Source organism: Undibacterium sp. WLHG33 (assembly GCF_049544815.1).
Lineage (GTDB): Bacteria > Pseudomonadota > Gammaproteobacteria > Burkholderiales > Burkholderiaceae_D > Undibacterium.
On sequence record NZ_CP186697.1, the window covers coordinates 115,344 to 173,014 of the forward strand.

At 49.1% G+C, this 57,671-nt stretch carries 47 protein-coding genes and 1 pseudogene (2 of these 48 cut by a window edge); 30 read left to right on the forward strand and 18 right to left on the reverse strand.

Going from position 1 to position 57,671, the window contains the following annotated elements:
- Nucleotides 1–404, reverse strand: the beginning of a protein-coding gene (gene yedA / locus ACOTSW_RS00535) for a drug/metabolite exporter YedA (protein WP_423680419.1). 469 nt of this gene lie to the left of the window's left edge; the window shows 404 of its 873 coding nt (coding positions 1–404); it begins with the start codon at nt 402–404; its stop codon lies beyond the left edge, outside the window.
- A gap of 131 nt (nt 405–535) precedes the next feature.
- Between yedA and ACOTSW_RS00540 the strand changes: the two genes are divergently transcribed.
- From ACOTSW_RS00540 to icmF, 5 genes are all read left to right on the forward strand, one after another.
- Nucleotides 536–982, forward strand: coding sequence for an Lrp/AsnC family transcriptional regulator (locus ACOTSW_RS00540; RefSeq protein WP_423680420.1), 447 nt, complete (start codon nt 536–538; stop codon nt 980–982).
- Between the two features lie 2 nt (nt 983–984).
- On the forward strand, nt 985–1,923 hold the full coding sequence (locus ACOTSW_RS00545) for a LysR substrate-binding domain-containing protein (RefSeq protein ID WP_423680421.1): 939 nt from the start codon (nt 985–987) through the stop codon (nt 1,921–1,923).
- Nucleotides 1,924–2,057: 134 nt separating this feature from the next.
- Complete coding sequence (locus ACOTSW_RS00550; RefSeq protein WP_423680422.1) at nt 2,058–4,013, forward strand: prolyl oligopeptidase family serine peptidase; 1,956 nt, start codon at nt 2,058–2,060, stop codon at nt 4,011–4,013.
- Nucleotides 4,014–4,486: 473 nt separating this feature from the next.
- Nucleotides 4,487–8,068 (forward strand): indolepyruvate ferredoxin oxidoreductase family protein, encoded by a 3,582-nt coding sequence (locus tag ACOTSW_RS00555; protein ID WP_423680423.1) that lies wholly within the window; start codon nt 4,487–4,489, stop codon nt 8,066–8,068.
- A gap of 279 nt (nt 8,069–8,347) precedes the next feature.
- Nucleotides 8,348–11,716: a fused isobutyryl-CoA mutase/GTPase IcmF gene (gene icmF / locus ACOTSW_RS00560; RefSeq protein ID WP_423680425.1), complete on the forward strand. Its 3,369-nt coding sequence runs from the start codon at nt 8,348–8,350 to the stop codon at nt 11,714–11,716.
- A gap of 23 nt (nt 11,717–11,739) precedes the next feature.
- On the opposite strand, the gene ACOTSW_RS00565 is transcribed toward icmF, so the two are convergent.
- Complete coding sequence (locus ACOTSW_RS00565; RefSeq protein WP_423680427.1) at nt 11,740–11,991, reverse strand: phage integrase N-terminal SAM-like domain-containing protein; 252 nt, start codon at nt 11,989–11,991, stop codon at nt 11,740–11,742.
- A gap of 165 nt (nt 11,992–12,156) precedes the next feature.
- Between ACOTSW_RS00565 and ACOTSW_RS00570 the strand changes: the two genes are divergently transcribed.
- Both ACOTSW_RS00570 and ACOTSW_RS00575 read left to right on the forward strand, forming a co-directional pair.
- Nucleotides 12,157–12,501: a hypothetical protein gene (locus ACOTSW_RS00570; protein ID WP_423680428.1), complete on the forward strand. Its 345-nt coding sequence runs from the start codon at nt 12,157–12,159 to the stop codon at nt 12,499–12,501.
- Between the two features lie 158 nt (nt 12,502–12,659).
- A complete protein-coding gene (locus ACOTSW_RS00575; protein ID WP_423680430.1) occupies nt 12,660–12,989 on the forward strand; it encodes a hypothetical protein in 330 nt (109 codons plus the stop codon).
- Nucleotides 12,990–13,204: 215 nt separating this feature from the next.
- On the opposite strand, the gene ACOTSW_RS00580 is transcribed toward ACOTSW_RS00575, so the two are convergent.
- The gene (locus tag ACOTSW_RS00580) at nt 13,205–13,480 is read right to left on the reverse strand and encodes a hypothetical protein (protein WP_423680431.1); all 276 of its coding nucleotides are present in this window, start codon (nt 13,478–13,480) and stop codon (nt 13,205–13,207) included.
- Nucleotides 13,481–13,681: 201 nt separating this feature from the next.
- On the opposite strand from ACOTSW_RS00580, the gene ACOTSW_RS00585 reads away from it, so the two are divergent.
- The 7 genes from ACOTSW_RS00585 to ACOTSW_RS00615 all read left to right on the forward strand — a co-directional run bounded on the left by ACOTSW_RS00585 (nt 13,682) and on the right by ACOTSW_RS00615 (nt 19,606).
- Nucleotides 13,682–14,077: a VOC family protein gene (locus ACOTSW_RS00585; RefSeq protein ID WP_423680432.1), complete on the forward strand. Its 396-nt coding sequence runs from the start codon at nt 13,682–13,684 to the stop codon at nt 14,075–14,077.
- 542 nt (nt 14,078–14,619) lie between these two features.
- The gene (locus ACOTSW_RS00590; protein ID WP_423680433.1) at nt 14,620–15,192 is read left to right on the forward strand and encodes a DUF7010 family protein; all 573 of its coding nucleotides are present in this window, start codon (nt 14,620–14,622) and stop codon (nt 15,190–15,192) included.
- Between the two features lie 54 nt (nt 15,193–15,246).
- Entirely contained in the window at nt 15,247–15,480 is a 234-nt protein-coding gene (locus tag ACOTSW_RS00595; RefSeq protein ID WP_423680435.1) for a hypothetical protein, read from the forward strand.
- A 297-nt stretch (nt 15,481–15,777) separates the two neighbouring features.
- Nucleotides 15,778–16,821 (forward strand): phosphate ABC transporter substrate-binding protein PstS, encoded by a 1,044-nt coding sequence (gene pstS, locus ACOTSW_RS00600; RefSeq protein ID WP_423680436.1) that lies wholly within the window; start codon nt 15,778–15,780, stop codon nt 16,819–16,821.
- A gap of 457 nt (nt 16,822–17,278) precedes the next feature.
- Nucleotides 17,279–18,151, forward strand: a complete 873-nt coding sequence (locus ACOTSW_RS00605; RefSeq protein ID WP_423680437.1) for a DUF4062 domain-containing protein — start codon at nt 17,279–17,281, stop codon at nt 18,149–18,151.
- 80 nt (nt 18,152–18,231) lie between these two features.
- Nucleotides 18,232–19,200, forward strand: a complete 969-nt coding sequence (locus ACOTSW_RS00610) for a hypothetical protein (RefSeq protein ID WP_423680438.1) — start codon at nt 18,232–18,234, stop codon at nt 19,198–19,200.
- 64 nt (nt 19,201–19,264) lie between these two features.
- Nucleotides 19,265–19,606, forward strand: a complete 342-nt coding sequence (locus ACOTSW_RS00615) for a zinc ribbon domain-containing protein YjdM (RefSeq protein ID WP_186883899.1) — start codon at nt 19,265–19,267, stop codon at nt 19,604–19,606.
- Nucleotides 19,607–19,643: 37 nt separating this feature from the next.
- On the opposite strand, the gene ACOTSW_RS00620 is transcribed toward ACOTSW_RS00615, so the two are convergent.
- Nucleotides 19,644–21,026: a tetratricopeptide repeat protein gene (locus ACOTSW_RS00620; RefSeq protein ID WP_423680439.1), complete on the reverse strand. Its 1,383-nt coding sequence runs from the start codon at nt 21,024–21,026 to the stop codon at nt 19,644–19,646.
- Nucleotides 21,027–21,224: 198 nt separating this feature from the next.
- Here ACOTSW_RS00620 and glmU point away from each other — a divergent pair, with 198 nt between their 5' ends.
- From glmU to ACOTSW_RS00635, 3 genes are all read left to right on the forward strand, one after another.
- Nucleotides 21,225–22,583: a bifunctional UDP-N-acetylglucosamine diphosphorylase/glucosamine-1-phosphate N-acetyltransferase GlmU gene (gene glmU, locus ACOTSW_RS00625; protein WP_423680440.1), complete on the forward strand. Its 1,359-nt coding sequence runs from the start codon at nt 21,225–21,227 to the stop codon at nt 22,581–22,583.
- A gap of 227 nt (nt 22,584–22,810) precedes the next feature.
- On the forward strand, nt 22,811–23,554 hold the full coding sequence (locus tag ACOTSW_RS00630) for an AzlC family ABC transporter permease (protein WP_423682371.1): 744 nt from the start codon (nt 22,811–22,813) through the stop codon (nt 23,552–23,554).
- Complete coding sequence (locus ACOTSW_RS00635; RefSeq protein ID WP_423680441.1) at nt 23,551–23,874, forward strand: AzlD domain-containing protein; 324 nt, start codon at nt 23,551–23,553, stop codon at nt 23,872–23,874. The genes ACOTSW_RS00630 and ACOTSW_RS00635 overlap by 4 nt, the downstream gene beginning before the upstream one ends.
- A 113-nt stretch (nt 23,875–23,987) precedes the next feature.
- Here the strand turns inward: ACOTSW_RS00635 and ACOTSW_RS00640 are convergent, their stop codons facing one another.
- From ACOTSW_RS00640 to ACOTSW_RS00650, 3 genes are read right to left on the reverse strand one after another with little or no spacing between them, the layout of a single operon-like run.
- A complete protein-coding gene (locus ACOTSW_RS00640) occupies nt 23,988–24,809 on the reverse strand; it encodes an SDR family oxidoreductase (protein WP_423680443.1) in 822 nt (273 codons plus the stop codon).
- A complete protein-coding gene (locus tag ACOTSW_RS00645) occupies nt 24,806–25,561 on the reverse strand; it encodes a class II aldolase/adducin family protein (protein ID WP_423680444.1) in 756 nt (251 codons plus the stop codon). Before ACOTSW_RS00645 ends, ACOTSW_RS00640 begins: the two co-directional genes overlap by 4 nt.
- Nucleotides 25,562–25,606: 45 nt before the next feature.
- Nucleotides 25,607–26,188 (reverse strand): HD domain-containing protein, encoded by a 582-nt coding sequence (locus ACOTSW_RS00650; protein ID WP_423680445.1) that lies wholly within the window; start codon nt 26,186–26,188, stop codon nt 25,607–25,609.
- Between the two features lie 117 nt (nt 26,189–26,305).
- Between ACOTSW_RS00650 and ACOTSW_RS00655 the strand changes: the two genes are divergently transcribed.
- Both ACOTSW_RS00655 and ACOTSW_RS00660 read left to right on the forward strand, forming a co-directional pair.
- Complete coding sequence (locus ACOTSW_RS00655) at nt 26,306–26,995, forward strand: Crp/Fnr family transcriptional regulator (protein ID WP_423680447.1); 690 nt, start codon at nt 26,306–26,308, stop codon at nt 26,993–26,995.
- 264 nt (nt 26,996–27,259) lie between these two features.
- Entirely contained in the window at nt 27,260–28,000 is a 741-nt protein-coding gene (locus ACOTSW_RS00660; RefSeq protein WP_423680448.1) for a substrate-binding periplasmic protein, read from the forward strand.
- A 17-nt stretch (nt 28,001–28,017) separates the two neighbouring features.
- Here ACOTSW_RS00660 and ACOTSW_RS00665 read toward each other — a convergent pair whose 3' ends face one another.
- Nucleotides 28,018–28,479, reverse strand: coding sequence for an Lrp/AsnC family transcriptional regulator (locus tag ACOTSW_RS00665; RefSeq protein WP_423680449.1), 462 nt, complete (start codon nt 28,477–28,479; stop codon nt 28,018–28,020).
- A 159-nt stretch (nt 28,480–28,638) separates the two neighbouring features.
- Here ACOTSW_RS00665 and glmS point away from each other — a divergent pair, with 159 nt between their 5' ends.
- The 3 genes and pseudogenes from glmS (at nt 28,639) to ACOTSW_RS00680 (ending at nt 32,378) form a co-directional block, all read left to right on the forward strand.
- Complete coding sequence (gene glmS, locus ACOTSW_RS00670) at nt 28,639–30,456, forward strand: glutamine--fructose-6-phosphate transaminase (isomerizing) (RefSeq protein ID WP_423680450.1); 1,818 nt, start codon at nt 28,639–28,641, stop codon at nt 30,454–30,456.
- 302 nt (nt 30,457–30,758) lie between these two features.
- A pseudogene (locus tag ACOTSW_RS00675) lies at nt 30,759–31,826 on the forward strand (IS3 family transposase).
- Nucleotides 31,827–31,946: 120 nt separating this feature from the next.
- Nucleotides 31,947–32,378, forward strand: a complete 432-nt coding sequence (locus ACOTSW_RS00680; RefSeq protein WP_423680452.1) for a hypothetical protein — start codon at nt 31,947–31,949, stop codon at nt 32,376–32,378.
- A gap of 65 nt (nt 32,379–32,443) precedes the next feature.
- Here ACOTSW_RS00680 and ACOTSW_RS00685 read toward each other — a convergent pair whose 3' ends face one another.
- The 3 genes from ACOTSW_RS00685 to ACOTSW_RS00695 are packed head-to-tail and all read right to left on the reverse strand — an operon-like array spanning nt 32,444 to nt 38,380.
- A complete protein-coding gene (locus ACOTSW_RS00685) occupies nt 32,444–35,524 on the reverse strand; it encodes a type I restriction endonuclease subunit R (RefSeq protein ID WP_423682372.1) in 3,081 nt (1,026 codons plus the stop codon).
- A gap of 2 nt (nt 35,525–35,526) precedes the next feature.
- The gene (locus ACOTSW_RS00690) at nt 35,527–36,840 is read right to left on the reverse strand and encodes a restriction endonuclease subunit S (RefSeq protein ID WP_423680453.1); all 1,314 of its coding nucleotides are present in this window, start codon (nt 36,838–36,840) and stop codon (nt 35,527–35,529) included.
- A complete protein-coding gene (locus tag ACOTSW_RS00695; protein ID WP_423680454.1) occupies nt 36,830–38,380 on the reverse strand; it encodes a type I restriction-modification system subunit M in 1,551 nt (516 codons plus the stop codon). Before ACOTSW_RS00695 ends, ACOTSW_RS00690 begins: the two co-directional genes overlap by 11 nt.
- A 372-nt stretch (nt 38,381–38,752) precedes the next feature.
- Here ACOTSW_RS00695 and ACOTSW_RS00700 point away from each other — a divergent pair, with 372 nt between their 5' ends.
- Nucleotides 38,753–39,151, forward strand: a complete 399-nt coding sequence (locus ACOTSW_RS00700) for an MbcA/ParS/Xre antitoxin family protein (RefSeq protein ID WP_423680455.1) — start codon at nt 38,753–38,755, stop codon at nt 39,149–39,151.
- 54 nt (nt 39,152–39,205) lie between these two features.
- Here ACOTSW_RS00700 and ACOTSW_RS00705 read toward each other — a convergent pair whose 3' ends face one another.
- Nucleotides 39,206–39,445: a hypothetical protein gene (locus tag ACOTSW_RS00705; protein WP_423680456.1), complete on the reverse strand. Its 240-nt coding sequence runs from the start codon at nt 39,443–39,445 to the stop codon at nt 39,206–39,208.
- A gap of 344 nt (nt 39,446–39,789) precedes the next feature.
- Between ACOTSW_RS00705 and ACOTSW_RS00710 the strand changes: the two genes are divergently transcribed.
- Genes ACOTSW_RS00710 through ACOTSW_RS00720 form a run of 3 tightly spaced genes read left to right on the forward strand, consistent with a single transcriptional unit; the run spans nt 39,790 to nt 41,395 of the window.
- The gene (locus ACOTSW_RS00710) at nt 39,790–40,761 is read left to right on the forward strand and encodes a hypothetical protein (protein WP_423680457.1); all 972 of its coding nucleotides are present in this window, start codon (nt 39,790–39,792) and stop codon (nt 40,759–40,761) included.
- Entirely contained in the window at nt 40,761–40,952 is a 192-nt protein-coding gene (locus ACOTSW_RS00715; protein WP_423680458.1) for a hypothetical protein, read from the forward strand. Before ACOTSW_RS00710 ends, ACOTSW_RS00715 begins: the two co-directional genes overlap by 1 nt.
- Nucleotides 40,953–41,008: 56 nt before the next feature.
- The gene (locus tag ACOTSW_RS00720) at nt 41,009–41,395 is read left to right on the forward strand and encodes a hypothetical protein (RefSeq protein ID WP_423680460.1); all 387 of its coding nucleotides are present in this window, start codon (nt 41,009–41,011) and stop codon (nt 41,393–41,395) included.
- Between the two features lie 17 nt (nt 41,396–41,412).
- On the opposite strand, the gene ACOTSW_RS00725 is transcribed toward ACOTSW_RS00720, so the two are convergent.
- Entirely contained in the window at nt 41,413–42,360 is a 948-nt protein-coding gene (locus tag ACOTSW_RS00725; protein WP_423680461.1) for a retron St85 family RNA-directed DNA polymerase, read from the reverse strand.
- On the reverse strand, nt 42,357–43,313 hold the full coding sequence (locus ACOTSW_RS00730; RefSeq protein ID WP_423680462.1) for a retron St85 family effector protein: 957 nt from the start codon (nt 43,311–43,313) through the stop codon (nt 42,357–42,359). Before ACOTSW_RS00730 ends, ACOTSW_RS00725 begins: the two co-directional genes overlap by 4 nt.
- 1,199 nt (nt 43,314–44,512) lie before the next feature.
- On the opposite strand from ACOTSW_RS00730, the gene ACOTSW_RS00735 reads away from it, so the two are divergent.
- The 3 genes from ACOTSW_RS00735 to ACOTSW_RS00745 are packed head-to-tail and all read left to right on the forward strand — an operon-like array spanning nt 44,513 to nt 46,222.
- The gene (locus ACOTSW_RS00735) at nt 44,513–44,749 is read left to right on the forward strand and encodes a DUF4113 domain-containing protein (RefSeq protein WP_423680463.1); all 237 of its coding nucleotides are present in this window, start codon (nt 44,513–44,515) and stop codon (nt 44,747–44,749) included.
- Nucleotides 44,750–44,777: 28 nt separating this feature from the next.
- On the forward strand, nt 44,778–45,446 hold the full coding sequence (locus tag ACOTSW_RS00740; RefSeq protein WP_423680464.1) for an SOS response-associated peptidase: 669 nt from the start codon (nt 44,778–44,780) through the stop codon (nt 45,444–45,446).
- A gap of 56 nt (nt 45,447–45,502) precedes the next feature.
- Entirely contained in the window at nt 45,503–46,222 is a 720-nt protein-coding gene (locus ACOTSW_RS00745; protein ID WP_423680465.1) for a DNA/RNA non-specific endonuclease, read from the forward strand.
- 33 nt (nt 46,223–46,255) lie between these two features.
- On the opposite strand, the gene ACOTSW_RS00750 is transcribed toward ACOTSW_RS00745, so the two are convergent.
- Both ACOTSW_RS00750 and ACOTSW_RS00755 read right to left on the reverse strand, forming a co-directional pair.
- The gene (locus ACOTSW_RS00750; RefSeq protein ID WP_423680466.1) at nt 46,256–46,726 is read right to left on the reverse strand and encodes a cyclic-phosphate processing receiver domain-containing protein; all 471 of its coding nucleotides are present in this window, start codon (nt 46,724–46,726) and stop codon (nt 46,256–46,258) included.
- Between the two features lie 914 nt (nt 46,727–47,640).
- Nucleotides 47,641–48,531, reverse strand: a complete 891-nt coding sequence (locus ACOTSW_RS00755) for a hypothetical protein (protein ID WP_423680468.1) — start codon at nt 48,529–48,531, stop codon at nt 47,641–47,643.
- A gap of 287 nt (nt 48,532–48,818) precedes the next feature.
- Between ACOTSW_RS00755 and ACOTSW_RS00760 the strand changes: the two genes are divergently transcribed.
- On the forward strand, nt 48,819–49,733 hold the full coding sequence (locus tag ACOTSW_RS00760; protein WP_423680469.1) for a hypothetical protein: 915 nt from the start codon (nt 48,819–48,821) through the stop codon (nt 49,731–49,733).
- Between the two features lie 738 nt (nt 49,734–50,471).
- On the opposite strand, the gene ACOTSW_RS00765 is transcribed toward ACOTSW_RS00760, so the two are convergent.
- Entirely contained in the window at nt 50,472–56,594 is a 6,123-nt protein-coding gene (locus tag ACOTSW_RS00765) for a hypothetical protein (protein ID WP_423680471.1), read from the reverse strand.
- Nucleotides 56,595–56,758: 164 nt separating this feature from the next.
- Nucleotides 56,759–57,671 carry the 3' end of a TrlF family AAA-like ATPase gene (locus tag ACOTSW_RS00770; protein ID WP_423680472.1) on the reverse strand. 1,784 nt of this gene lie beyond the right edge of the window, so only the last 913 of its 2,697 coding nucleotides appear in the window; its start codon lies beyond the right edge, outside the window — the gene reads right to left on this strand; it ends in the stop codon at nt 56,759–56,761.

Sequence of the window (57,671 nt, forward strand, 5' to 3'; positions counted from 1 at the left end):
ATCGCGCCGATGAAACCAGCAAGTATGCCTATCCATTCGCGTCGCTTCGGCCAGTCGCCGAACAGTCCCGACAAGCCGGATAAAATCATGGGAGAGCAGGCAATGAAAACCGCCGTCAGTCCCGAGGAAACATACTGTTGTGCGCAAGCGGTCAGCCCCGTACCGCCACCCAACATTAAGATGCCGACGATGCCGCCGTCGCGCCATTCACGGATTGTAGGATTTGCTGCTCCCCGCCATTTTTGCCAGGCAAATAAAATTCCCCCCGCAGCCAGAAAGCGCGTGCCTATCATCATAAAAGGCGGGAATGCCTGCAAAGCGACTTGTATCGCGAAATAGGTAGAGCCCCAGACAATATAAACAGTCAGCAGGGCGGCAAGAACAGAACGGGGAAGATGGCGCATACAAGGAAAAAGCGAAGACGAAACCTCAGAATGCTGAATAGTGTATGAGACTCAGTAGCGTTTTTGAATGGATAGTTAAAGGTAAATCAGATATATTTCTTTGGAATTAATTGAAAAACGATGATTTCACCATGAAGATAGAATTAGATGTGATGGACGCCCGTATCCTGGATATTTTGCAGGCCGATGCGCGTGTGACGCTGGCTGAGATTGGTCGTCGCATCCATCTGAGCCAGCCAGCGGTCGCTGAGCGGATCAAACGCATGGAAGCAGCGAAGGTGATCACGGGTTACCACGCCCATGTCAATCCCGAAGCTCTCGGTTATGGCATCACCGCCTTTGTGCGGATAGCGAGCCGTACCAGCGACATGCCTGTCGTCAAAATTGCCGAGCAAGTACCGGAAGTGATCGAATGCCACGCCATTACCGGTGAGGATTGCGTCATCGTCAAAGTTGTCGCCTCTTCAGTCCGCGAGCTGGAGCGTGTGATTGCGAGCCTGGCACGCTGCGGCGTGACATCGACTTCGCTGATTTTGTCTTCGTCAATAGAGCGGCGTGCGATCAGGCCGGTGGAGTAAGTATGGAACTGCGTCAGTTACGTTATTTCATCGCGATTGTGGATCATGGTTCTTTGTCACGGGCGGCGAAAGTGCTGCATATCGTACAGCCGGCACTGACGCAACAGTTGCAACATCTTGAAGAGGAGCTGGGTGCGACTTTGCTGCACCGGTCAGCGCAGGGCATGCAGGCAACTGATGCTGGCAAGCTGTTTTATGAACATGCACAAGCGATACTGAAACAGGTCAGCGATGCCAGATCGGCCGTCAGGCAGTCCACCGATAAGCCAAGCGGTACTGTGGCACTCGGTATACCGCAAAGCGTTTCCGGCGCGCTCGCTTTCCCGCTCCTCACAGCGGTGCGCGCTGCGTTTCCGGATATCGTGTTTCAACTCACAGAAGAGCTCACCGGTAATCTGACTGAGCAGTTGAAATCAGGCCGCCTGAATCTGGCGATACTATTTGACGACGGGCAACTGCAGAATCATTTCTCATGCATACCGCTGGTTGAAGAAGAGATGATGTACATCACCCGCGCTCATTCGCAGTTTGCCTGCAAACGTAAGAGCATCAGTCTGAAAAAAGCCTTGCAGACGTCGTTGATTCTGCCAAGTGTGCAGCACGGCGTGCGGCCTGGAATAGAAAAAGTGGCACGTGAACACGGGTTGGAAATCAGCAATGTGATCGACATTACGTCGATTACGATTCTGAAATCAGCACTCTTGGCGGATATGGGGGCAACCATCTTGCCTGCCGCACCGATGCTGGCAGAAATCGAGCGCGGTGAATTGCTGACCTGGCCCATCAGCGACGTGCAATTGTCGCGAACGGTGACGCTCTGTTCCTCTAAAAATATCCCGCTGACAAATGCGGCGATGGCCATAGAAAAATTAGTGACAGAACTCAGTCAGGGACTGGTCGTAAGCGGGAAATGGCCGGGAGCAAAAGTATCAAATCGTTGAAAAATCAAAGGGCGCCATATTTTTTAATACCATCCCGATACTATCAAGTAGCTACTTGTTGAGAAAAGTTAAATTTAAATACACATTTTTAGTTTATTAATTAATAATGGTGTTTTTAAAAAAATAACACTTTTATGTTAAAACATCTCACGATTAGCTTCATTGCGGCGTTTGTCCTCATGAATTCAGCAAGAGCAGAGGAAAAACTAATTCCTGTTGACGCTTTTGTTGAACAAGAAAAATTTAATATTCCCCATTTATCACCTGATGGAAAACATATCGCAGTCAGCGTCCGCATAAAACGTGAAAAACGCAATATGCTGACGATGGTTGTCTATAGCTTGCCTGAACTCAAAATTGTCGCAACGCATATCCTGCCCGGATTTGAAGTCCCTGTTAATTTTTTTTGGGTCAACAACCAAAGATTAGCAATCAAAAAAGGGTTAGAAGTTGGTTACCGTGAACCTCCTGTTTCAACCGGAGAGATTATCGCTACAAATATAGATGGTACTCAGGTTGAATATTTATACGGCTATCAGAATTTTAAACAGTCGAAGCGTGGTGAACGTTATGGGGATGATTATGCCTTTGGCGTCATCGCGGATGTTCCGTACTCCCGTAATGGCAATATCATGGTCAGCTCGCACGAGTGGCGCAGAGCCCGCACAAATCTTTACGAGATCAACACCAATACCGCAGTTCGTCGTTTAGTCGCTGACATCAGCATGTCAGACTTGGATTTTACTTTCCAGCATGACGGTAAAGCGAGATTTGCCTCGGGCTATGACGATAACAATAAAATGGTTTTGTTTCGTTTCGATGATCAGGCCAAAGAATGGCAACGCACGGACAGCAGCAAACTCGGAAGTCATTTCTCACCTCTTGTCTTCCTTCCCGGCGATGATGAGTTTTACGCCTTACAAAGCAATCTCGGTGAGCCGGACAGCCTGATTATCGAGAATATGAATTCAGGTCAAAGAAAAGTTCTCTTCAAAGATCCTGTCGGTAGCGTAGAGCAGATCGAGTTTAGCGCAAAACCTGAAATACCTTTCGCTATCACGTCATCCGTCGGCATTCCAAAAGCGGTTTATATCATGCCAGATGCGCCGGATGCGAAACTGCATAAAATATTGAGTGAATCGTTTCCTGATTCTTACGTCCACTTTATCAATTTTTCGGATGATGGACAGAAACTTTTATTTAATGTCAGCAGTGATCGCGATCCGGGGTCTTTCTATATTTATGACCGTCAGACGGGGAAAGCAGATTTATTGTTTTTAAATATGTCCGGTCTTGAACCTGATCAAATGGCTTCGCGAAAGCCGATCGATTTCATCACGCGTGATGGTGAAAAAATCATGGGTTACCTGACAGTTCCGAATAATCCCCAAAAGAAAAAATTACCGCTCATTTTGCTACCGCATGGTGGACCAATTGACATTCACGATGGCTGGTATTTTGATAGAGATGCTCAGTTCTTGGCGAGCAGAGGTTATGCAGTATTACAGGTTAATTTCAGGGGCTCTTCCGGCCGTGGCCCTAAATTCAGAGATGCAGGAATGAAAGAGTTTGGCGGAAAAATGATTGATGATTTAGTTGATGGCTTAAAGTGGGCGAATACACCTCCGGAAATTGATTCGCAACGAGTTTGTGTGTACGGAGCAAGCTACGGTGCCTATGCGGCAATGATGGTGCCGGTAAAGGCACCATCACTCGTACGTTGTGCTGTCGGTTATTCAGGTCGATACGACCTTGTTTCCCGTTACAGTCAGGACGTTACCAAGGAGAGCAAGAAAGTTGAAAACTGGCTACGTAAATATATGGGTGATGATATGAATAAATTAGCGTCTGAATCACCTGTTAATCTGGCAGAAAAAATTAAGGTACCGGTTTTTCTTGCACATGGAACAAAGGACGAAAAAACGGAACTCGGTCAGGCGGAAAATATGCGACGCGCTCTGCAAAATGCCGGAAATGATCCCGAATGGTTATTAATAAAAAATGAGGGACACGGTTTTTACGATAGTGAACATCAAAAAGAGTTCTACATGCGTCTGGAAACATTTTTGAAAAAACACCTCGGTAGTTAAACATAAGCGCGATAACTCTGCAGCCATTCCCTTTCGGGGGAATGGCTTTTTTATTTTAATCTGAAAACTGATGGCTATCATTTTTCATGATACCTGTATTTGAATTCCGTATTTTCGCTATCTTCTGCTGAGGGCTACACTGTGAAAACAGCAGATTTCAAAGGAAGTCGGGAAAGCGCTGCAGCGATAATTTCGAAAGCTTTCTTTGAACTCTTTCCGGATCTGGACAAAAGACGGTAAAGCATATAACCGCGCCATCAATCGTGTTTCTGGTGGCGACGTCTATAGCATTGCCGTGGTGATAGCTGGTCTGGCTATCGAGTTTTGTCCCAGATTCGCATAAAATGGCTGCTATCTCAGCCAACGCAATGAACCTGTACCCGATACCTCGCTACAGGTGACGAACAAATTTGTGTCTTACCGGACGCTTTGCATGTTCTTTGCGATCAAAAATCACAAATTTTGGAGCCACTATGTCAACCGACACCACGATGGAGTCTGCTGGACTCTCGTCCGCGCCTGCCGCGCAACACAGTACAACAATATCCTCTCCCCCTGTTTTGCATGATGTCAGCCTCGATGATAAATATACGTCGAACAGCGGAACGATTTTCCTTTCCGGCATACAGGCTCTAGTCCGTCTGCCGATGATACAGCGCCAGCGCGATCTGGCTGCGGGTCTGAATACGGCCGGTTTTATTTCCGGTTATCGCGGTTCGCCGCTTGGTGGTCTCGATGAGACTTTGTGGAAAACCAAAAAATTATTAGAACAAAATCACGTACAGTTCGTACCGGGTGTGAATGAAGATCTGGCCGCAACTGCCGTCTGGGGCACCCAGACCGTCGATCTGATTGGCCCTGCTAAATACGATGGCGTGTTTTCTATGTGGTATGGCAAAGGCCCGGGCGTGGATCGCTGCGGCGATGTGTTCAAGCACATGAACCATGCCGGTACCGCCAGACATGGCGGTGTGTTGCTGGTGGCCGGTGATGACCATGGCGCCTATTCGTCAACCTTGCCGCATCAGTCCGACCATATTTTTTCTGCCTGCATGATCCCTATGCTGTATCCCTGCAATGTGCAGGAATACCTAGATCTGGGCTTGCATGCCTGGGCGATGTCACGTTTTTCCGGCTGCGCAGTTGGCTTCAAGGCGCTCGCAGATACGGTGGAATCCACCGCTTCGGTTGATGCTGATCCCTTCCGTTTACAGATCAAGATACCTGAGGATTTTGTGATGCCCGAAGGCGGCCTCAATACGCGTTTATCGCTCGATACACTGGGCATACAGGCGCGTAAGCAGGAAGCGCTGATGCAGGATTACAAAATCTATGCGGCGCTGGCGTATGCGCGTGCCAATAAGCTCAATCACATAACGATAGACAGCCCGCATGCCAGACTGGGTATTGTCGCGTCGGGTAAATCTTATCTGGATGTGCTGGAAGCACTGGAAGAACTGGGTATTGATGAACAGTTCGCCGCCGAGATCGGTATCCGCCTGTATAAAGTAGCGATGCCGTGGCCGCTGGAACCGGATGGCATACGTGAATTTGCACAAGGGCTGGATGAGATTCTGGTCGTCGAAGAAAAACGCCAGATGGTGGAATACCAGCTCAAAGAACAGTTGTATAACTGGCGCGACGATGTGCGTCCGCGCGTGATTGGTAAGTTCGACGAAAAAGGTGAATGGGTACATCCGCGTGGCGAATGGTTGCTGACGTCCAAGGCAGATTTTTCTGTGGCGCAGATTGCACGTGTGATTTCTTCACGGATTGCGCGCTTTCACACCAGTGATCTGATCAAGGCACGTCTGGCTTTTCTGGAAGCGAAAGATGTGGTGCTGACTAAGCAGGTGAATACCCCGGCGCGTCCGGCTTACTATTGCTCGGGCTGCCCGCACAACACTTCGACCAAAGTACCGGAAGGCAGTCTGGCGCTGGCCGGTATCGGTTGCCACGTGATGGCGACCGCGATTTATCCAGAACACAATAAGCTCACGACCCACATGGGTGGCGAGGGCGCACCGTGGATAGGTCAGGCGGCGTTTTCCACATTACCGCATGTGTTTCAGAATCTCGGCGACGGCACGTATTTCCATTCCGGCTATCTGGCGATACGCGCGGCGGTGGCTGCTAAAGTGAATATCACTTATAAAATTTTGTATAACGATGCCGTCGCGATGACCGGTGGTCAGCCCGTTGATGGCACCATTACCGTGCCTATGATGGCGCAGCAAATGGCAGCCGAAGGCGTGCAACGTATTGCGCTGGTGACGGAAGATTTGTCGCGTTACAGCGACCGCTCGCAATTGCCGGCCATGGTTACGCTGCACGACCGTACAGATATGGATGCAGTACAGCGCGAATTACGTGAAATCGCTGGCTGCAGCGTGCTGATTTACGATCAGACCTGCGCCGCTGAAAAACGGCGCCGCCGCAAAAAGGGCGAATTCCCCGACCCGAATCAGCGTCTGTTTATCAACGACGCCGTATGTGAAGGCTGTGGTGATTGCGGTGTGCAATCCAACTGTACCTCGCTGATGCCGCTGGAAACAGAATTCGGCCGTAAACGCGTGATCGATCAGTCTTCCTGCAACAAGGATTATTCCTGCGTCAAAGGCTTTTGCCCCAGCTTTGTCACGGTAGAGGGCGGCAAGCTGCGCAAATCAAAAACCGGCACGGCAAAGAATGATGATTTCGGCGCTTTGCCTGAGCCGCAACTGCCGGCCTGCGGCAGCGCTTACAACATCCTGCTCAATGGTATCGGTGGTACCGGTGTGATTACCGTTGGTGCCTTGCTCGGCATGGCGGCACATCTGGAAGGCAAGGGCGCATCGGTGCTGGATATGACCGGTATGTCGCAGAAAAACGGCTCCGTGACTTCGCATATCCGCATCATCGAACAGGCTGGCAAACTGCGAGCGCAACGCATCGCCACCGGTGAAGCCGATCTGATTCTGGGGTGCGACATTCTGACGGCTGGTGCGCATGATGCGATTTCCAAAATGCGTGCAGGCCGTACCCGTGCCGTGGTGAATACCCATGAACAGCCAACCGGCGCATTTGCCAAAAATGCAGACTGGCAGTTCCCGCTGGAGTCAGTTGAACATCTGATCAGCGAATCAGTTGATGGCAAGGTCGATTTTATCAATGCGACCCGTCTGGCGACCGCGCTGATGGGTGACTCAATTGCGACCAATCTGTTCATGCTGGGCTTCGCCTATCAGAAAGGCGCAATCCCGGTATCAGAAGCTGCGCTGATGCGGGCGATTGAACTCAATGGCGTGGCGGTTGACGCAAATAAAAAGGCTTTCCTGTGGGGCCGTCGCGCTGCGGTCGATCTGGCGAAAGTCGAAAAAATTGCGATTCCGGCGCAGAACGTCGTTGTGAATATGCCGCAAAGTCTGGATAAGCTGATCCAGCGTCGCGTTGATTATCTGACTGCGTATCAGAATGCTGCCTATGCCGCTCAATACAGCGATCTGGTCAGCCGGGTCCGCAGCGCAGAAAGTGCTCTGGGTCAGGGGAACCGTCTGAGTACCGCGGTGGCGAAATACTATTTCAAACTGATGGCGTACAAAGACGAGTACGAAGTTGCGCGTCTGTATACCAATGGTGAATTTACCGACAAACTTAAACAACAGTTTGAGGGTGATTTCAGTCTGAAATTCAACCTGGCACCACCTATTTTTTCGAAGAAGGATGGGCAAGGTCATCTTGTCAAAGCGCAATACGGCTCCTGGATCTGGCAGGCATTCAAACTGCTGGCGAAATGCAAAGGCGTGCGCGGCACGGCGTTCGATATTTTTGGCTATACCGCAGAACGTCGCTCTGAGCGCGCCTTGATCACCGACTACCGCGATCTGATCCTGAACCTGATTTCAGGTCTGAATCAGGACAATCTGGAACAGGCAGTGGCGCTGGCAAACTTACCGGAGCATATTCGTGGTTTCGGTCACGTGAAGGAAAAATCAGTGCAAACCTACTATGCTGAAAAAGCCGCATTGCTCAATCAGCAAAAAGCGACGGTCACCGAACTTTCCCGCGTCGCCTGAGGTTGACAAGCGCGCCTCTGCCGTTGTTGGCAATTGGCGCACTTGAAACCGGAAATAGTTACCGGAATGGTGAATATTTTCAGACACCTAAGCTGTATCGGCATGCTGCGCCATTTTTGGTCTGCAAGCCGCGCCAGTATTGAGTATCGCGTTTTTCACCTGCTGATATATACTCATTGACGTTTACGTTAACGTCATATAACTTAGCTGCATAATTCATCAGCAAAGGAAATCCGCCGCCCAGAGCGCACACCTTTGCCAAACCTTGTTGAGGAAGACATGACTGACCTGTCCGTAGCCCAGAATCTGACCGAATATAAACCTGCTAACAAAGTCCGTTTCGTCACGGCTGCTTCGCTGTTCGACGGCCATGATGCCTCGATCAATATCATGCGCCGCATCCTGATGGCGAATGGCGCCGAAGTGATTCATCTCGGACATAACCGCTCGGTCGAAGAAATCGTCACCGCCGCCTTGCAGGAAGACGCGCAAGGTATTGCGATTTCCAGCTATCAGGGCGGCCACGTCGAGTATTTCAAATACATGATCGATCTGCTCAGACAGCGTGGCGGCGCGCACATCAAAGTGTTCGGCGGTGGCGGCGGTGTGATCGTGCCGGAAGAAATCGCTGATCTGCATGCGTATGGCGTAAGCCGTATTTTCAGCCCGGAAGACGGGCAACGCATGGGCCTCGTCGGCATGATATTGTCCATGATCCAAGCGTGTGATGTGAATTTATCGGGCTATGCGCCGACCTCACTGGATGTGCTGAAAGAAGGCGACATGACGACCCGGCATCGTCCGCTGGCGCAGCTGATTACAGCACTCGAAAACGATAGTGTGCAAGCGGAACTACGCGCAGAATTATTGAAAGCCGCAGAGCAAACCACCGTGCCAGCGTTCGGTATTACTGGTACCGGTGGCGCGGGTAAATCTTCGCTGACTGATGAGCTGATCCGCCGTATCCGTCTTGATCAGGATGATCAGCTGAATATCGCACTGATTTCCATCGATCCATCACGCCGCAAATCCGGTGGTGCTTTGCTCGGTGACCGCATCCGTATGAATGCGATTAATCCGTGGAGCGGTCAGTCGCGCGTGTTCATGCGCTCGCTGGCGACGCGCGAAGCCGGTTCGGAAATTTCCCAGGCGTTGCCGGATGTGATTGCGGCCTGCAAAGTCGCAGGTTTTGATCTGGTGATCGTGGAAACCTCCGGCATCGGTCAGGGTGATGCGGCGATCGTGCCGCATGTCGATGTATCTATGTATGTGATGACACCGGAATTCGGCGCTGCTTCGCAGCTCGAAAAAATCGACATGCTGGACTTTGCCGATTTCGTGGTGATCAACAAATTCGACCGCAAAGGTGCTCAGGATGCCTTGCGTGACGTGGCGAAACAATATCAGCGCAACCGCGAACTATGGAGCAAAAAACCGGAAGACATGCCGGTCTATGGTACGCAGGCATCGCGCTTTAATGATGATGGCGTGACCGCGCTGTATCAGGGCTTGCTGCCAGCGCTGACCGCCCGTGGTCTGAAAACGATCCCCGGAAAACTGGCGCCGGTAACAGTGAAATTTTCCAGCGCTAAAAACGTCATCGTGCCACCGGCCCGCAGCCGTTATCTGGCGGAAATCGCCGACACCGTGCGTGGCTATCATAAGCATACTGCCAAGCAAGTGGTGCTGGCGCGCGAACGCCAGCAGTTGCACGAATCGGCGCGTATGCTGCATGAGCATCTGCAGGCGAATGGCCGCGCTCCGGTGCTTGTCCGTCCACAGGCAGAGCAGAGCGGGTCAGCAGAATTGCAATCCCGCCTGCGCGAAAACGATATTTTGTTTGAACTGAATCAGCTGGCCAGCGACAAAGATGCCCAGCTCGATGCTGAATCCAAAAAACTGATCAGCATGTGGCCCGATATGCAGCAGGCGTATTCGGGTGATGAGTATGTCGTCAAAATCCGCGATAAAGAAATCCGCACCCGCCTGACTTACAAATCGTTGTCTGGCACGACAATTCGTAAAGTATCCTTGCCACGCTTTGCCGATCACGGTGAAATCCTGCGCTGGCTGATGCTGGAAAATGTGCCAGGCTCTTTCCCTTACACCGCCGGTGTGTTTGCGTTTAAGCGCGAAGGCGAAGACCCGACCCGTATGTTTGCCGGTGAAGGCGATCCTTACCGTACCAACCGCCGCTTTAAACTGGTGTCGCAAGGCATGGATGCCAAGCGTTTGTCGACCGCGTTTGACTCGGTCACGCTGTATGGTGCTGACCCCGCAATCCGCCCAGATATCTACGGCAAAATCGGTAACTCCGGCGTTTCAGTGGCGACGCTGGATGATATGAAAGTGCTGTACGACGGCTTTGATCTGTGCGATCCGGCGACTTCGGTTTCGATGACGATCAATGGCCCAGCACCGACCATTTTGGCCTTCTTCATGAACACCGCGATTGATCAGCAAATGGATAAATTCCGTGCGGATAACAAACGCGAACCAACTGCCGACGAAGCCGCGAAAATCCGTGCATGGGTGCTGATGAATGTGCGCGGCACGGTGCAAGCCGATATTCTGAAAGAAGATCAGGGTCAGAATACCTGCATCTTCTCGACTGAATTTTCGCTCAAGGTGATGGGCGATATTCAAGAGTATTTCGTGCATCATCAGGTGCGTAATTTTTACTCGGTATCGATCTCCGGTTACCACATCGCTGAAGCAGGTGCGAATCCGATTTCGCAGCTTGCATTCACGCTGTCGAACGGATTCACGTTTGTTGAAGCCTACCTCGCACGCGGCATGCACATCGACGATTTCGCCGCGAATCTGTCGTTCTTCTTCAGCAATGGCATGGACCCGGAATACACCGTGCTGGGCCGCGTCGCGCGCCGTATCTGGGCGGTGGCAATGCGCGACAAATATGGTGCGAATGATCGCAGTCAGAAACTGAAATACCATATTCAGACTTCGGGCCGCAGCCTGCATGCGCAGGAAATCGACTTCAACGACATCCGCACCACGCTGCAAGCACTGATCGCGATTTACGATAACTGCAACAGCCTGCATACCAATGCCTACGATGAAGCCATCACCACGCCGACTGACGAATCGGTCCGTCGCGCGCTGGCGATACAACTGATCATCAACCGTGAATGGGGTCTGGCGAAAAACGAAAATCCGATTCAGGGCAGCTTCATCATCGAAGAACTGACTGATCTGGTCGAAGAAGCCGTGTTGCAGGAATTCGAGCGTATCGCCGAACGCGGCGGCGTGCTTGGTGCGATGGAAACCGGCTATCAGCGCGGCAAGATACAGGAAGAGTCCATGCATTATGAACACCTGAAGCATGACGGCACGCTGCCTATCATTGGCGTCAACACCTTCCGCAATCCTAAGGCAAACGATGTGCCGCAAAAGATAGAACTGGCGCGTTCGACCGAAGAGGAAAAACAATCGCAACTCACACGCCTGGCAGATTTCCATCAACGCCATGCAAACGTGGCACCGCAAGCGCTGGCAGCGTTGCAGCAAGCCGCGATCAACAACGAAAACGTGTTTGCCAAACTGATGGACGCAGCACGGGTTTGCTCACTTGGACAGATCACAACTGCCTTGTTTGAAGTGGGCGGCCAGTATCGCCGTAATATGTGAGCCCATTGGCGGACTTTGTACACCTATGAAAATCCCGGACTGGTTCCGGGATTTTTTATGATTAACGTAAGTGTTTTCAGCAAGCACCTCATCGTCAGGGTCGTCAAAAACGCTTCCACTTCAGGTGCCGCCATGTCTCTGGGATGCCGCAAGCCTGACCAGCGTATGAAAAAACGAACCCAGTAAATATACAGTTTTTCAGTGGCGAGGCTGTAATGCTTGCAGCGCAAACTATGCTTGACTTGATCCAGAAGTTTAGGGGGATGAGCGGTCATGACAGGTTCCTCCTGTTATACTGTTTATTTAATCAGTATAACGAAAAAAAAACGATACCAGACAAGGACTTGCGGCGTATTGGAACTTGTTGCTTATTTTTCATTCATCTGTTATTTTGCCATTTTGCACTTTAAAACAAGTTAGGCCATCAACTCGCAACGCATATGAATACTGAAGCGCTCTGCAACCTGATACTGGGCGAGATTGACGAATCTACGCTGCCGTTCTACCGAGACGTCTTGCTAAGTGAGCCTGTCTCGGCAATCAAAGATCCTCTTTGGCTTGCTGCAGCCACGCTGGCACGAAATCTTTCCGCAGCGGAGCATGAAGTCATTCTGGCGCTAATGCGCCAAGCAGCCATTGACGCCTCATCTGCCTTGCTTGGCGCCATTGATGGAAACACCTCACTCAACGAACAATTCGTTGAGCTCTCACTTACTGACGCAGATGGCACACAACACAGCGGCGAACTGCAAGACGAATTCTTGCGGCAAGTAGAAGGAGCGTAGTCGCATGTTTTGCCAGTGTGCCTTCGCTCCACAGCCTAACTGGTCGTTCAACGCGGACGCCACGGCAGGCCATGCCTTCGGCATTCTCATGGCCTGCCGCGGTACCCTGCGCGCTTCGCGCTCCGGCGCCGGTTAACTAGGGCGTTAGGGCTCTTGAAATGAATCGCGCATTTTCCAAGGTATTCATTAGTGAAGAGGGTGTTGATTTCGGAATAATCCGCAAAGCCACACTACCTTTTCCAAGTGAGCTTGAAGGGGCAAAGGTGTTGGCAGAGGATGAATCAGGAAACTATTTCATTGAGGTTAATGAGGCTGTCTACTTCTGGGATCACGAAACCTCTGAGACGGAGTTTCTTGCTAGTTCATTAGATAATTTTATTTCTGGCTGTGCAGAACCTGAAACAGTTGAACTGAAGCCAGATCAAGTTGAATCGGTTTGGGTTGATCCTGCGTTTGCGAAGAAATTTGGCATCAAAGCCAAGCCCTAACAAGGCGCTCAACAGTCGCTCACTTCGTTCGCTGGACTCGCAAAAGCTGCGCTTTTGCTCGCCCGTTAGCTTAATCGTTAGCCGTCGGAGATGCCATCTCGACGGATCGCTGCCGGAAGAGTTATCGGCGTTCAATGATCTGGTTGCGTTCCGTTGTGCCATGATGGGCGATTAATCTCTACGCAAAGGCTGGTGGGGAATCGGTTTTTCAAGTGTCAAATCGAACAAGCTGGCATTGCATACGAAATTCTCTCTAATTTCTTGTTCATACGTTGCACAGTTCCGTAGTCTTCACCATCACGCAGTGTTGCATAACAAATGCGCGCGAGCTTGTTGGCAAGGGCACATGCTTCCATGATAACCAAAGAGACATTGCGATTAATAAGCCATCGTTCAAATTGCGCACGGGTAAGGCGATGTTGTTCAAGCATACGCCATTGTGTATCGCCGACAGCCAGTTGAAATACAGATTTGGCCAAATCCACTGCCACAGTAGTAGTATCTATATTGGACTCCTGACGATGAAATTTGATTCCCGTCCTCCATGTGAACCAGTGCGCTTAAGATCGCGCAAAAAAAGGAGAGGTTCGCCCCATCAGTCAAGCGGACAGTTGTCGGTATCGCCAACTGGCGCTCATGTCGAACGTTAGGCCGTAAATACAACCGGTGTTTCACTATCAAAGGAGAGCAGTGTGATTAATCAAATTTTCTTGACACTCCCAGTAGCAAACTTGCCGAAATCGGTTAGTTTTTTCAAGGCACTCGGATTCGTGCAGAACGAGCAATTTAGCGATGACACTGCCGCTTGCTTCGTCGTGAACAGCACTGTTTCTGTGATGCTCGGAACTCACGAAAAGTTTAAGTGTTTCACGCCGAAGGAAATTTGCGATACGAGTAAGGCTGTTGAAGTCCTAATCTCGCTGGCATGCGATTCGCGTGAAGGCGTAGATCAATTAGTTGCCAAGGCACTTGCGGCCGGAGCAACGACCTATGACGAGCCGGAGGATCTGGGATTTATGTACTCGCATAGCTTCGTCGATCCAGATGGTCACGGCTGGGGAGTCCTGTATCTCAGCCCGCAGTCATAAGGTTGTAGTTATGCTTCGCTGCGAAGACACCTGGATGGATCGTGGTGCTTAACAAGACGGTCGGCTGGGAATCGCCAACGGATTTCTCTGTTTATTAATTTTTTGTTGTGGGCGATCCCGGCACCTCAAAGTCAGGCTACGCGTGTCATTAAGTGTCACAGCTGAAACAATAGTCGAAGCGGCAAAGCAGTTGATCTGCTACGGACCCGCATACCTGATTATTCCCATCTTTACTCTCGGAGAAGTTGATGTCGAGCCATCACCGCTGCGAGCGTTTGTAAAGTCCGGTCTTTATTCTTCCATTTTCATGGCCTGAACTGTTAACGAGCCCCACGTCGCACCACAGCAAGTGCCGCATGCACGCGTCTGCGCCTTGCGAGCCTATGGCTAAATGCGAAGAACTCAAAATAGCAATGTCTGAAAATTGCGTTGGGCATGGCGCACCGTGTATGGCTTGATCCTACTAATAAAAGATGGCATTGTGGCAAACTTCGGAAGGAAATCATGCCGGCATTCGCTGTCTCTTTAACAGGATAAAAATAATGGAAAAACAATCTGCATCCCGCGCTGGTGTTGCTGTCGGTGCCATGATTTTTTCGGTCTTCGGGTCCGGCTGGCTGCTCGCCTGGGCTATCAGAAGTTTTGCACAGGCTGCTTGGATGTGTGCTTTGATTAGCGGCCTGGGGCTGGCTTTGTTTATCACGGCTTTCCGTCAGTACCGGCGCAATCGTGAGGCGCATGCGGCTGTTGTTGAGACACCTGAAAGCAAAAAAGGGAAGCGGATTTTTAATATTGTCAATATTGGTCAGGGCGTGGCCATTTTTCTGGCGGTGAATATTGTGAATAATATCGGCCACCCTGAATGGTTTGTACCTGCCTTTATTTTTATTGTCGGTGCGCATTTTATCCCGCTGGCCAAAGTGTTTCACAGCAGGCGACATACGGTGACTGGTGTTGCGATGATGGTTTGGGCACTGGCGTATCCGCAGTTCGCGCAGGCTGGTGCTGCTGATCCTGTCGGCTGTCTGGGAGCGGGTCTGATTCTTTGGGCAAGCGCTCTTTCTGCTTTGTTATTGCATTCTTCTGCGCAGCCAGATGCCGTAGCCGGACAGTAATGCTCGAAAGGCAGATTGGCTGTCTGCCATAAACTGACTTAGTGAGGATCAGAAATGAGGGACAACAAAACGACCGATGACGGACGCTGGCCTTTATCGAAATTTCTGATCGTCGGCATTCTTATTGCGGTGGCGGGCTATCTGCCGCTGCAGTTGTATATTATTTTCGGGCCGGCTGATGGTAATCCGGTTGGTCTGGGATTGCTGATGGTGATGGGAATGATGCTGGGGATGATGGTCGTCGCCATCGGTGTGATCAAGCGCCTGATCCGCCATTTTTTTGAATGAGGAATTTTCCGGGCAATACATGTTGCTTATCTGATGCCTGTCTGATGAAGTGAGCAGTGACCAACCCCGATGAAGGAAGTGCTTTATAATGGCGCCCTTCATCACTCATTCCAGAGTCAGCGTGTGCCTTCGCCACCCGCCGAGAGCGCTGGAAAAAAACATAAGATCAGAATATCCGGCTGCACCTTGTGTGCTCATCACATGACCGCGTGGTGACTCGGTTACCGGTGGCGGCCGGCATTGTCAGCTACAGATCAGACATCACCAGATTCCCAACTTCGTGTTCAATTAAGCATCATGTTTAAATTTTTATCGTTGTGCCTTCTTCTTTCTTTCCAGTTGTCAGCCCTCGCGCAAAATACCATCAGTGGTGCCGGGTCGTCAGCCGCCGCGCCTTTATATGCAAAGTGGGCCGATGCGTATAACAAAAAAACAAAAATCGGCATGGCGTATCAGCCAGTCGGCTCTTCCGCTGGGATTAAGCAAATCAGAGCGAAGGCCGTCGATTTTGCCGGCAGCGATGTGGCGATGAGCGTTGCTGATTTAAAACGCGATGATCTGATCCAGTTTCCATCTGCGATTTCCGGTGTCGTGCCGGTGGTGAATCTGCCGGGGATCGCCACCGGCAAACTGAAGCTGACCGGTGAGTTACTGGCCGATATTTTTTCCCGAAAAATATCGCAATGGAATGATCCTGCTATCGCGGCTCTGAATCCGGATTTGAAACTGCCGAAGAAAACGATCGAGGTGATCGTGCGTCAGGAAGGTTCCGGAACGACTTATAATTTTACGGATTACCTGTCCAAAGTGAATGCCGACTGGCAAAATCAATACGGCAAAAATTTCACCATCAAATGGCACGCAGAACTGACGCAGGTGAAGGGCAGCAGCGGCGTTTCTGCTGCGGTGAAAAGCACGCCGTATGCGATCAGTTTTATTGATTACAACTATGTGCTTCAGGATAATCTGGACTACGTCACTCTCAAAAATCGTGAAGGCCGTTTTGTGTTGCCGTCTGCGGCAGCCTTCGCTGCCAGCATGAATAACAGTGGCTGGAAATCCAATGGCCGGTTTGAAGAAATGCTGACTGATAAACCCGGCGCCAATAGCTGGCCTATCGCTATGGGTACTTTTGTGATTCTCCAGAAAACCGCTACCAATGCAGAAAAATCGATCGCCGTCCTGAAGTTTTTCACCTGGAGTTTCATGAACAGTGATCATTTAGTCCGTACGGTGGATATGGTTCGTCTGCCGGACAGTATTCAGGCCAGAATTTTCAAAGAAATGACGACCGTGACGGATGCAAGCGGCAAGCCCCTGCAATGGATGAATTTTCCCTGATGTCAGACTGATGTTTTCCTGCAGCAGCCGACGGATCAGCTAACAGGAATACATTATTCCATCGTCCGTCATCGTCGCCTGACGGCTCCGGTCAGTCTGATCCGGCAGGTTTTAAAGCTTAAAAATACTGGGGGGAGTATTTTTTAACAGCCTTTGTTTATAAGGACGTTCAGCGTAAAAATCGGCATACTCCCCCGATTTATCTATTCCGCAGTTCATTTGTGCTAACCGTGCGGCGCCTCCGCGGTTGTCCCGCTCCGGCTATCAGAGCGGCTGTCTGTCCGGCTGTTGCTTGCACCGACGTTGTTGCAGGCGGATTTCAAGCCGGCGTTCTTTTTTCAATTGAGCCTTCATGCTAGTATCAGGCGCAGATACCGCTGATTGTTGCCGGCTGTTGCCGCCACTTTTATCAGCCCGGATCTGCCTTCGTGATGGCTAATTTTTGGTGAGAAATTGTATGCGCGCATCTCTGTATATCAGCTCGACGCCCTTCGATCTGGCGTTGCACAGACATAAAATAGCGGAGGCACTGTCACAGGTGCAACCAGGTCTGCCCGAGTTCAGTGTCGTACAGGCAGAACCGGAAACCGGACTGGCGGAACGACTGCGTCTGGTGCGTCAGGCGTCTGCATATGTGGGCGTGTTCGGCATGGTGTATGGCAATGTGGATATGGCCAGTGGCAAGTCGCTGGTGCAGCTGGAATACGAAGCGGCGCTGGCTGCCGGTCTGCCGGTACTGATTTATATCATGGATGAGGATGAACATCTGGTCTTGCCTAAACATGTCGATACGGGCGCACCGGCACTGCATCTGAGTGAATTGAAATCACATCTGAGCCAGACCCAGTCCGTGCGTTTTTACGCGTCGGCAGACGATCTGGTCGCCAGACTGAAGAATGATTTATTAAGGATTTTTGCGTTGCCGGAACCAGCATCACCTGTGACAACACCTGCGTCAGTGCCAGCCGTCACAACGCCTGCGGCGGCTGTTGAAAGCACAGCGGCAGAGACGGCGGCAGTACAGGGTACCGGATCTGGTACAACGATACTGGCAGGCACGATAGCATCGAAACGTTATGCGCTGACGCCACCCCGGTTTGCCTTTTTCAAAGAGAAAGTTGTTCATCTGTTCGACCGGGAAGTGCCGGACGCGGTGCTGCAGGATGTGATTGAATATCTGCTGGCAGGAAACACGATGTCGGCCGCATCGGCGCTGCGCCGTGGTGCCGGTATTTCACTCGAAGATGCGATTGAAGAAGTCAGGAAAACCGAACTCGTGATTATCGACACGGTACAGCGCCATCAGGCGCAGACCGGCGCTGTTAAATAGGTTCCGCTACAACGTTCGCCTTCGTTTCAGCTGCCGTTTATTCTGCCGCCGTAAGGGCATTACCGACACAAGGAAAAGACATGTCTCTGCTGCATCAACCGCAACGTCGATCACAACAGCAACGTCGTCGTTATTTGTCTTTATTACTGGCAGCAGCCTGCGCTTTGCCGCTGGCAGTGCAGGCTGAAGATAAAAAAACGGATGGTGCGCAGGTTCCGTCGATTGCTGAATTATTTGATGAAGACCATGTGCTGATGTTGTATCCGTCGGCACCGGGCGCGCAATTCCGGCTGGGTAAACGGAATCCTAACAGTACACGCGGTTTCGTGATTGAAAAGAAAACCAAAGCAACCGCAGGCAAGGATGGTGCGCTTGAATTCTGGAATCTGCCGTCGCACCCGCTGAGTTACGCGAGTGGCGGAGATGGCTGGAGTAGCCGTTTGCACATTTACGCCAGCGGTGGTCAGCAAAAATTTAACTGGAAAAACCAGCGCGGTTTTCTGAGTCATCCGGCGGAGCTGAAAAATCAGGAAATGACAATTTTTATGCGGGTGCATCAGATACTTGATCCGGCACGCGCGCAGATTTCGCTGAAAATCAGGGGCGGCGCACATAGCGATAAAAATCCGGATGCAGCTTCCTGTGTCATGCTGACATTATCACCAGAGGGACACGGCAGCGTGACGCGTTTCGGTAAGGAGCTGCGGCATCCGCGCTACGATTACGTGACGCTCAAACCTGAATTTACCGCTGCCTTGCAGGAGAATGTCTGGATAGGCATGAAGCTGATTAGCTGGAATGATCCGCACGATACTCAGCGCGTGATACACCGTTTGTATCTCGATACCGACCCTTTCGATCTCAGCACCGGCTTGCCCAAAAACAACTGGCGCTTATTCAGCGAATACATTGATGTGGAAGGAAAACGCACGGGTCAGTACAGCAAACTGGTGAACTGGGGCGGTTGGGAAACGACCTTCCGCACCGATGGTTTTCATGATGTGGACTTTGCTTATCCGTCGGTGCGAGAGATTGTTGTACCTCAATAACGCCGATTTTACGGGTTGATCGGATATAATACGCGGTACTTATCCGCAATTGTTGAAAGAAATTATGTCCAGCTTACCCGCCTGCCCGCAATGTGGCATGGAAAATACCTACCCTGACGGCGAAAACTATGTGTGCGCCGATTGCGGTCACGAATGGCCTATGGTCGCCGCAGCCAGCGCCGATGATAATGATGAACGTATCGTCAAAGATTCAAACGGTAATGTCTTGTCTGATGGCGACGCCGTCGTCGTGATCAAGGATCTGAAAGTGAAGGGGTCTTCCACAACACTGAAAATGGGAACCAAAATCAAGAGCATACGCATCGTTGGCGGCGACCATGAAGTCGATTGCAAAACAGACAGCGGCAGCTATATGCTAAAAGCCTGTTATCTGAAAAAAGTCTGATTTTTTTCAGACGCAAAACAACCCGGCGCAGATCACATCACGCCGGGTTTTGTTTTTGTAAGTGCCTGAGCGCGGTAACTACTTCCGCAATCACCGATTCCCAGTCATGCATCGCTGGCTGGCGAAATAAACGCATCACGCCCGGATACCAAGGGCTGTCAATGCGCTGACTGAGCCAGCGCCAGTCCGGCTGATAATAAGGCAGCAGCACCCAGCAGGGTTTCGCCATTGCGGCAGTCAGATGAGCCACTGCCGTATCGACGCTGATGACCAGATCAAGCTGCTGTATCAGTGATGCCGTATCAGCAAAATCATGCAGTAAAGGTGCTGCATCAACGACAGGCAGTTGCGCTTGCAACGCGAGGAGTTGCTCATCCCTTGCGCCTTTCTGCAGGCTGATAAATTGCACATGGCCGACCGCGGACAGTGGATGCAATATGTCTGGCGTGACGATGGAGCGAGCCGCATCGTTATCGAATAAATGATTTCCCTGCCACACCAGACCCACACGCAAACGACCATCAGTCGCAAGCCCGGGTAATGACACTGAGCATGTAGGATCGGCATAAAGATACGGCAGACTGGCGGGAATATTATGCAAACGGGTCTGACACAAAAACGGCAGACTCATGGGCAGCACCCAATAATCCCAGCCGCTGTGAGGCACGTCATCTTCATACGAATAAATTTCATCGATATCGTGCAGGCTGCGCATCAGGCGCGTTAGCGGAGGGTGGCAAACCAGACTGACACTGGCAGCACCGGCTGCTTTGAGCAGACTGGCATAGCGGCAGAATTGCATCATGTCGCCAAAGCCGCCTTCATAGACAATCAGTATGCGCTTACCACTGAGCGCCTCTCCCTGCCAGCGCGGAAAATGAAAATAGGCATTCAGCACCGCATCCTGCGCACGCGCTTCCAGCCTTTGCCAGCCTTCTTCATAACGCCCTTGTTTCAGTAGGATATAACTCAGATTGAAACTGGCTTTCTGATAGGCAGGATCGCATAGCAATGCATTGCGATAACATTCTTCGGCCTCTGCTTCGCGCTGTGTGCTGGCCAGCAGCGCGCCGAGATTTGACCAGGCTGCCGCTGATGCCGGTGCAATTTGTAAGGCTTGCCGGTAATGTGTTTCGGCTTCATCAAGGCGATACTGCAACATCAGCAAAGCGCCATAGTTCAGGTGGATTTGTACATTCTCCGGCAATAAACTGAGCGCCTGTCGGTAGTATTGGTCAGCGAGATCGTATTGTCGGAGCTGCGTTTTCAGATAAGCGAGATTCGCCATCGCTTCGGCACAAGCAGGATCGGCTTGCAACGCTTGCTGAAACAACTGCTCTGCCAGTGTTAGCTCACTGGCCGCCATCGCCTGATTGGCTGACACGAAATACTGTTCGGCGGAAAGATAGTCAGCAGACATAAGTGCAGAGTAATGAGCATCGATAACCGACATCATAGCGCTGCGCGCGGTCTGTTGCGGATGAATTCTCGGCCTGTCTGTTTGCCGGTGTCGCCCGTTTTCAACGAATGCAGGATCATACGCATGTTAAAATTTCGCCGCTTTAATGCGTCCCTGGCGCGAACTCTTCATTCACCTTTTTTTCAAACACGCTTACTTATGAACGTCGTTATTCTCGCTGCCGGTATGGGCAAACGCATGCAATCGTCCTTGCCTAAAGTATTGCACTCTGTTGCCGGAAAGCCCCTGCTGAAGCATGTGATTGATACGGCGCGCAGTCTGAACGCGGCGTCTATCTGCGTTATATACGGCCACGGTGGTGATCAGGTATTGACAGCAGTCGCTGCCGACGATTTACGTTTTGCCAGACAAGAGCCGCAACTCGGCACCGGTCATGCGGTGGCGCAGGCAATTCCTGTGCTCGATGATAGTCAGCCGACGCTGGTGCTGTATGGTGATGTACCGCTGACGACGGCGGCCACCCTGCAACGTCTGATCAGCGTTGCCGGTAACGATAAGCTGGCGATACTGACCGCAGAAATGAGCGATCCTACTGGTCTCGGGCGTATCGTCCGTGAAAACGGTGAGATCCGCCGCATCGTTGAACAAAAAGATGCGACCGAAGCAGAACGCCAGATCACTGAAATTAATACCGGCATCATGATTGTTCCAACCGTCAAGTTGAAAGAATGGCTCGCGACTCTGTCGAATAACAATGCGCAGGGCGAATACTATCTGACCGACATCGTTGCGCGTGCAGTGGAAGACGGTGTGCCGGTAGTATCGGCGCAGCCTGATGCGATCTGGGAAACGCTGGGCGTGAACAGCAAAGTGCAACTGGCGGAACTTGAGCGTGTACATCAGGCGAATATCGCACGGCAGTTGCTGGAACAAGGTGTAACCCTGCTTGATCCGGCACGTATCGATGTACGTGGCAAGCTGGTCTGCGGGCGCGACGTCAGCATTGATGTCGGTTGTGTGTTTGAGGGTAATGTCACGTTGGAAGACGGCGTGACGATTGCTGCGAATTGCGTGATCAAAGATGCGCATATCGGCGCTGGCGCAACGATTAAGGCGTTTTGCCATATCGAAGAAGCAAAAGTCGGAGCGCAATCTCAGATCGGCCCGTATGCGCGTCTGCGTCCCGGAACTGAGCTGGCGGAAGACGTGCATGTGGGGAATTTCGTGGAAATTAAAAATAGTCAGATCGCTGCGCACAGCAAAGCCAATCACCTGGCGTATGTTGGCGATGCGACCGTTGGCAGCCGCGTGAATATCGGTGCCGGTACGATCACCTGCAATTACGATGGTGCGAATAAATTCCGCACAGTGATTGAAGACGATGCCTTCATCGGCAGCGATACGCAATTAGTGGCACCGGTGCGCGTAGGCAAAGGTGCAACGCTGGGCGCCGGTACCACGCTGACGAAAGATGCGCCGGAAGGAAAGCTGACCGTCTCAAGAGCAAAACAGATCACGATAGAAAACTGGCAGCGGCCAGTCAAGCAAAAGAAATAGGCCGCGCCTGAGCCGCAAGATTCGAGCAAGAGTCGAATAAGCAGCCAGCCTGAAGCCAGCCAGATAACAGGCTGGCTTTTTTATTCCTTTGGATTTGTGCCTGCGTTGCTGATATTGATGACATTGATGTCGAGTGCATTTGACCTTATTTCACCGTATTCCAAGCAGGAAAGTTGCACTCACCATGTATACTTCGTCGCAAAGGAGTAAGCATGACGATGTCTGATATGCAGCTTGATTTACCCGATATACGCGACCAGAAGCGCCGCAGCCTGATGCGCGGTGCGCGTGACACGATACCGATGCTGATCGGCGCCGCGCCGTTTGGCATGATCTTTGGCGCGCTGATTTCCACCAGCCCTATGCTGCCGTGGCATGGGCAACTGATGTCGATGTCCGTGTTTGCCGGTTCCAGTCAGTTCATTGCAACCGGCCTGGTGGCTAGTCACACCGGTATGTTGGTGATCTGGTTGACGACATTGATCGTCAATCTGCGCCACATGCTGTATGCCGCGACGTTGCTGCCGCATGTTGCTCATTTATCTGCCCGCTGGCGCTGGTGTCTGGGCTTTTTGCTGACGGACGAAACATTCGCCGTCGTTGCTGGTTACCATCAGCAAGCATTGAGCAGCGAAGAACGCCGCTATTCGCACTGGTATTTTCTCGGTTCCGGCCTCGCGATGTATACAAACTGGCAGCTGTGGACATTGGTTGGTTTACTGTTCGGCACTTTGTTTCCTGCTTTGCAGACGCTGGGTCTGGACTATGCGATGGTGGCAACCTTCATTGCGATTATCGTGCCGCAGCTGAACCGGTTTCCGCAATTTTCTGCCGCACTTGCCGCCGGTAGTTGTGCTTATCTGTTGCAGGGTTTGCCGTATAAGCTGGGTTTGCTGAGCGCGGTCATGATCGGTGTCGCTGTCGGCATGGCATTGACGCGCATCGCTGCCAGAGCGAAGGCGGCAGTATGAATTACGTGCTGATGATAGGTGGCATGGCGCTGGTGACGGTGCTGATTAAAGCCCTGTTTTTTATTCTTGGTGACAGACTGGTTTTTCCACCATGGCTGAATCTGGCACTGAGCTTTGTACCGGTAACCGTGCTGACAGCAATTATCACGCCGATGATACTGGCACCGCATGGCAACGGTCTGGAGCTGCATAGTCGGAATCCGCAACTACTGGCGTCGCTGATTGCCGTTATTGTTTGTGTGCTGAGCCGCAGACAATTACTGACGATCGTCGTTGGTCTGCTGAGTTTTTTCTTTTTTCAGTGGCAGTTTTCTATGTAATCTGTGCTGGCTAATCGATGTAGAAAACAGATGCAGAAATTAGTTTCAGAATAAAAAATGCCGGAATATTGTCCGGCATTTTCTATGCTGTCGCGAGACGGTTGAAAGCTATTTCATTGCGGCGGACGTACTTCTTTTTTCAGTGCCGCCATGGCCAGCTTTTCTACCAGACTAGGAGCGATCAGTTTCAGCCAACGGCCGAGTTTCCCTTTACCTGTCATGACGACTTCACGTTTGCCATGTTCCATGCCCTGAATGATCAGGTGTGCGCATTCTTCAATTGACATCGCATCGTCTTCTTTCAGACCGCTGCTGCCTGCTGCATTTCCGGCCGCGTTATAGCCGTGATAGCGGATGCGGGTGGCCACTACACCGGGATAGGCGAGCGTAATTTTGATGCCCGCTTCTTTGACTTCGCTGCGCAAACTTTCGAAGAAACCATTCATCGCAAATTTACTGGCGCTGTACGCGGTACGACCCGGCACGCCTATGAGTCCGGCCAGCGATGAAACCGCAACGATATGCCCGCGTGATTGCTTCAGGTAAGGTAGTGCTGCATGGGTACACCAGACGCTGCCCCAGAAATTAATCCGCATTAATTCCTGATACCAGCCAAGATCAGCGACTTCGCTGAATAAGGCTTGCGCAGATTTACCGGCATTGTTAATGAGCACATCTATCCTGCCGAACTTTTCCGCTGCCTTCGTGATCAGTTGGCGGCACTCGCTTTCGATACCGACATCGGTTTTCACGACCAGGCAGACGCTGCCATAGGTCTGGCATTCTGCGGCGACTTTTTTCAATGCTTCTTCATTACGTGCAGCCATTACCAGTGAAGTCTGACGACCGCCAGATTTTGCCAGTTGCCGGGCGATTTCTGCGCCGATGCCGTCAGACGCACCGGTAATGATGATGACTTTATTTTGTCTGCTCATGACTGATAACTTTCATCCATGCGGTTGAGCTTGCGTATCAGTGATGGCCAGACGAATGCGCCGCCGAGGCCGCTGGTCTGCACCCGCATTGATTCCGCAACACCTTGCACGATCTGCGGGTTGACATGAATCAGTTCGCCACCGGCCTGCGCCGCCAGTTGTATCTGGCAAGTGGCTTCAAACGTGTACATCGACAAAAATGCGTCGGCAATACTTTTACCAACAGTGAGCAGGCCGTGATTGCGCAGTACCAGGAAATTCGCGTTCCCCATGTCCGCTTGCAGACGCGGCTTTTCATCATCGCGGAAAGCCACGCCTTCGTAATCATGATACGCGAGCGAAGCGAGGACGAATGTTGATTGCTGCGACAGCGGCAAAATGCCGCAACGCTGGGCACTGACCGCAACACCTGCTTTGGTGTGGGTATGCAGCACGCATTGCACATCCTCGCGCGCGGCATGCACTGCGCTGTGAATCACAAAACCGGCAGGATTCACAGGGAAGGGTGAATCAATCACCTTGTTGCATTGCTGATCGACTTTCACCAGCGAGGACGCAGTGATTTCATCGAACATCAGGCCATACGGATTGATCAGAAAATGATGCTCCGGCCCCGGAATGCGCGCGCTGATGTGCGTAAACACCAGATCGCTCCAGCCGTAAGCGGCGACGAGGCGGTAACAGGCCGCCAGATCCACCCGTAACTGCCATTCTTCAGGGCTGACTTTATCTTTGAGGGAAGGAATTTGCATGGTGTCTCCTGTGGATTGTTATTGATATGGTTGTTTTGAGTTTCTCTATTTTTTTGTAACGGCGGCTTTATAAATCGTATTTTTTGGCTGAGATAATAAGCGCTTCAGCATGGGCTCAAACTCGATCAGTGGAAAAGTTTCTGCGTGCGGGTCAAACGAAGGATTGTCATACAGCGCGCAGAATTCAGCAGTGCGTTCAAAGTGCGGATGAGCGCGGAATTGTTCGCGCATATCTCTGTCCATACCCAGATGGTGAAAGAAATAATGTCCCTGAAAAATACCGTGATGTTGCACCATCCACAGATTTTCTTCGCTGACAAACGGTTTCAGAATTGCCGCTGCGATATCCGGATGATTAAAACTACCCAGCGTGTCGCCGATGTCGTGCAGCAAAGCGCAGCAGATATACTCCTCGTCACGACCATCGCGCATGGCGCGGGTGGCGGTTTGTAACGAGTGCGCGTAACGATCAATCGGGAAGCCGCCGTAATCCCCTTCGAGCAACTGCAGATGCTTGATGACGCGATCAGGTAATTTTTGCGCGAATTGCATGAATTCAGCACCGATCAGTTGCCAGTCTTGTTGCGTACTGTCTTCCATACGCAGGAAATGGGCGCGATGAGGCATTTTTGTCTCCTGTTTAATTTTTGTACTCTCACCATACAGGCGCACCCGGCAGCAAACTGTCAAATATTTTACAATTGACTGTATCGATTTTGTCATCACCAAACACGACCCCCGCTTATGTCGCCATCTTCTGTACTCAACTCGCTCGCCGGCGATGACTGGTTTGCGGCATTGCCCGCAGCGACACGTAAGGAAATGCTGGATTGCAGTGAAAGACAATATCTGCAACCAGGTGAAATGTTATTCCGGCAGGGCGATCCGCCAGCCGGGTTTTATGCTTTGCTGAGCGGCAAACTGAAAATGTCGACCTTGAGTGAAGAAGGGCGCGAGGCGATCCTGACCATACTCGAGCCTGGTACCTGGTTCGGTGAAATTTCCCTGATTGATGGTGAACCCAGAACGCACGATGCAACGGCGATCGGGCGTGCTGAAGTGCTGATGATGACTCCCGCATGTTTTGATCATCTGATGCAAAGCGCAGACTTTGCGCTGGCGGTCGCGCAGATGCTGGCGAAGCGTATTCGTTTGTTATACGGGATCGTTGAAGACGCACATTTGCGTTCGGCGAGAGCGCGCGTCGCCAGACGCCTTGTATTGTTGGTTGATAGTGAGAAAGAGCAGGCTGGTTCAGAAAAATTGGATATTCCTGTATCGCAGGAGTCGCTGGCGATGATGCTGGGGATGAGCCGCCAGAGCCTTTCCAAGGAGTTGAAATTTTTCGAACAAGCAGGATTACTGCGGCTCGGTTATCGCTCGGTCAGAATACTATCTCTGGAAAAACTTGCGGCCTTGTGTGAAAAAGATTAAAGCCAGACCGCAGTGCCAGACGATGCGGTGAAGGACTTGTTCATGTATCAATGGATACCCTGTTCCGCTTGTTTTGTTTTCCTTGTTATCTTTTGTAAAATCCAGCACTATAGTTTTACCCACTACAGGAAATAGCTTTATATTGATTGTCCGTCCCGATTTTCCTCAGGTCTCTCTATGCGAATTTTGCGCAAAACAGTGTGCTTTTGTTTAATGACGATGTTTGCCGGCGCTGTTTCAGCTCACGGTAACTGTTCTCGTTCCATGAAAGTTCCACTGGCGATGACAGGCTTAAGTGTCATCGTGAGCGGCGAGATTATTTCCGGTGTGTACCCTGAAATACTGAGCGATTTATCCGCCAAAGAAAAATGCAGTTTCGAGCTGAGCATCGTGCCGCGCGCACGACTGGAAATGATGTTTGAAAACGGTCAGGCAGATATTCTTATTCCAGCAACCCGCACACCCCGACGAGACCGGCTGGGTTTTTTTGTCCCGCTGATTTCTAACAGGGCGATGCTGATTTCCGTCCAGGAAAAAACGACTCCGGTCAGAAATTTCAAAGACTTGCTTGAGCAGAAAGACACAAAAATAGCCGTGGTACGCGGTTTTGATTATGGCGAAAAGTATCAGGCGTTTCTCAAAGAGTTACAAAAGCGGAACCGGCTACGCCTTGAAGCAGATCCTGTATCAGTCGCCCGTTTATTGAAATCAGGTGCAGCTGATTACACCCTGATGGCACCATCAATTTTTGCCGGCTCAGTGCAGATTGATGAGCGCGTTACTGATCTTGAAGATAAATTGCAATATCAGCCGCTGCAAGAATTAACCTGGGGTGAGAGTGGCGTTTATTTTTCTAAGAAATCATTGAATGCTGCCGATTTGCAGGTCTTGCAGGATATTTTTGAACGTGCGGCGAATGACGGCCTGATCTGGAAAGGCTTTCAGCGTTACTACAAAAAAGAATTCCTGAAAGACAGTATCCGTCCGCGGGATACGACGCGCTGATCAGAGCAGACAAGCGGCTAGACCGCAATACCGGTTTCAAATTTACTGCGCAGAATTGAAAAGAAACTTCTGACGTTCCTGATATTGCTCTGAGTCGCAAACAGGCGGTGTGCGAGCGCATGATATGCAGTCATATCCGCGACCTGAATAATCAGCACGAAATCCGGTCCGGGAGACACCCGGTAACACTGTTGGACTGCGGGCTCGACGGCGATACGCTGTTCAAATTCCGTCAGTCTCTCCGTCGCCTGCTGATCCAGCGTGATTTCTACAATTGCAGTTAACCCGGCGCCGACTTTTTCAGGTGACAGAATCACCACCTGACGCGCAATCACACCTTCCTCCATCAGACGTTTCACCCGCCGCATGCAAGTCGGCGCCGACGCATGTACGCGCTGAGCCAGTTCGTGATTGGTCAGTGACGCATCTTGCTGCATTTGCTGCAAGATGCGCTTATCGAGTTCATCTAATATCGTCATGAATGAAATAAATTATTAATTTTTATTTATTTTTGAAATAAAAAATCAAGATGAAATTAATTTTTATATAAATTTCATATTACACGAAATTTTGAAATAAATAATCATTCAAACTACATTAGCATAACCACATTCTCTTTTCTTATTGACGAGGTCATTATGTGCGGTATTGTCGGTGCAGTTGCTCAGCGTAACATTACGCCCATCCTGCTTGAAGGACTCAAGCGCCTTGAATACCGTGGTTATGACTCCTGCGGTATCGCCTTGCATGTCGATGGTCAGTTGCAGCGTTCGCGCAGCACCTCCCGTGTTGCCGAATTGCAGGCACAAGTCGAGCAGAGTGGCTTATCCGGCTTTACCGGTATCGCACATACGCGCTGGGCGACCCACGGCGTTCCGTCTTCGGCTAATGCACATCCGCATTTTTCGCGCGACCGGATCGCACTCGTGCATAACGGCATTATCGAAAATCACGAAGAATTGCGTACCGAATTAAAAGCGCTCGGCTACGTTTTTGAAAGTCAGACCGATACCGAAGTCATTGCTCATTTAGTTGATCATTTATATCAGGGCGATTTATTTGAAACAGTGCAGCAAGCGGTGAAACGCCTGACGGGCGCTTATGCGATTGCTGTATTTTGCCGGGACGAGCCGCATCGTGTGATCGGCGCACGTCAGGGGTCGCCGTTAATCGTTGGTATCGGCAAAGGTGAGAATTTTCTCGCATCTGATGCGATGGCGCTGGCAGGTACTACCGACCAGATCATTTATCTCGAAGAAGGCGATGTCGTTGATCTGCAATTGCAGCGCTGCTGGATTGTTGATGTGCATGGTAAAGCAGTGGAACGCGAAGTACGCACCGTTCACGCCCACAGCGGTGCAGCTGAACTCGGCCCGTATCGTCATTACATGCAAAAAGAAATTTTTGAACAGCCACGCGCCATCGGTGACACACTAGAGGGCGTCACCAGCATCATGCCGGAATTATTCGGCGATAAAGCCTACGGTGTTTTCAAACAGATTGATTCGGTACTGATACTCGCCTGCGGCACCAGTTATTACGCGGGGCTCACCGCGAAATACTGGCTGGAGTCGATTGCAAAAATCCCCGTCAATGTGGAAATCGCGAGTGAATACCGTTACCGCGACAGCGTGCCGAATCCGAATTCTCTGGTCGTTACCATCTCGCAAAGCGGTGAGACTGCCGACACGCTGGCTGCGTTAAAACATGCCCGTTCGTTGGGGATGCAGCACACGCTGACGATCTGCAACGTCTCTACCAGTGCGATGGTCAGAGAGTGCGTCTTATCGTACATCACCCGCGCCGGTATCGAAGTCGGCGTCGCATCGACCAAAGCATTTACTACGCAACTGGTCGCGCTTTTCTTACTGACGCTGACACTCGCACAAAGCAAAGGTCGCCTCAGTGATGCCGAAGAAGCTGAACATATCAAAGCCCTGCGCCACTTGCCACTGGCGATCAGTGCGGTGCTCGCGCTGGAACCGCAAATCATCGCCTGGTCAGAAGAATTCGCCAGAAAAGAAAACGCACTTTTCCTCGGTCGCGGTTTGCATTATCCGATCGCGCTTGAAGGCGCACTCAAGCTCAAGGAAATTTCTTATATTCATGCAGAAGCGTATCCTGCCGGTGAACTGAAACACGGTCCGCTGGCGCTGGTGACTAAAGAAATGCCGGTGGTAACAGTCGCACCGAACGATGCACTGATTGAAAAACTCAAATCTAATCTGCAGGAAGTCCGTGCCCGTGGCGGCGAACTGTTTGTATTCGCTGATGCCGATTCGCACATCACCTCCAGCGAAGGCGTGCATGTGATTCGCCTGCCTGAACATTACGGCCAGCTATCCGCCATTCTGCACGTTGTACCACTGCAATTACTCGCCTACCACACGGCGCTTGCCCGCGGCACCGACGTAGATAAGCCTAGAAATTTAGCAAAAAGTGTCACAGTCGAATAAAAATGAATCAGCGGTTTTTGACTTGTGTCGATGAATAAAAAAGTTCGACACAAAATAAAAATGTTTAACACTAAATAAAAAAGTTTGACACAAAATCGAAAAAGTAGAAAAGGAGCCAATATGTGACTCCTTTTTCCTGACCTTCAATTATTGTAGTGGTCAGCCTATCCCACGCTTCGTTAAGTTTTTCTTCGACCATCGACTTTGTAAGCTCTTCTACTAGATTTGTAACCCTCCCGTAAAATCGAGCCATGCATAAGTAGAGTTCTTGAGGCAAACTGATATGCCAAAGGAGAACAGCAATGCGTAAGAGCAGATTTACAGAAACACAAATCATCGGAATATTGAAAGCCGTCGAAGCAGGCAGGCTGGTCAAAGACGTTTGCCGGGAACACAGCATTTCCGACGCCACCTACTATCAATGGAAATCGAAGTATGGCGGCATGGAAGCGGCCGATATCAAACGCCTCAAAGACCTCGAAGACGAAAACCGCAAGCTCAAAATGATGGTCGCTGATTTGTCGTTAGAGAACCATGCGTTCAAAGAGGTGATCGGTTTAAAGCGCTGACCCCGGACCAGAAACGCGATTTCGTCAAACAACTACAAGAGGTTGGGCTTAGCCAGCGTCACGCTCAAGCATGAGCTATCAGCAGAAGCTGACACCGGACGATGAGATCATTGCAGTTTTGCAAGAATTGGCAGAACGATTTCCGGAACGGGTATTTGGCAAATACTTTCAGTTAATAAGACGACGCGGCCATACCTGGAATCATAAGCGGGTCTATCGCGTTTATTGCGGACTAAAGATGAACCGGCGACGACTCGGTAAAAAGCGACTTCCGAGCAGAGACCCGCAGCCATTGGCAGTACCGGGAGAAATCAACAAGAGCTGGTCGATTGATTTTATGAGTGATGCGTTATGGTGTGGCAGGCGCTTTCGCACCTTCAATGTCGTCGATGATTTTAATCGGGAGGTATTGGCGATTGAAGTGGATCTGAATTTACCTGCGTCCCGTGTAGTGCGGGTGCTGGAGCGTATCGTTGCCTGGCGCAGATCAGAATGGACAATAGGCCTGAATTTATTTCAGCGACGTTGGCTGACTGGGCGCAAAAGCACAATGTTCATTTGGAGTTTATCGAACCAGGCAGACCGATGCAAAATGGCTTCATCGAGCGCTTCAACCGCAGCTACCGCCAAGGGGTGTTAGATATGTATGTATTTAAGAACTTGCAGGAGGTCAAAGAACGAACAGAATTGTGGATGAACGATTACAACGAGCAATGCCCACATGTTTCACTCAACGGGATGACACCTGTTGAATATCGATTGTTTCACCAACCTCAAAACTCTAGTAATACCTGGCACTGATTGGGGGAGGTTTACACTTGGATTAGGTGTTTGGCATTGTATGTTTATGGTGCCATTTTTCTCTATCTAAATTACATATCAAAAAGGCAAAGAAGATCAGAACTGGCTTGGCATTCAAACATGAACGACCGTTTAGCAAAATTTAAATTTGCATCAGAGTTTGGACGCTTGACAGATTCGGCGGGTAGGACTTGGTTCTTTGAATATATACGACGTAGTAACATCAATAAAATTGACGCCGCATTTCTGACTTGGTCTGGGGTTATTCATATTCGTCGACAAAAAATTTCCCTAAGTCGTTTTGACAGTATCTCAGGTTACTTCATGATGATGCCACTCTACATGTTGATAGCGATTGCAAGTCTGGTTTGTTTTTGTGATGGCATATCTCCAGCCGCAAAGGCTTTTCAATTGACTACATACCTAGTTGAAATTATTTTTTTATTTAAATTTTATAAAAGTATGAGTTTTGATGTCTATAAAGTAGCATCAAAATACTATGCAACTGATAGCTGGCTGGGTGAACCATCCTTGAGAACGTTGCAGAATTAGATCTTGAAACCATCCAAACCTCCAAGTAAGCTTTTTTTATATAGCTAAAGTTAATTCACCTAACGTCAGCACCATTCAGCACTGAGACTTTCCGCCTGCTGCAGTACAGTCTGGACTGCTTCTTCTTGTTGATCTGGCGGATACTTGTATTTCCGCAGTATCCGCTTCACCATCAGCCGCAATTTTGCGCGGACGCTTTCACGCTGCGACCAATCGACGCTGACATTCTGGCGAAGATTTTCTGTCAATTCGTGCGCAATCAGTTTCAGCGTTTCGTCACTGAGTTCACGAACCGCAGATTCATTGTTTGCGAGGGCATCATAGAAGCGTATTTCATCGTCAGTCAGCCCCAGCGACTCATTACGATTGGCAGCTTCCTTGAACTTTTTCGCCATCTCAATCAGTTCTTCGATGACCTGTGCAGTTTCGATTGACCGGTTCTGATAGCGTTTGATGACATCAGCCAGTAAGTCGGAAAATTTCTTGTTCTGGACGACATTGCCGCCGAATTTGCTTTTAATTTCGCCTTCAAGCAAACGTTCCAACAGTTCAACGGCCAGATTACGTTCTGGTAGATTACGCACCTCTGCCAGAAACTCATCATCAAGCAAACCGATATTGGGCTTTTCCAAGCCGACTGCATCAAAAATATCGACAACCTGGTCAGACACCACAGCCTGTCCGATGATTTGTCGGATTGCCAGTTCGCGTTCTTCGTCCGTTTTTTTCTTGCTGCTGATTTCTCGCTTGGTCAGTAACACTTTGACAGCTTGAAAGAATGCGACCTCTTCACGCACGGCCTTGGCTTCATCTAAGGTGCAGCAGAGTGAAAAAGCTTTGCTCATTGCAAGAGCATGATCAGCCCAACGCTTCTTACCGTCCTTATCAGCCAGCACATAGTTGGCGGCACCAGCGAGAAGCTTGTGGCCACCCTTGAGGAAATTGCTGTAATCAAAGCCGTGTAGCATGGCTCGCAGCACTTCCAGCTTTTCTTCAAGCACCGCGTACGCTTCGTGAGCATCCACGGTTGGGCGTCCACGGCCATTGCTGGCGGTGTATTCCTTCAATGCCTGTTTCAGATCGTTGGCAATGCCGATGTAATCAACGACCAGACCGCCTTGCTTGTCTTTAAATACCCGGTTGACCCGTGCAATTGCCTGCATCAGGTTATGCCCCTTCATGGGCTTATCGACATACAGCGTATGTACACAAGGAGCATCAAAGCCGGTCAGCCACATGTCACGCACGATCACCAGCCGCAGCGGATCAGCCGGATTCTTGAATCGCTTTTCCAGGTCCTTCTTGACCTGTTTTGAGTAGATGTGTGGCCGCAGTAAGGGCTTGTCGCTGGCGGAGCCGGTCATCACGATCTTGATGGCACCCTTGGCCGGGTCTTCGTCGTGCCAGTCTGGGCGTAGTTTGATGATTTCGTTATACAAGTGAACGCAGATGTCCCGGCTCATTGCCACGACCATCGCTTTGCCACTCTGTGCTTTGGATCGTTCTTCAAAATGCATGACCAGATCAGCAGCAACTTGCCGGATACGCGGTTCTGCCCCAACCACTTTTTCCAGGGCAGCCCATTTGCTTTTCAGCTTGGATTGCTCGTCGCCATCTTCATCTTCGGCAAGCTCATCGACTTCTGCATCCAGTTCGTCAAGCTCGGCTTCTTTTAGTCCCAGCTTGGCAAGGCGTGATTCGTAGTAGATGGCGACCGTTGCACCATCATCCTTGGCTTGCTGCATGTCATAGACATGGATGTAGTCGCCAAACACGGCGCGGGTATCACGGTCTTCTCCAGAAACAGGCGTGCCGGTGAAGGCAACGAAAGTTGCATTGGGCAGTGCATCGCGAAGATGCTGGGCATAGCCAACTTGATAGCCCTTGGCATCGCCCTTGAACTTGGCTTCAAAGCCATACTGGGTGCGGTGTGCTTCATCGGCAATCACTACGATATTGCTACGTTCAGATAACACGGGAAAGCTGTCTTCATCTTCACCCGGCATGAACTTCTGAATCGTGGCAAACACGATGCCGCCAGATGGACGATTGCCTAACTTGGCGCGCAAATCACCACGGGTTTCTGCTTGCACGGGTTGCTCTCGCAGCAGGTCTTGCGCCAGCGAGAACACGCCGAACAACTGTCCGTCCAGATCATTGCGGTCGGTGATGACTACAATGGTCGGATTTTCCATCGCAGATTCGCGCATCACCCGTGCCGCAAAGCAGGTCATGGTGATGCTCTTGCCGCTACCTTGCGTATGCCAGACCACACCACCTTTATGGCTCCCGCCAGGTCGTGATGCGGACACGACTTGTTCAATAGCGGCACGCACGGCATGAAACTGGTGATAGCCTGCGATTTTCTTGATCAGTCCGCCATCATCTTCAAACAGCACGAAGAACCGCAGGTAGTCCAGCAGGTATGCCGGAGCGAGCACGCCACGTATCAGGGTTTCCAGCTCGTTAAACTGCCCGAGCGGGTCGATGTTGACGCCATCGATGGTTCGCCACTGCATGAAGCGTTCAGCGTCACTCGACAGCGAGCCTAAGCGTGCTTCGCTGCCGTCGGAGATGACCAGTACTTCGTTGTATTGGAAAACATCGGGAATCTGCTCTTTGTAGGTCTGTATCTGGTCGAACGCCTTCCAAATATCGGCGTTTTCATCGGCGGGATTCTTTAGTTCGAGCAGCACCAACGGCAGACCGTTCACAAACAAAATGATGTCAGGTCGGCGTGTATGCTTTGGGCCTTTGAGCGTGTATTGATTGATGGCCAGCCATTCGTTGGCAGCGACATCAACAAAATCAACCAGCCGCACAAAATCGCCGCGTGTTTCGCCATCTTTCTGATACTGCACTGGCACGCCATTGACCAGAAGGCCGTGAAAGTGCCGGTTCGCGGATAGCAAGACAGGAATGCCTAAGTCCATGACCTGCTTGAGTGCATCTTCACGGGCGACCAGCGGAATTGACGGATTCAAACGATTGATCGCACCACGCAAACGCTCAACAAGTAGCGGCTGGAGGTAGTTGCTACGCTCTGGCGTTTCGCCATCGGGTGCAATCGCATAGCCATTCACATACTGATAGCCAACTTCTTGCAGCCATCCCAAGGCTTCGTTTTCTAATTGTTCTTCGGTCATGCTCATGCTGTGGCCTCTTCAACAGCCTGTTTAGCTTCGGGGATGCGTAGCTGACCGGAGATTAGGCGGGGAAGGAGGGTGTCGCGAATGAAGCTCAAGCTTCCAATCGCTTCCAGATTTGCTTTGATTCGCTCCATTACTGGAGCAATTAAATCATCGAATGCCTTTATCGCAGATGCAGTTGGATAGACGACGGAAATTCCGTCCAGTGTATCGCGTGTAATCGTGTCAAATACCGAGCCATGCGACATCTGTTTCAGAACTTCGACAATTCTGGAGGTGCTGTAGTAGGTAAAGTATGAATCTTCAACTTTTCCACGCAAGCCGTAGCATGACTGATTCATCGCCATTGGCACGCCGGTTAGTGCAAGTTTTCCAACGGTGCCGCGAGCCGAAATAATAGTTGTACCGACTGGCAGGATTTTTGTCGATGAATTTTTTACGCCTGCATCAGTAATGTATTTTTCAGTGCGAACTACAAAGACATCGTGATTTGCAGGCGAATCCACAACCGAGAACCAAGGTATATCACCATTCCAATAATCGGCATTGCTTGTTTTCGGTGTTCCTCCGCCGATTACCGTGATAGTTTGACCGAAGGAAGTAGGCGTCCATCCGTATGGTACCAACCCCAATTCCGACTCTTCAAAACTATCAGGAAATAACGCAGAAGTTGCCTCATCCATGCCTTCCGGCATTTGGCCTTGCTGCTTGGCACGGACTGGGTCGAAATCGACGAACCATGACTTGAACAGGGCTTGGGCGATGGCTTCGAGTGTGGCGTTGGTCTCGCGGAGGAGTGCAATACGGTCGTCAATTGCACCAAGTGATCCTGCAATTTCACGCTGAACATCAATTGGCGGAGTCGGAATTTTCAATGCTTCAAGAACTGGTATGCGTAAGTTACTAACAGTTGATCCAGTTCCTTCATTCCAGCCAATTTGATTTTGAATATATGGTGACTGCAATGCGTAAAGCATATATCGCCCGTCAATTTTTGATGGATTAGGGCGAAGTAAAACCTGCCGCTGACCGAGGCAGCAAACTAATCCCGCAGGGATCTGACAGACATCTCCCATTGGTGCTTCACGAGTAATAACAATGTCGCCACATTGCGGTGCAGCTCGCTTAATGCGTCCTTTGAAATGGTCGTCGTCAGTGAAGCTTGGTTGAGTCAAATCAAGTCTTCCACCTTTGATATTTTGATTCCTTAAAACAACATACCCACTTTCAGTCCATTTTGGCGTTGCGTGCGGACAATCCACCACTAGCAGACACAATGAATTAAGAGTGTTCTCACAGTGATCAGAACTCATAACCGAGTCCTCCAAGTTTCTGGCGAATCAAGGCATCCAGTTCCGCCCCCTTAGCCATCTGTTCGCCAAGCTTTTCAGTGAGCTTTTGCATCTTGTCGGCAAAGGCTTCGTCGTCGTCTTGAACTTCTTCAGCACCAACATATCGGCCCGGGGTCAGAACATGACCATGCTCAGCGATTTCTGCAAGCGGCACACTGCGGCAATACCCGGCAATGTCCGCGTACACTTCTGCACTTTCGCCACGCCATGCGGCAACCGTGTTTGCAATACGGTCGATAACCTCATCTGTGAATTCACACTGAACGCGGCTGATCATGCTACCCAACTTGCGAGCGTCGATGAACAGTACTTCGCCTTTGCGTATTGTCTTTTGCTTGGCAAGGAACCATAAGCAAGCTGGAATTTGCGTATTGAAGAACAACTGGCCGGGCAATGCGATCATGACTTCAACGACATCTGCATCCACCATGGCGCGACGAATCTCGCCTTCGCTATTCTGGCTGGAACTCATGCTGCCGTTGGCCAGCACAATACCGGCACGGCCAGTTGGTTTTAAGTGGTACAGCATGTGCTGCAACCACGCATAGTTAGCATTACCTTGAGGTGGTGTGCCATATACCCAGCGCGGATCACCTTCTAAACTGCCATGCCACCAGTCACTGATGTTGAATGGGGGATTAGCCAAAATGAAATCGGCACGAAGGTCAGGATGTTGATTGCGTCTAAACGTATCATCCGGTTCACGGCCAAGGTTGTAGTCAATGCCGCGAATCGCCAGATTCATTGCCGCCAGCCGCCATGTGGTAGGGTTGGCTTCCTGACCGTAAATACTGACATCACCAAGTTTGCCACCGTGGGCTTCGATGAAGCGCTCAGACTGCACGAACATACCTCCAGAACCGCAGCAAGGGTCATACACCTTGCCATGATGCGGAGCCAGCACAGCGACCAGCGTTTTAACGATACTGGCTGGTGTGTAGAACTGACCGCCACGTTTGCCTTCCGCACTGGCAAACATGCCAAGGAAATATTCGTAGACCTGCCCGAGCACATCACGGGCAGTGCTGGCATCCACGCCAAAACCGATCTGCGATACCAGATCGACCAACTCACCCAGTTTGCCATCTGGCAGTTGAGCACGGGCATAGCGTTTATCCAGTATGCCCTTGAGCTTGGGATTTTCAACTTCGATGATGGATAACGCATCATCAATGCGTTTGCCGATGTCGGATTGCTTCGCATTCGCACGAAGGCTTTCCCAGCGTGCCGCTTCTGGCACCCAGAACACATTCACCTCGCGGTAATAGTCGCGGTCTTCCAGTTCTTCAACCAGTAATTCGGCGTCCGCATCATGCAGGAAGTAGTCGTCGCTTGGATCAGCAAAGCGGCGCGTCAGTTCTTCACGGCGGCTTTGAAAGGTATCGGAAATGTATTTAACAAAGATCAGACCTAAAACCAGATGTTTGTATTCGGCAGCATCCATGTTGGCGCGGAGTTTGTCAGCCGTCGCCCAGAGTGTTTTTTTGATGTCGTCAATCATTGAGCTATTTTGTTAATTTGCTATAAGTCTGTATGTGTTTTTGGGACATTATCACCTACTTCAGCAGCTATTTTCTTGTTGATTTCACAAATATCCCTTGATCAACTGAGGCATTGTTAATTTTTTTGGATTTATCTGTACTCATGCTTCAACGATCAAATAAAAATCGAATATTGGCCGGTCAATCAAATGGGGGAACATTTATTTTTCATCGCCAAGAAGTGAGCTTCACTCGTTATTTGGTTGTACCGCAGAAAATCTCCGGAAGTACAGACCATCCCATCTCAATGGTAGTGTTTTTCATCTGAGAATGTGAGATCAATATCCAAATATCTACTAGAATAAATATAAAGAACAGATATGGATCTTTCTATGAGCACAACTGCAGTTAATCCAAAACCAGAAGCACAGCAATTATCTGCTATTGGTCTCAAGACCTTTTTCAACATCGCATCCGCATGGAAGTTGAAGAGTGATCAGGAGATGATTTTACTGGGTTCGCCAAGTCGCTCCAATTTTTATAACTGGAAGCGGAATCCATCTGCTGCCAATCTCAGCCGGGATACACTGGAGCGTATTTCTTACATTTTAGGAATATACAAAGCACTGCAGATTCTATTGCCAGATCCTAAAGCAGCTGACGAATGGATTTCAAAGCCAAACGCAGAAGCTATATTCGGAGGAGAGTCTGCCTTGGCCAGAATGTTGTCTGGCAATGTGTCCGACTTGTTCGTGGTACGGCAATACCTCGATGCTATTCGGACAGGATGAATGATCCAATGGCGTACATTCACTAGAAGCCAGGATAGTGCAGGAGATAACTCACTATAAATCTTTAATTTTGTTGCAAAGTGCGTCAAATTCCGCTTTCACTGCTTGCCTGAAATCTTCCCGAGAGGGGCGGTTGTTCTCATCCGAAAAAATATCTTTCAACTCCAAGCTTCTCGTATCCATCGTCGCCACCGCATATTCCAAAAAGCTGTTATAGCCTTCTGGCGGCCTCAGCCCATGTCCGGCCCACGCTGCAAATGGTACGAGATTTGATGGATTTTTGTGGTCATCCATGCTTAACTCCTTCAGACATAAGTGTGAGATAACGGTAAAAATAACTTATAACGCGCAGAGTTTTAAAGACTTAGTTTCTTAGAATTCCAAAAAAAACTCAAAATTTAACATCTCATTGAACAATTTATAGAGTTTAATCCTTCGCCTCACCATTTTGACAATTGAGGGCTCTGTGGCAATAGCCGAAGCGGAGTGTGTAGCTGTGATGAGCTAACTCCAGAGCTGGGATCGTCTATGAAAAAGATTAATGAGTTAATGAAATTATTCAGTTACGGGGTGAGTGATAGTATTCAGAATGCACTAGTACCGCAAATCTATTATTTTTATGAGATCAAATCCTCATCATGTCCGAATTAATATTGAAACCTGGCCCTGTCCTTTTATGGCGTAAGTGGGAATACGACGAAGTGACGGAAGAAGGGGGCTATGTTGATCTCGATATCACTACAGCGGCGCACGAATACTTATTTGAATCTATCACGATTGAAAAGGATGTCTTGCTGGCAGACATTTTTCGGTTGCTCGACGCTGCCCCGATATTGACTGCGATATTACGACGAGACTTTAGCGATGAATTATTGGCTGAAGCCAGGAAAGGTGCTTCTTCGTCCTGGAGTCATGACTATGCACCTGATGCCATTGAATTTTTAGAGCTCTATCAAACGTGGCATCTGAATACCGCAACGCGTGAATATGATCCCATACATCGATTGGATTTTCATGGCGTAGGGTATCTGTTACGTGAAGACTACGATTTTGGAAATGGAAATATCCATCCTGCAGGAACAAGAATCCACTGGAGTGTTTCTACAACACCTCTTCGCGAGTTACTTCTTATCCCTATACGCTACAACCAAGTCGTCAGCATTTGCGAAAACGATCTCTCTGCAAAAAAATATGGACACGAATTAGAAAAAATCCAGCTGATGGGAATCAATTTAGGACAAGTTCTGCACGGTATTTTATGGGAATTGTCTTGGCATGGAGGGTCGGAGACACAGTCTCAGTTTGTCGAAGAACTGAACGCGCAGGTAGAGGATATCAATAATCACCGTCCAGACGCTGTTTCCGCTATAGATCCTTACAGTGAAGAAGGTATTTTGGTTCAATTAGATGAACCAGGATTTCAGGCATTTTTCCTGGATATTGGAACACATACCAAAAAAGAGATCGCTTACACGCTACATGATCTCGAAGATGATGAACCTGTTCAGGCGGGATTGAGGGAACGTCTCAGTGAGGAAGTTTCCATCAAGCCAGAATTCGCCACGATGGCAGCACGTGCTTTCAGAACCTTATTTCGCGAGGCGAAATAATGACATCAGCCAACACAGTTCCTAAACGGTGGACAGCAACTTTAATTGATACTGGTGATGGGAGCGGCGATGCGATGATTGAGTTACCAGAGGATCTATTGGCAAAGATGGATTTGCACATTGGTGATTCGGTGGAGGTTGAGGTCTCGGAAGACAAATCGAAAATACTGATGAGAAAAATAAATCCGTAAATCAAATAGTTGATACGATATATCTTAAGGAATGCACTTGTTTTTAGTCTATACGAATGACATCGTTAAAAAAATCAGGTCAAATGGCTGCATCTCAGGCGCTGGTGAGTGCTGACCGCCATGCCGCTGAGTGCTCACTGATCGGTGCAAAGCTTTCGTATTTGGACAATGCAGTGAACGGCGATACTCGTCTGAGGCTGTGTGAAAATGCAGAAAAATTTGCGCTCTTCAAAAATCAGGCTCTCAAAACGCGCTGCGCCGTTTTCTCGATGCAAGGAATAGTCATTCAACCCGCTAATTTTTTGAGTTTTGGAGTTTTCACACAGCCTAGCCCCGAAGCGATCGGTCTTACTGTTGCTAGTTTCCCTTTACCGAGTCTTTCGAGTTTAACTATTTTAGTAGGGCACGCGCCGTCTGTCGTACACTGCCTTAGTTATCATTAAGTATCGGCGAGCTAGTATTACAAAGCTCGTCCAGCCATTTGTTCACGCAGAATTGCGTTTACAACTTCATCTGAATACTTCTGCCTCATCCTGGCGATGAAGTTTGGCTCGATGTGATGTGCGTGAGCAATCAAACCCTTAAGCCTCATCGCAGCATCTTCTTGTAGCGCCCCATACCTAAACGAATTGATGAGTGATGCAATCTCGCGTTTGCGTTCCCGTCCAATAGAGAGTTCATTATTGTTGGTTAGAACAATGCCAGTCACGTGACGATTGAATCGTTTTGACGAAAACACCGTCTTGCTACTGTTTATTCTTATCTTCTTGAAGCAATGCTCAGTGAGGAGTGCTGCGACAATCTTAGGGAGGTCGAAAAGTATATTTTTGTCATTAGTCGTGAACGTCAAGTCATCGGCATATCGTGTATACGAAATCTTCCTCTCAACACAAAATTCCATCATCGCTTGGTCAAAGGTATTCATCACAAAGTTCGAAAGGAATGGTGAACTTGGTGCGCCAATGCTCATTCGCAGGCGTGCTCGCCGAGTTGAGCGAAAGAATAGTGCATGCTCTAAGAAGACTTTGTCCACTTGTTCGAACTCCACACCTGAGGACTTTGCAACAGCGAAAAAGAGTTCCGGGGTGATGCTAGGAAAGAAGTTCTTAAAATCCATTTTTAGCAAGTAGCGACTATTCAAATGCCGAAGTGCGTTCAAGCGTATGCCTGTTTCTTTTTCATAGGCGGTCGCCGCTTTGTGTACTCGTAGAACATTTCTGAGTTCGTCAACTATCATGCGTTGAATGAATTTTGATTCTCTTGACGGTTGGGCAATCAGCCGCATTTCCATGCCATTTCGCTTGAGAATTTCGTATTTCTTATATCGGCGCGGCATTGTCAGGGCGAACCGAAGCAGCTCTCCCTCGGACATCAGAAGTTTGTCAGCCAATGTGGAAAATATACTCATTTCATCCCCAACTTCAGCTTGTTGATTTGCTTCAATGCCAAAGCACGTTTTTTCGATAGTTCGTCATCGCCCAAGATGTAGATAGTTTTAAATGCCATCACAATTGCCTGGGTGTCGCGAGTTTTTCCCTTCGTATCCGTGCCGAATTTAATTCGACGTACGCTTCCAGGTTTGTCGAAGTAATAGGTAACGCCGCTATATACGACGTGCGATATCAAGTCTACTTTTTCAAGCAAGTACAGCAAACGTGTAACGGTCTTGGGCTCTTGGTCGAGCTTGAATGCCATCAATGCGTATTCGATTTCGGTAACCGTAATGGGATGCGCCAACATTACAATATCGTGGATGAGCAATGCAATGTGCGCCGGGTTGGAATCTGAAAACTTTTGAGTTTTCTGCATTTTTTCAAGCTTTTGCTTGATGTCGCCGACCATCAGTTTCAGATGTTCATACTCGAGCTCGTCCTTGCTTGGCCAAGGATAGATGAAAACTGAGTCGGCATCTTGGCGCTTGATGTATGCCAACGGACCCAAGTAAATAAATGAATCCTCGGCAGCTACTTCTTCATGTGGGGCGATGACAAGCAGTTTCCCTGCAGTTGTGGGGTCCATGCAAAACAGGCCGAGCTCAACCATAGAACCTGGGCTTTCAAGACATACAACGATTAACGTAGCAATGTTGGCGATGTCGGCTTCGAACTCAAGGAGGTCCGAGTATGCTCCCTCTTTGAAATAATCTTTGAAGTCCTCAGCCTGGATGCATGCATCGTGCAGGTCCGGTTCGTGCGCTGCAAAGTGTGCAACCAAGCGCTGACGAGCACTGAGTGGAATCTGCGCCTTGACATCAACTTCTCCGCCGCACAGGAACACACGAGGTGGCAAAAACGAGACGTTGAACTTCGCATGTTCGAAGAATTGGAACTCGACAATTAGTTGATCTTCAAACTTCTTCATCGTCCAAGTCGTAAAAAAGACGGCCTCGTGAAGAGGCCGTCTTCGTGGTTCCTTACCTAAAGGATGCGTTAAGAGCTCGCCTAACGCTCCTGAGGTATCGAAGGATCGTTAGGCGAGCTCTTAACGCAACCTAAATATCCTCAATAAATTTGTGTCTGGCTAATCGCCCGACAAGGACAAAAGCAATCAACTGCTAATCTGCCCTACGCGTAAGGTGAGACCAGCATACTCTTAAGAAAGCTTGTTGGCAATAATATGTTGCAAAATCAACCACGCGATGTGCAGTGTAGTTGCGAAGGCGTCATCTTCGAATCTGCTTTTACGGTGTTGTAACTCTCACACACTCTGTTGTTGTCACTGTTATGACACCGATCGAAGTGAATTATTGCCACAAAGGGAGCAATGTCATTTGCCATTAAAAGATGTCAGAAGGCGAAAATCTTTCTTTTGCACTACTCTGGCTCAACGAGGCTAAATATCCATTCAGCGTAAATCGCAAACAGTTGATCAAAGATGCTGTGTTTATCAACTTGGTTGCCCATATTAACAGCACTCGGAAGGTGATCTGTGCGACTGCCTATACTCTCTTCTGCACGCCGTATTCGATATTAATTTGCAGTAAAATTGTCCTGCACGCTAGAGTGTCATGGCTTGCTCATCACTCGAGTTTATCAAGAAATCGCCCATCGGCATGAACGCGCAAATAGTCGTGTCGCTCAAAAAGCAGTATTTGCAATTCTGGTGCCAAAGTCCGCATCCATTTATGTGCGTTTCCAATAATCGAACTGTCCGATGTAGGACGCCCCATAGGACATGATTAAATTCGTGGTTTTAATCTAGAGCGATCCGCTCGGTGCGCTCGGCCATTGTCGTATTGAGAGTATGCAGGTCACGATGATATTTAGACCATTTGTTTTTATGGTGCAGATCATTTTCCGAATTTCTCTCAAAACTTTCCAGTTCGACACGTCGCTCTAATGCGTAAGCATTGCGTGCTCGCGTCGCTAACCGCAGCCTTTAAAATCAATAGATGGTTCTCAAATTGTCTATTTCATCACGAATGATAGCGAAATAAACCTCTATCACATGCAGTGGCTTATTTGGAATGCCAATCGGCGGCTCATTTTAGATGCCATTTAATGGCTTATTTGAAATGTCAATCACTGGCTTATTTATAGTGACAATTGGTGGTCCATTTCATGCTAATACGCATTCTCAGCGAGATAAGCAACGTATCGGTGTATCAGGCAGATATGTTTGCCTCAGTACCAGAAAAGCCCGAACTCATGCAAACGCTGGATAGGATCAATCAGCGTTATGGCAAGGGCACGCTAAGGCTAAGCCGGGATGGTTCCCGACATTCATGGAAGATGCGACAAGAGAACAAGTCTTCGGAATATACGACAAACTGGAATGAATTACCCGTTTGCGACTAAGATAAAACCTTTTCTTCAAGATCGCCACATGTGCGTCAACTACACTCCTACTCGGAAAGAAACCCTCGCTGAATTTGGCGTCAACGGCCAGCAGTTAGACGATTACAAAGCAGAAACATGGCAAGACTATGCCGCGCCGATTATTCGGCACGATAGTCACGGAGAACGCGAAGTCATGCTGGGATCCTATGGCATGATTCCCAAGGACAAGATGCCTATTGGAGCAAAGCGGTATTCAACGATGAACGCGCGAGCTGAAACCATCGGTCAGTTGCGTACCTATGCAAAGCCATGGAGAGAAGGAATGTTGTGCTTGGTACCAATGAAACACTTTTTTGAACCTTGCTACGAGTCGGGTAAAGCAGAACGCTGGAGGATCGGTTTGAAAGAGGAGGCTGATTTTGCAGTCGCCGGGATTTATCAAGAATGGGATGAAATCGAGGGTGCCCAAACAAGTTACTCATTCACCCAGATCACGATCAATGCCGATGATCACCCGCTGATGAACCGCTTCCATAAGCCTGGCGACGAAAAACGCTCACTGGTAATCGTTCACCGGCGTCATTATGACGATTGGCTCAGTTGTAAGAATCCGGAATTCGCACGTTCATTTTTTAATTGCTACCCAGCCTCAGAAATGCAGGTCGAAGCAGTCAAAGCAAACCTTCAAGTCGAACGTCAAAGCTCTCTCTTTTAGCCGCTGACTGATTGATTATTCCGTCACTTCACACCTTACAAGGAAACCCCTGACTTATGTCACGCATTACCTTCGCTTTATTCATTCTGATCTCCAGTATCTCCAATGCATTTGCCGCCCAGGATTTTGCAGAGTGCAAACAGTTTTTCGTGAATGGCGCGGTACCGGTTGTCAGCAACCAATCGAATACCAGAGCACTTTGCTTTGATGAATTTGCCGTACTCCACTCAGGACAAAGTAAAACCCCTGTGTATGTCGCAGAGCGATTAAATAAAGAAAAGATCGACGCCAAAGTCAAACGTGCAAAGAAATTCTTTGCAGATGCCCGGCTACCAAGAGCAGAAAGAGCAGAGCTCGACGACTACAAATCCTCTGGATATGATCGCGGACACATGGCACCCGCAGGAGATATGGCCACAGACAATGGAATGGCCCAGTGCTTTTCGTTAGCCAACATGGTGCCGCAGAATCCAAAGAATAATCAAAAAATGTGGAACAGTATTGAAGTCGCTACCAGGAAGTATATAAAACGCACAGCAGGTGATGTCTATGTCATCACCGGTCCCGTATTTGATCGTACGCCAGAAACGATAGGCCAGAACCACGTCTGGGTACCGACTTACCTTTACAAATTAGTCTACGACATCACAACTAAAAAAGCGTGGGCCTACTGGATAGAAAATACGGACACAGCGCGAGTGACCCAACCGATCAGCTATGAAGAGTTGGTGAAGAGGACAGGGATACGGTTTTTACCTGATGGGAGCGTTTTGTAATCAGAATAAATGGCGACTTCGTGGATTATTTTTTCAGGTTTTAGAGAGGCGATCAATGGCTCGTATCCCTGCCTCCATTTTTTCTCTTGCGGAGGAGTTCGCTGAATGTACAGTGATCTTCGGAGGAATAAATCCACGCAAGGCGACAGCTTCTTCTATCCATACCACGACATCGTAGCCCGTACCTCGTTGGTCATTTCCTAAGTCGTGATCCAGACTGACTTCAGCAACCGCATTCGTCTCTAGCAGATCAATGACTTCGTCAGGCCAATACGTTCGCACCCAGCCTTCCGGTGTCGCACGTTCGTCGTCCAGAAATACACGCAGAGCTAACGAAGCTGGATCTGAGGAAGTGCGGGCAATATCAACCAGATTGTCGTGCGCCATCAGACGCTCATAGTCCTTGCTACCGAATTCCCGACCAATTGGCGCCATATTGAGCCATTCTTTATCCTCTTCATCCAGAATGGGATCGGAAGACGCTTTGCTGTCGCTATCAATCAATTGTCTCTCCCTGTGATTGTTAGAATGAAAATCTCAATTGTATCGAGAGTTGAGAATTTGTCGTGCCTTTAATGCTGCTAACGCTAGACAACATCAACTGTGGGCTTAGCCGGAATGTCATGCTTATAATGCAAACGTTCGTTCAGCTGATCCAGCAAGCGCGGTTTTTAAGGGATGATGTTTTTGTTGATCTATTTATACTGCATATTTAACCAGCATAATCAAATTTAGCTAATATCCATGCGGTTTTCAAGGGGATTACAACATGTTGACATTTTAATCATTGACAGTTAATGTTGCAAAATGAAAATGAAAATGAAAATGAAAATTAAAACACGTTAGGCATCGAAAGGAATCATGTGAAAACGAGTTTCGCCATTTGTCTCTCTATCGTTTGGGTTCTGGCTGCGTGTGCGTCGAATTCGAGCAGAACCGACCCATTTCCAGGTTCGGGCGGGTTGTTTCTAGGGACACCAAAGGCAGAAGATGTTCGAAGCGGTAAGGCTGTATTTGACCCAGCAAAATTTTCCAGCTTTAAGTTGGGCGTTACTACGAAACGGGAAGTCGCTGACTCATTGGGGTAGCCCGCTTGGTGGTCCACAGAGGCTGATGGCTCATCATCAATGGGGTACGACTATGTCCGAAAAGAAGCTTTCTTCGGCATGCAAAAGATCGAGCGAGCAACGTTCAAGTTCAATTCCAAGCTTGTGCTGGAAAAAGCCGACTATCCAACCAAGTAGTACTGTGTCGACGATGCCTAACATTTCCTTCCACGTGACGGCCTGCGGCCGCACGTGAAGTCAGGCATTAGGAACCAATATGGATTTCAACCCAAAGATCACTGATATTTCGAGCATCAAAGGCATAAGCTCAAGCTTCAACATATTTGTGGTCATTGCTGGCATCTTTCTTCTTCACGGTAGTTTCCGGGCAGCGTCATTAGTTCGTTGGTTCTTAGGTACGTATGCTGCGACACCAGCCGCAGCCAAGCCGGCGTTGCGGTGCTTTTCCAACTCCATTAGTTGCCGCGCTAGTTCTTCAGGAGCAATCATGCACTGGGGCATTCCGTCAGGCCTGTTGCCAATCAAATTTTTATCAATCGCCATCGCCTGGCTGTCTGTCAATCGGTTGATTTTTTTCGCTTCTTTATTACACCAATTGAGAAGCTTCAGCATGGTAGGGAAGTATTCGTCAACAATTATGACGAAGTTGCCCAAAACCTGAGGTCGTGGAAATCCAAATTCGATATCAGACTGACGAATAGCGCTGCTTACGTTTGGGTCCATCGCAGCGTGGGCTAGCTGATTCACCATGTGATACGCCTCTGGGTCTAACGTTTCACTATGTCGAACGAGAATCCTATCTGCGAGGTTCTTGAAGTCATGCAGCACCATGGGAAGGTACTGCCACCAGTTCATTCGAGGCGAGACGTTGGGTGTAGAGTTCATATCAAGATTGTTTCGGATTTTATTGATTGATTCGTCTGAGACAAGCTCGTCGATAGTCTTGGGAAGTTCACCTGGAACCGAGGCCATATAGGCCTGGAACCAAAATGTATAAATACGCGCGACCAGAAGGCGTACATCTTCCTGCGCAACGATTCGCTTTGGCATCAAACGCTTATTCTCCCTTAGCTCATACAGCCAGTCCACCACTAGAACAGTGGTCACCGTACCGATAAAACCTGTCCCTAAATTTGCGAGGATGCCGGACGTTTCTGGGCTAAAGTTGCCATGGTAGACGCCATAAAGCGTTAGTCCGGACAGGAGCAGAAAGATTGAGATGACGAGCAGTCTGGTTTGCATTTTCTACGTGTGGCGGAAGTGATAGATGATTGCTGCGTTGGGTATGGTAATAGTAACCGGCCAAGTCCGCTGATGGCCGAAACCGTCAAGCATACCTAAGAGTATTCAATAGTATTGACCGCATAGCCAGAAGGTTCAGGCGGACATGCGGGAAAAGTGCAAAGCGAACCAAATGCTCGAATCAAGCAGGAGATGAAAGTAATGATTCGATTAAAGACAATGCTATCGCTCTTTTACTTTCTTATGTCACATAATGTAGGGAAATTTTTGATTATTTAAAAATAGCTATGTCAAGATTAGGATTTGATAAAGAAACAGGGATGGTATACGAGGGGCGTGGCGATCCAAGCTATCCAATTTGGCCTACACCAGTCCTCGCGCAAGCGACTCTAATTGAGAGCCCGACCTGCTTCAAGCTCTTGCCGCATAATTTCGAGACCAATCCCTTTGCTTGGATGTTTAGAGAGGATTCTTTTGACCCCGTGAGCCGAGTGCGTAGAGGACGTTTATTCCAGAAATTTGGAAACAGTGGCTGGGAAAACACGCAAGTAGAGGTGCATCCAGCTCTTTCTTCAGATATGAGGTCAGTTGGGAGCAGCGGTAGAGTGAATAAAACGCTGGGTCTTTTTATCGAATGCACAGAACTACTCAGCAAACCAAATAAGGGCGAAGGTGCGCGCCTTGCAATTGGTGGAGTGAGCGCATTTTCTCTATGGCGCATCATTCAGACGGAACGTACCGTGAATCAAGACGTCCTCGTGACGCTCCGTGCTGAGTCAGCTTTTGGAATTCTTCCTGACTTAGACTTAAGCAAAATCAATCCTGAAAGTATCAAAAGGATTTCTTCGGCGATTGCTCGGGTTCTTGATGCTGCCTATCGGGAATTGCCGACGTCGGTTGTTGACCAATGTCGAAATGCAGCGACTGTGCTGATCTCACGCTGGATGTATCAGGAAACAAGCAGCGAGCAGCAAGAGGAAAAGGATCTTGGCGCATGGATAAACACGGTGAGAAATCACTTCAAAGAGCGACCGAAGATTGCTTTGTGTTCAGCGCTAGATATTATTAGCAAACTGCATCCACGAGGCAAGGATAATGAATTGGAAAAAATGCAGCTGCGTGCAGTCACGGACGAAGATGCAGAATTCGCTGTTCATACATTAGGCTTCATTATTCGTGAAATTGGCTGGTCTAAAGATTAAATACTGAGATTATTAAACCAGATTTTTTTGTTGTGCAGCCCAACGGTTATGCCTATATCGTATAGTTTAAGCTTCCTGATATTGGAAAAAATACTATTTTAGGTGGTGGGAATAGAGAAGCATTTGGTGCTTGGTTAAATTCATACATCTCTCAAACCAGCGTTTATTCAACTTACTTTGATGATCCTAATAACAGGCAATGGTTTGAAAAGAAGTATGGCTTCAAAGTATGCAAGCCACGAAGATGGCTCGTGGTTGGGCGGAGAAGTGACTTTGACTCTGATATTTGGCGTGAGATAGTTGCTGACTACAGAGACCTTGAAATAATGACTTTCGATGACTTAATTGACGGCGTTGTTGTTCAGTTTTACAAGTGAACGATTTCAGTCGTTTAGAAAGAAAATAATATATGAGCAGACATCTCCATGACTGTACCGTCGGTGGCAATCAAGCCACCTCCTAGCGCACACTTGTCCATAATTTTCGGTGGTACGCTCTGTAAGCATACCACCGGCGTCAGAGAGGAGATGGAGTAATCTCTCCGTTTTTAATTGGGTTAAAAGTAGCGCTATGCCGCAAGGATGAGTTTTTTTGAGTCATGCTATATTCGATTACCCAATCTGGATTATTTGGCTGTTGGCAGGAATTCTGTCATTGCAAATTTTTGCAAGCATTAATTTCTCAACTGCAAGGGAGGGCTGCTTACACGAATTATAAGCAGTTTGAGAGGTGCCTAGATCAGTTCTCCCACGGCAATTTATCAATGGAAAAGTCGTTAAAACGTTCATTATTATCATTAAAGCAGCGCTTAACCGCGCGCATGAAACTTATCGGAGAGTAATGACGAAGAATGGATAATTTAGCCTCCAGCGAAACAACTACCAACCAACCTTCTCCTGATACCTCGTTACTTCTTGGAGGTTGACGATCCATCGGACCATCCTGCCACCAGATGCTTTCCACCATGGTTTTACCTGCTGAATCGACCCATCTAAATAAGCCGTGCTCTGATAACGACCAACCAAGGCTCGTCGCAAAGGTAGGATTGAACGCCAACCATTCTGAGCCACCAATAGCTACTTGCCGAGAATACCCATAAATGATCAATGCTTGGAATTCGTTGACTCGATAAAGATTAGGATATTCACTTGCATTCCAGATTGATGTATGTGGAAAAAAATCGGATGCGCCTCTCAATTCATTTGTGTGTGGCCAGTCAGGATGGCATGCCATCGAGAAGCGATACTCAGTCGGCACAGACCAATCCCATGCCTTGAACTGCGACAGTTCGCCCACCACCAAATACCCAGCATCTAAGCTGGAGGCGAAGCTCTCGAATGCATCATTTCGCCCCGCTACCCATTCCTCTTCTTTGTGGAAAAGCCCAATATTTTTTAGGGGAGCAACGACATTGGGGCGATTCACAGGCTCTTTTCCGGCAAGCCGCCAATCGTAACGATAAAGCTGACAGTAGGTGAGTTTCTGCGCATCCATGTCTATCCGGCCGGCATCCACAAGTTCAGCAACAACTTGGCAAATGGCACGAGACGCAACTTGTGGTCTTTGTCGGTTATACCTCAATTGCAACTCAATGCTACTCAGAAATTTTTTCAATATTTCTGCTGCATTCCAGTCCCATTGCTCTTTAGGAACTAACTGCCGCATCAGTGTTGATGTTCTTTGCAACAAATTTTCCAGCGGGATTTCAGATGCATGACTTAGCCACTTCAACTCTGCATCAAATGGCCGTACCATTTCTAATGCATCATTGGAGTCCGGGTATGACTCGTCTGCGCGTATGGCGTCAAATGGCACAGCTCGCTCATCGCTCCCCAAAGGCGGCAGATGCAAGCTGTAAATCATGGGTAAAGGTTTTGCAGTATTTTGCTCTGTTTCGATGTTAAGGCCGAGCTCTTCGGCAAGCTCTGTAGCCATACACCGTAAGACAAAATCGGAAGAAGACAAAAATGAAAGTATCTGGTCGGAGAAGTCTTGTGCGAGCGGTGAACCCAATTGCCAAGTTGTATCCAAGATTGCAAGCCCTTGGATTACATTGGGCTGCTCTCCTGATAATTGTGTCGAGATAACTGCCTTGGTGGCTGTTGGTGCTACATTACGAATTACAAAGTCACAAAGTACGCAATGCACTTGATCGCGCACTTCGTCGATAGGCAAATTCGCCGTCCACACTACGGCTTGTAGCAATGCTTCTTCGGCAGTAAGGTCTGACTCATGCGGAGATGGAGCCAGCTCCTCAGCCAGAGAAAAATCTGAGAGCTGATAGATATGTTCCCGTATTTCCGGCCATAGCCGTTCCCATGGCACCTCTTCAAAAAACATTTCCGCCAATTCTTCAAGGTTTTGAATCAGATTGTACGGATAGTGAAACTCGGAAATGTAGTCATCGACGAGAGTCTCGAGCGCTCGCGGACGCCATTTTTCAGGTGCAATGGCGATTAGCGCCTTAATTGCATGCTGTCGGCTACCGCCATCCCAACTTATGTCCCAGCCTGATGCAGTGGTTTCGCTCAATACGGTTTCCAAAATGTGCAATGCTTCTTTTGTGTGGCCGAGTTCGTGGAGTCTCGATGCACACATATTGCGAATCATGTTGTCAAGTCCATGAGGTTCAAGCAAGGAAAGAAGACGGTTTATCTGTTGGGCGGAAAATCGCCCGATCAGTGGCTTTATCACTCTCCACCATGGGAAATATTCGGTCTTCTCTATAGTTTCGATCAAGGTAACTAGTTGCTCAAATGAGTTGACCAAAACCGAAACATCTTCCTCAGTTAACTTCCTGCCATCTTTTAGAAGTAAGCTGGCGCTTGAGCTATCTTGTTTCCCCGGATTATTAGCGAGCAACTGCTCGAAAACCCGACTATCCTGACCAGCCTCGCGCAAACCTGCAATTAACGCCCGCCATAATCTGGGGCGTTCCCCCGGATAGGCTTTAACCTTGATCGCTTGTGTCAATTCGCCCATCAGACGTTCAGCGATTTCAGGCATAGCACATTGCACCGTCCGCGCAGCAAGTTGCTCTACCAGTGGTTCGTAAACGTAAGCATCAAAAGGAATCAACAAATGGCGAGCGACCACAAAGATTGCCTCTAATGGTGGGCTCTCGTGACGCAGTGCCCCCAGCAGGAGCCCGCTCATCGCGCTGCTGAAATGCAAACCTCCATGTTCCAAAAGCCAATCGAATAAGGTCTTTGCATAACCCGGATTAAGAGACATGGCCAAGGCCAACAACTCAGTAGCTGCATCCTGCGTTCCGCGCCCACGTCTCGCTTGCTCCAAGACGACTAACGCACTGGAGAAACGCCCAATATCTTCAGTTATCAAGGCTGGTTGATATGCCGCAACTCCATTGAGTAAATCAACCCATTGCTGCAATTGGCGATCTTTGTGGTGATAGATGCCGAATGAGCCCTTAAGAAGTAGCGGCACGAGTGATTTGCCTCGTTCTATTTCCCCGGCTTCGTGCCAAGCCAAAGCAAGCAGTCCATACTCTTCGGCTCGCTCGTGAACATCATGCCATACGCCGATTTCTTGCTCCAAACCTTCCAGTCTGCGAACGAATATGTCGCGATCATCGCCATTTTGATAAAGTGCCAAAGCGATAGTGCGCCGCCTGTTGGTAGACCAGTATTCGGCTGTTTTGTTATGTATCCATTGCCGCTCAAATTCACGGCTAAGTTCACGCACTGCATCTTGCCCATGAGCGGCGACTGATCGAATCATCAGATTAAAATAGTCTTCTGCCGCACTTTCGAATTGATACCAGGCCGACCAATCTTTCGTTTCACGGTGACCTCGATTAAAGAGACGCAACGCGGGATGGAGCGCGCGGATAATCTCATCGGGAGCCATGATTTCTCCCTTTTTTGCGCGCCCCCAGATTGAGGCAATGATAACCAACTGTCGCTCAAACAGTACGTTTCCATGTTTGCGCGGATCATCCGAATCGGGTACAGCCTCAATTGGATCGATTGTTCGCCCCAGTGCTGTCAGAAGCCGATTCAATCGAATTCGCAATGCGAATGGATCTAACCGCTTCCATTGCGAAGATGTCCATTCATAGTTCGGAGGCTGAGATAAACCATCAACCCACCGAATTGCCCCATCAACATCGCCTCGAATTGTCAACAGGTATTCAGCGATCAGCACTCTTTCATACTCGTCCAGAGCTTCTTTGGTCGCCCACGACAGGATTCGATCTAATGCATCCTTAGCCTCTGGATGTGATGGGTGCAGATTACAGATATTAAAATCTAATTGCTGACAAAGCGCTTCCTGCTCATCTGGTTCAACTGAAAGCTTTCGCATGCTTGCCCATTTGTCGGTGTCGGAAAATTTTGCAACTGCAGACACAAGTACCTGACGCAAGTTAACATGAATGTCTTCAATATCCTCTCCAAAATTTCTATCAGACGCATCACCTTTCAGTGCAGCTATGACATGTTCTATTTCTTTAACGGAACGAAAATGGTGTGCACATTCCACCCATTGTTTCAATTCACTGGTCTGCTTAATAGGGATAGCGCCACTTAATAACCCCAGTGGTTCCTCAGCTTCAAATATCAGTCGTGCCGCCGCAATTTCGCCGATGGATATAAAATGAAGGCTCAATTTGAGACCAGCATCACTTCCAATTCGAAGGCTATTCCCGTCCATTAAATGCGTTAGAGTAGCCTCGGTTCCATAGAGCGAAAGAATTAGCTCAGGCATATCCACTTGATCAAGTACCTGTTGTCGCTCTCCCAACTCATGCTCGACTAATAGATAACGAAATATCGCGATGCCATCCTGCTTTGCGCGTGCGGCACGCAGAGCGAAAGAAATATCTTCCTTGATATCTTCCAGCGGGCGTAGCGCATAAAATTGACGGCGAAAATAATCCTGCGTTGCGAGCTTCAACGCGAATTCCCACTCTTCCGCGCAGGTAAGGTGATAAAGGGCTTCCCAGCTTTGATGGGTATCTACAGGCGACTGAGAAGCCAAATCAGCCAGCTTGCGGTGATAAGCCCTATCTCGCGTTACATCACATTCGTCTAAAAAATTCAGCGAAGTACGGTTTAGAATGAATTGGCGAAAACTGTTGTGGAAAAATCGCCAGCGATGCGGTGTGTCCTTGTGAAAGTAAAAGCCAGCCTCTCGTACTAGAGATCGCGCTGTAGCTTCATTCGACCATGTCTCCAACTCCAAAGGGTCGAAGGGTATACGGAGTCGAGCAAGCAACGCCAACAATTCTCTTAAAGATGCATTTGATTGGATGCTTTGCCAATAGGTATCATAGCCTTGATCAACATGCCCCTGATAGGGATTGGTGTTATCCAGAATTGCATCTATCGCTGACAATTCTGATGCATTCGCCAATATCCTTATCAGATAGCAGGTTGCCAATGGGTGACCATCACACAATCTAAATGTTTTATCCTTTTGCTCTTGTGTAAGTGCAACTGATAATGCCGCTTCTTCGATCATGTCGAAAACTTGAGAGCGTGCAAGTGGCCGCATGTTCAACACACGCGTTGAATCTGCCTTAAACTGGGCCTTGACGGCAGGTGGCAAATCCTTAAGCTCCAAAGTCTGACTGCCCAAAATGAACAACACGCCTTCTGGTAACGTATTCGGATGAGGAAGAACTTCAAGCAAGCTTCGGGTTGTTTTTTGTTCACGCTCGATATGATCGAGCCCGTCAACCAGAATCAGCGTAAGCACTCCATCGCTTAGCCATGAATTATGAAGTTCTGCTAACTGTTGACTGAATGCATCAAGTTGTTCTTCGAATGTTTTTGCCAGACTTTTACCGCCATGAAAGCCACGCGATTTCAAAGCAAGAACTATGTCGTGCAGAAAGCACGCTGCTTCGCCTCGCCCCTGAGTAAAGTTGTCAGGAATATAAGCGTAATAACGCACAACCCGAAAGCCATTTCGGTAGCGTAAAGTGTGAGTCAATGTTGTAGATTTCCCAGAACCTGGCGTACCAAGTAACGCTAGATAACCGCGCTTGTACTTGCTTAGTGCGCTCTCCAGATCATTTATCGTGGAAGATATGGGCTGGTAAAGAGTTTCAATTCTGAAATCATGGTTGAAGCGCTGAGCAAAACGTTCGATCCAACCTAAACGTCTAAGTAATTCATCTCTCTCAATTTGGATTTCTCGCTTGTCTGCTCCGACTGTACGGAAGAGAAAGGAGGCAATTGTTTCTATGTCCTCTGCTTGCCGTGATCCGTCGCGAGAGGATGATGTACTCTGCAATCTGTAGCCAAACTCTAGCTCACAATCTCGAATGAAAGAAAAGAAAGCAGCTTCGTCTAAGCCGGATGCGTCTTTCAGTCCGGTAATTGCAGGGTCCCATCCGGAGGGGCAGGCACCAAACCCTTGGGCGGCCCAGTTTCGATCTGCCCAACAATCGGTAAGAAATCCCTGAAGATTCGCTTTGGAAATTGTAGTGGTATCGTGTGGGATTGAGGCATTTGTAGACGCAATGTCGCGTGACACCAAATGGACAGCTACTCGGCGAGTGGGGTGGGCTTGCTTCAGTTTCTGCCATCCGCCCGCAAGCTGTCCTATCAAGCCCTTGCTTGACACTACTGTTGTATCACCCTTGCCGTTAGTTAAATCGTTAAACGAAAGGGTATCGGTTTGCTCCCCCCATTTCACCTGATAGGCATCTAGCCGACCCGGTGTAGCCACTTGGATGTCATCCAATTTCCCAGCATCAGGATCGGCTAACGCTATCCACTCCAACTCTTTTGCTACCAGAGCTGAAAAGATAATTTCAGCCGCGACACGGTACTGTGCTGAATATCCAATTATCGCAGCACGTTCTCCGCTGGAAGAGGGGTGACTATCCATGGTGAAATAACGTAGAAAAATATCTTGGAGTATAGCGGGTATTCAATGCTAGAAATATCACAATGCAGTCGAACATTCTAAGATAACGAAATTAAGAACTTTCATTATGTTAAGACTGCACAGTTTCAATCTATTTTTTGAAATATCGAATATGTCGATTCAAGTTATTGACGAGATAAACCGTACATTTTTGCCCTTTGTAAAAATGCCTCGCGCGCGCCTTCGAGGATTCCGCAGGCCGAGTCCCGAGTCGCCGAATGGTCTATAGAACCGCGCGCGAAGATCTCACCACGATCATTGTTGGCCTTCATCACCACGATTTGCTCTGCATCACCTAACACCGCGACATTGGCGTTATGCGTCACAATAATGACTTGGCGCCGCTCTTTTGCCTGCCGCAATACAGGTACTAGCGTTGCATAGATAAATTCACCGTCCAGATTGTCCTCGGGCTGATCAATGATGAGCGGTCGGTCGCTATCGGCCGCAAGCATCAGCGCAAGCAGCACAGATTGCTGCTGTCCCAACGACAATTTGGCGAAATCACGTGATACATGGCGTTCCGTACCGTCTGAATTAATAACACGCTTTGTAACCAACAGACGCGGCCGATCGTGCAACGCCACACGCTCCAACATGTATTTCACTGGCTGTGCACCCAACCGCTTTATAATTTCTTGCGCTTCTGCCGCATTGAAAATTTCTATACCTTCTCGCGTTTTTAAGGTAGTAATCGGATTTATATCGTTTTTATTAATAGCCTCTAACAAAGCTGGTACTGTAAGGTTCTCAACAAGATATGTAGCCCGCGGCTGCTGGTTTGTTCTCCAGCCCATTGCTTGGATTATTTGTTCTGATGCTTCCTGTGAGTAAGCACTGGCCTCATACTTCAAGCTGACATTGAGATCCGAAAGTGCCTGGCGGAGCGTCTGCGAGGCGTGCCGGCCAAACGCCTCGCGTAGCATGGCGACCTTGTTACGGGTCTTCCAGCGCTCCTGTAAAACTTTGTTCCGCTGAGTACGCAGTTCCTGAAGCTTAGGGATCCAGGTTTTTAGATTTTTTACATTTTGCTGTTGC

What these genes read in the sequence shown, in the direction of transcription:
- ACOTSW_RS00735 (WP_423680463.1), top strand. Translation starts at nt 44,513, where the DNA reads ATGCTAATACGCATTCTCAGCGAGATAAGCAACGTATCGGTGTATCAG.
- ACOTSW_RS00660 (WP_423680448.1), top strand. Translation starts at nt 27,260, where the DNA reads ATGAAAGTTCCACTGGCGATGACAGGCTTAAGTGTCATCGTGAGCGGC.
- glmU (WP_423680440.1), top strand. Translation starts at nt 21,225, where the DNA reads ATGAACGTCGTTATTCTCGCTGCCGGTATGGGCAAACGCATGCAATCG.
- ACOTSW_RS00540 (WP_423680420.1), top strand. Translation starts at nt 536, where the DNA reads ATGAAGATAGAATTAGATGTGATGGACGCCCGTATCCTGGATATTTTG.
- ACOTSW_RS00545 (WP_423680421.1), top strand. Translation starts at nt 985, where the DNA reads ATGGAACTGCGTCAGTTACGTTATTTCATCGCGATTGTGGATCATGGT.
- ACOTSW_RS00720 (WP_423680460.1), top strand. Translation starts at nt 41,009, where the DNA reads ATGACATCGTTAAAAAAATCAGGTCAAATGGCTGCATCTCAGGCGCTG.
- ACOTSW_RS00755 (WP_423680468.1), bottom strand. Translation starts at nt 48,531, where the DNA reads ATGCAAACCAGACTGCTCGTCATCTCAATCTTTCTGCTCCTGTCCGGA.
- ACOTSW_RS00680 (WP_423680452.1), top strand. Translation starts at nt 31,947, where the DNA reads ATGAACGACCGTTTAGCAAAATTTAAATTTGCATCAGAGTTTGGACGC.
- ACOTSW_RS00725 (WP_423680461.1), bottom strand. Translation starts at nt 42,360, where the DNA reads ATGAGTATATTTTCCACATTGGCTGACAAACTTCTGATGTCCGAGGGA.
- ACOTSW_RS00570 (WP_423680428.1), top strand. Translation starts at nt 12,157, where the DNA reads ATGAATACTGAAGCGCTCTGCAACCTGATACTGGGCGAGATTGACGAA.
- ACOTSW_RS00690 (WP_423680453.1), bottom strand. Translation starts at nt 36,840, where the DNA reads ATGAGTTCTGATCACTGTGAGAACACTCTTAATTCATTGTGTCTGCTA.
- ACOTSW_RS00715 (WP_423680458.1), top strand. Translation starts at nt 40,761, where the DNA reads ATGACATCAGCCAACACAGTTCCTAAACGGTGGACAGCAACTTTAATT.
- ACOTSW_RS00745 (WP_423680465.1), top strand. Translation starts at nt 45,503, where the DNA reads ATGTCACGCATTACCTTCGCTTTATTCATTCTGATCTCCAGTATCTCC.
- ACOTSW_RS00730 (WP_423680462.1), bottom strand. Translation starts at nt 43,313, where the DNA reads ATGAAGAAGTTTGAAGATCAACTAATTGTCGAGTTCCAATTCTTCGAA.
- ACOTSW_RS00590 (WP_423680433.1), top strand. Translation starts at nt 14,620, where the DNA reads ATGGAAAAACAATCTGCATCCCGCGCTGGTGTTGCTGTCGGTGCCATG.
- ACOTSW_RS00765 (WP_423680471.1), bottom strand. Translation starts at nt 56,594, where the DNA reads ATGGATAGTCACCCCTCTTCCAGCGGAGAACGTGCTGCGATAATTGGA.
- ACOTSW_RS00645 (WP_423680444.1), bottom strand. Translation starts at nt 25,561, where the DNA reads ATGCAAATTCCTTCCCTCAAAGATAAAGTCAGCCCTGAAGAATGGCAG.
- ACOTSW_RS00605 (WP_423680437.1), top strand. Translation starts at nt 17,279, where the DNA reads ATGCGCGCATCTCTGTATATCAGCTCGACGCCCTTCGATCTGGCGTTG.
- ACOTSW_RS00760 (WP_423680469.1), top strand. Translation starts at nt 48,819, where the DNA reads ATGTCAAGATTAGGATTTGATAAAGAAACAGGGATGGTATACGAGGGG.
- ACOTSW_RS00705 (WP_423680456.1), bottom strand. Translation starts at nt 39,445, where the DNA reads ATGGATGACCACAAAAATCCATCAAATCTCGTACCATTTGCAGCGTGG.
- ACOTSW_RS00615 (WP_186883899.1), top strand. Translation starts at nt 19,265, where the DNA reads ATGTCCAGCTTACCCGCCTGCCCGCAATGTGGCATGGAAAATACCTAC.
- pstS (WP_423680436.1), top strand. Translation starts at nt 15,778, where the DNA reads ATGTTTAAATTTTTATCGTTGTGCCTTCTTCTTTCTTTCCAGTTGTCA.
- ACOTSW_RS00635 (WP_423680441.1), top strand. Translation starts at nt 23,551, where the DNA reads ATGAATTACGTGCTGATGATAGGTGGCATGGCGCTGGTGACGGTGCTG.
- ACOTSW_RS00650 (WP_423680445.1), bottom strand. Translation starts at nt 26,188, where the DNA reads ATGCCTCATCGCGCCCATTTCCTGCGTATGGAAGACAGTACGCAACAA.
- ACOTSW_RS00740 (WP_423680464.1), top strand. Translation starts at nt 44,778, where the DNA reads ATGTGCGTCAACTACACTCCTACTCGGAAAGAAACCCTCGCTGAATTT.
- glmS (WP_423680450.1), top strand. Translation starts at nt 28,639, where the DNA reads ATGTGCGGTATTGTCGGTGCAGTTGCTCAGCGTAACATTACGCCCATC.
- ACOTSW_RS00555 (WP_423680423.1), top strand. Translation starts at nt 4,487, where the DNA reads ATGTCAACCGACACCACGATGGAGTCTGCTGGACTCTCGTCCGCGCCT.
- ACOTSW_RS00630 (WP_423682371.1), top strand. Translation starts at nt 22,811, where the DNA reads ATGCAGCTTGATTTACCCGATATACGCGACCAGAAGCGCCGCAGCCTG.
- ACOTSW_RS00575 (WP_423680430.1), top strand. Translation starts at nt 12,660, where the DNA reads ATGAATCGCGCATTTTCCAAGGTATTCATTAGTGAAGAGGGTGTTGAT.
- ACOTSW_RS00685 (WP_423682372.1), bottom strand. Translation starts at nt 35,524, where the DNA reads ATGACCGAAGAACAATTAGAAAACGAAGCCTTGGGATGGCTGCAAGAA.
- icmF (WP_423680425.1), top strand. Translation starts at nt 8,348, where the DNA reads ATGACTGACCTGTCCGTAGCCCAGAATCTGACCGAATATAAACCTGCT.
- ACOTSW_RS00595 (WP_423680435.1), top strand. Translation starts at nt 15,247, where the DNA reads ATGAGGGACAACAAAACGACCGATGACGGACGCTGGCCTTTATCGAAA.
- ACOTSW_RS00665 (WP_423680449.1), bottom strand. Translation starts at nt 28,479, where the DNA reads ATGACGATATTAGATGAACTCGATAAGCGCATCTTGCAGCAAATGCAG.
- ACOTSW_RS00610 (WP_423680438.1), top strand. Translation starts at nt 18,232, where the DNA reads ATGTCTCTGCTGCATCAACCGCAACGTCGATCACAACAGCAACGTCGT.
- ACOTSW_RS00550 (WP_423680422.1), top strand. Translation starts at nt 2,058, where the DNA reads ATGTTAAAACATCTCACGATTAGCTTCATTGCGGCGTTTGTCCTCATG.
- ACOTSW_RS00640 (WP_423680443.1), bottom strand. Translation starts at nt 24,809, where the DNA reads ATGAGCAGACAAAATAAAGTCATCATCATTACCGGTGCGTCTGACGGC.
- ACOTSW_RS00710 (WP_423680457.1), top strand. Translation starts at nt 39,790, where the DNA reads ATGTCCGAATTAATATTGAAACCTGGCCCTGTCCTTTTATGGCGTAAG.
- ACOTSW_RS00700 (WP_423680455.1), top strand. Translation starts at nt 38,753, where the DNA reads ATGAGCACAACTGCAGTTAATCCAAAACCAGAAGCACAGCAATTATCT.
- ACOTSW_RS00620 (WP_423680439.1), bottom strand. Translation starts at nt 21,026, where the DNA reads ATGTCTGCTGACTATCTTTCCGCCGAACAGTATTTCGTGTCAGCCAAT.
- ACOTSW_RS00565 (WP_423680427.1), bottom strand. Translation starts at nt 11,991, where the DNA reads ATGACCGCTCATCCCCCTAAACTTCTGGATCAAGTCAAGCATAGTTTG.
- ACOTSW_RS00655 (WP_423680447.1), top strand. Translation starts at nt 26,306, where the DNA reads ATGTCGCCATCTTCTGTACTCAACTCGCTCGCCGGCGATGACTGGTTT.
- ACOTSW_RS00695 (WP_423680454.1), bottom strand. Translation starts at nt 38,380, where the DNA reads ATGATTGACGACATCAAAAAAACACTCTGGGCGACGGCTGACAAACTC.